At 49.0% G+C, this 57,671-nt stretch carries 53 protein-coding genes and 1 riboswitch (1 of these 54 running past the window's edge); of the genes, 6 read left to right on the top strand and 47 right to left on the bottom strand.

The window, feature by feature from the left end; all coding sequences use genetic code 11:
- The 12 genes from rnr to gpmI all read right to left on the bottom strand — a co-directional run.
- A protein-coding gene (rnr, locus tag FYJ45_RS18260; RefSeq protein WP_154466394.1) for a ribonuclease R crosses the window boundary here: on the bottom strand, window positions 1-1,192 show its 5' portion. 986 nt of this gene lie to the left of the window's left edge; only the first 1,192 of its 2,178 coding nucleotides appear in the window; the start codon lies at window positions 1,190-1,192; its stop codon lies beyond the left edge, outside the window.
- 102 nt (window positions 1,193-1,294) lie between these two features.
- The gene (gene secG, locus FYJ45_RS18255) at window positions 1,295-1,534 is read right to left on the bottom strand and encodes a preprotein translocase subunit SecG (RefSeq protein ID WP_021636302.1); all 240 of its coding nucleotides are present in this window, start codon (window positions 1,532-1,534) and stop codon (window positions 1,295-1,297) included.
- A 242-nt stretch (window positions 1,535-1,776) separates the two neighbouring features.
- Window positions 1,777-3,582 carry a peptide ABC transporter substrate-binding protein gene (locus tag FYJ45_RS18250; protein WP_154466392.1) on the bottom strand — a complete coding sequence of 602 codons (1,806 nt, stop codon included), beginning with the start codon at window positions 3,580-3,582 and terminating at the stop codon, window positions 1,777-1,779.
- 212 nt (window positions 3,583-3,794) lie between these two features.
- A complete protein-coding gene (locus FYJ45_RS18245) occupies window positions 3,795-4,781 on the bottom strand; it encodes an ABC transporter ATP-binding protein (RefSeq protein ID WP_021636299.1) in 987 nt (328 codons plus the stop codon).
- Window positions 4,774-5,781 (bottom strand): ABC transporter ATP-binding protein, encoded by a 1,008-nt coding sequence (locus tag FYJ45_RS18240; RefSeq protein WP_021636298.1) that lies wholly within the window; start codon window positions 5,779-5,781, stop codon window positions 4,774-4,776. Before FYJ45_RS18240 ends, FYJ45_RS18245 begins: the two co-directional genes overlap by 8 nt.
- 4 nt (window positions 5,782-5,785) lie before the next feature.
- A complete protein-coding gene (locus FYJ45_RS18235) occupies window positions 5,786-6,865 on the bottom strand; it encodes an ABC transporter permease (RefSeq protein ID WP_154466390.1) in 1,080 nt (359 codons plus the stop codon).
- A gap of 14 nt (window positions 6,866-6,879) precedes the next feature.
- A complete protein-coding gene (locus FYJ45_RS18230; RefSeq protein ID WP_154466388.1) occupies window positions 6,880-7,791 on the bottom strand; it encodes an ABC transporter permease in 912 nt (303 codons plus the stop codon).
- A 468-nt stretch (window positions 7,792-8,259) separates the two neighbouring features.
- Complete coding sequence (eno, locus tag FYJ45_RS18225) at window positions 8,260-9,564, bottom strand: phosphopyruvate hydratase (RefSeq protein ID WP_154466386.1); 1,305 nt, start codon at window positions 9,562-9,564, stop codon at window positions 8,260-8,262.
- A 249-nt stretch (window positions 9,565-9,813) separates the two neighbouring features.
- Entirely contained in the window at window positions 9,814-12,000 is a 2,187-nt protein-coding gene (locus FYJ45_RS18220; RefSeq protein ID WP_154466384.1) for a DUF6449 domain-containing protein, read from the bottom strand.
- Window positions 11,972-12,877: an ABC transporter ATP-binding protein gene (locus tag FYJ45_RS18215; protein WP_025490245.1), complete on the bottom strand. Its 906-nt coding sequence runs from the start codon at window positions 12,875-12,877 to the stop codon at window positions 11,972-11,974. Before FYJ45_RS18215 ends, FYJ45_RS18220 begins: the two co-directional genes overlap by 29 nt.
- On the bottom strand, window positions 12,870-13,271 hold the full coding sequence (locus FYJ45_RS18210; protein WP_025490246.1) for a GntR family transcriptional regulator: 402 nt from the start codon (window positions 13,269-13,271) through the stop codon (window positions 12,870-12,872). The genes FYJ45_RS18215 and FYJ45_RS18210 overlap by 8 nt, the downstream gene beginning before the upstream one ends.
- Window positions 13,272-13,591: 320 nt before the next feature.
- On the bottom strand, window positions 13,592-15,133 hold the full coding sequence (gene gpmI, locus FYJ45_RS18205) for a 2,3-bisphosphoglycerate-independent phosphoglycerate mutase (protein ID WP_154466382.1): 1,542 nt from the start codon (window positions 15,131-15,133) through the stop codon (window positions 13,592-13,594).
- A 289-nt stretch (window positions 15,134-15,422) separates the two neighbouring features.
- On the opposite strand from gpmI, the gene FYJ45_RS18200 reads away from it, so the two are divergent.
- The 3 genes from FYJ45_RS18200 (at window position 15,423) to FYJ45_RS18190 (ending at window position 20,924) form a co-directional block, all read left to right on the top strand.
- Complete coding sequence (locus tag FYJ45_RS18200) at window positions 15,423-16,592, top strand: cation diffusion facilitator family transporter (RefSeq protein WP_154466380.1); 1,170 nt, start codon at window positions 15,423-15,425, stop codon at window positions 16,590-16,592.
- A gap of 804 nt (window positions 16,593-17,396) precedes the next feature.
- Window positions 17,397-19,142, top strand: a complete 1,746-nt coding sequence (locus FYJ45_RS18195; protein ID WP_154466378.1) for an ABC transporter ATP-binding protein — start codon at window positions 17,397-17,399, stop codon at window positions 19,140-19,142.
- 3 nt (window positions 19,143-19,145) lie between these two features.
- Window positions 19,146-20,924, top strand: a complete 1,779-nt coding sequence (locus tag FYJ45_RS18190; RefSeq protein ID WP_154466376.1) for an ABC transporter ATP-binding protein — start codon at window positions 19,146-19,148, stop codon at window positions 20,922-20,924.
- A 302-nt stretch (window positions 20,925-21,226) separates the two neighbouring features.
- Here the strand turns inward: FYJ45_RS18190 and FYJ45_RS18185 are convergent, their stop codons facing one another.
- Window positions 21,227-22,075: a MerR family transcriptional regulator gene (locus FYJ45_RS18185; protein WP_154466374.1), complete on the bottom strand. Its 849-nt coding sequence runs from the start codon at window positions 22,073-22,075 to the stop codon at window positions 21,227-21,229.
- A 435-nt stretch (window positions 22,076-22,510) separates the two neighbouring features.
- Between FYJ45_RS18185 and FYJ45_RS18180 the strand changes: the two genes are divergently transcribed.
- A complete protein-coding gene (locus tag FYJ45_RS18180; protein WP_154466372.1) occupies window positions 22,511-23,209 on the top strand; it encodes a YitT family protein in 699 nt (232 codons plus the stop codon).
- A 125-nt stretch (window positions 23,210-23,334) separates the two neighbouring features.
- On the opposite strand, the gene FYJ45_RS18175 is transcribed toward FYJ45_RS18180, so the two are convergent.
- The 14 genes from FYJ45_RS18175 to FYJ45_RS18110 form a co-directional block, all read right to left on the bottom strand.
- Window positions 23,335-24,147: a hypothetical protein gene (locus FYJ45_RS18175; protein WP_154466370.1), complete on the bottom strand. Its 813-nt coding sequence runs from the start codon at window positions 24,145-24,147 to the stop codon at window positions 23,335-23,337.
- A gap of 2 nt (window positions 24,148-24,149) precedes the next feature.
- Entirely contained in the window at window positions 24,150-25,262 is a 1,113-nt protein-coding gene (locus FYJ45_RS18170) for a hypothetical protein (protein ID WP_154466368.1), read from the bottom strand.
- On the bottom strand, window positions 25,253-26,134 hold the full coding sequence (locus tag FYJ45_RS18165) for an ABC transporter ATP-binding protein (RefSeq protein ID WP_154466366.1): 882 nt from the start codon (window positions 26,132-26,134) through the stop codon (window positions 25,253-25,255). Before FYJ45_RS18165 ends, FYJ45_RS18170 begins: the two co-directional genes overlap by 10 nt.
- Window positions 26,122-26,946: a hypothetical protein gene (locus FYJ45_RS18160; protein ID WP_154466364.1), complete on the bottom strand. Its 825-nt coding sequence runs from the start codon at window positions 26,944-26,946 to the stop codon at window positions 26,122-26,124. The genes FYJ45_RS18165 and FYJ45_RS18160 overlap by 13 nt, the downstream gene beginning before the upstream one ends.
- Window positions 26,943-27,467, bottom strand: coding sequence for an RNA polymerase sigma factor (locus FYJ45_RS18155; RefSeq protein WP_276892281.1), 525 nt, complete (start codon window positions 27,465-27,467; stop codon window positions 26,943-26,945). The genes FYJ45_RS18160 and FYJ45_RS18155 overlap by 4 nt, the downstream gene beginning before the upstream one ends.
- Before the next feature lie 366 nt (window positions 27,468-27,833).
- Window positions 27,834-28,481: a thiamine diphosphokinase gene (locus tag FYJ45_RS18150; RefSeq protein ID WP_021636272.1), complete on the bottom strand. Its 648-nt coding sequence runs from the start codon at window positions 28,479-28,481 to the stop codon at window positions 27,834-27,836.
- Window positions 28,482-28,498: 17 nt separating this feature from the next.
- A complete protein-coding gene (locus FYJ45_RS18145) occupies window positions 28,499-29,857 on the bottom strand; it encodes an MATE family efflux transporter (protein WP_154466360.1) in 1,359 nt (452 codons plus the stop codon).
- Between the two features lie 390 nt (window positions 29,858-30,247).
- On the bottom strand, window positions 30,248-31,030 hold the full coding sequence (gene thiD, locus FYJ45_RS18140) for a bifunctional hydroxymethylpyrimidine kinase/phosphomethylpyrimidine kinase (RefSeq protein ID WP_154466358.1): 783 nt from the start codon (window positions 31,028-31,030) through the stop codon (window positions 30,248-30,250).
- 11 nt (window positions 31,031-31,041) lie between these two features.
- Window positions 31,042-32,337 (bottom strand): thiamine phosphate synthase, encoded by a 1,296-nt coding sequence (thiE, locus tag FYJ45_RS32285; RefSeq protein ID WP_154466356.1) that lies wholly within the window; start codon window positions 32,335-32,337, stop codon window positions 31,042-31,044.
- Complete coding sequence (thiM, locus tag FYJ45_RS18130; RefSeq protein WP_154466408.1) at window positions 32,327-33,214, bottom strand: hydroxyethylthiazole kinase; 888 nt, start codon at window positions 33,212-33,214, stop codon at window positions 32,327-32,329. Before thiM ends, thiE begins: the two co-directional genes overlap by 11 nt.
- 34 nt (window positions 33,215-33,248) lie before the next feature.
- Window positions 33,249-34,556, bottom strand: coding sequence for a phosphomethylpyrimidine synthase ThiC (thiC, locus tag FYJ45_RS18125; RefSeq protein ID WP_154466353.1), 1,308 nt, complete (start codon window positions 34,554-34,556; stop codon window positions 33,249-33,251).
- A gap of 175 nt (window positions 34,557-34,731) precedes the next feature.
- Window positions 34,732-34,839, bottom strand: a riboswitch (TPP riboswitch).
- Window positions 34,840-35,030: 191 nt separating this feature from the next.
- Window positions 35,031-36,287, bottom strand: coding sequence for an L-rhamnose isomerase (locus FYJ45_RS18120; RefSeq protein ID WP_021636263.1), 1,257 nt, complete (start codon window positions 36,285-36,287; stop codon window positions 35,031-35,033).
- Window positions 36,288-36,380: 93 nt separating this feature from the next.
- Complete coding sequence (gene rhaB / locus FYJ45_RS18115; RefSeq protein ID WP_154466351.1) at window positions 36,381-37,787, bottom strand: rhamnulokinase; 1,407 nt, start codon at window positions 37,785-37,787, stop codon at window positions 36,381-36,383.
- A gap of 181 nt (window positions 37,788-37,968) precedes the next feature.
- Window positions 37,969-38,595, bottom strand: coding sequence for a hypothetical protein (locus FYJ45_RS18110; RefSeq protein WP_154466349.1), 627 nt, complete (start codon window positions 38,593-38,595; stop codon window positions 37,969-37,971).
- Between the two features lie 147 nt (window positions 38,596-38,742).
- On the opposite strand from FYJ45_RS18110, the gene FYJ45_RS18105 reads away from it, so the two are divergent.
- Entirely contained in the window at window positions 38,743-39,090 is a 348-nt protein-coding gene (locus FYJ45_RS18105; protein WP_195841876.1) for a helix-turn-helix domain-containing protein, read from the top strand.
- A 52-nt stretch (window positions 39,091-39,142) separates the two neighbouring features.
- Here the strand turns inward: FYJ45_RS18105 and FYJ45_RS18100 are convergent, their stop codons facing one another.
- On the bottom strand, window positions 39,143-40,531 hold the full coding sequence (locus tag FYJ45_RS18100; protein ID WP_154466345.1) for an ATP-binding protein: 1,389 nt from the start codon (window positions 40,529-40,531) through the stop codon (window positions 39,143-39,145).
- A 299-nt stretch (window positions 40,532-40,830) separates the two neighbouring features.
- On the opposite strand from FYJ45_RS18100, the gene FYJ45_RS18095 reads away from it, so the two are divergent.
- On the top strand, window positions 40,831-41,823 hold the full coding sequence (locus FYJ45_RS18095; protein ID WP_154466343.1) for an AraC family transcriptional regulator: 993 nt from the start codon (window positions 40,831-40,833) through the stop codon (window positions 41,821-41,823).
- Here FYJ45_RS18095 and FYJ45_RS18090 read toward each other — a convergent pair.
- The 19 genes from FYJ45_RS18090 to FYJ45_RS18000 form a co-directional block, all read right to left on the bottom strand.
- Entirely contained in the window at window positions 41,798-42,565 is a 768-nt protein-coding gene (locus FYJ45_RS18090) for a DeoR/GlpR family DNA-binding transcription regulator (protein ID WP_154466341.1), read from the bottom strand. The two genes, FYJ45_RS18095 and FYJ45_RS18090, sit on opposite strands and share 26 nt — an antisense overlap.
- A 22-nt stretch (window positions 42,566-42,587) precedes the next feature.
- Entirely contained in the window at window positions 42,588-43,136 is a 549-nt protein-coding gene (locus FYJ45_RS18085; RefSeq protein WP_154466339.1) for a BMC domain-containing protein, read from the bottom strand.
- Window positions 43,137-43,161: 25 nt separating this feature from the next.
- The gene (locus FYJ45_RS18080) at window positions 43,162-44,490 is read right to left on the bottom strand and encodes a 4Fe-4S dicluster domain-containing protein (RefSeq protein ID WP_154466337.1); all 1,329 of its coding nucleotides are present in this window, start codon (window positions 44,488-44,490) and stop codon (window positions 43,162-43,164) included.
- 12 nt (window positions 44,491-44,502) lie between these two features.
- Window positions 44,503-44,769, bottom strand: a complete 267-nt coding sequence (locus tag FYJ45_RS18075; protein WP_021636255.1) for a EutN/CcmL family microcompartment protein — start codon at window positions 44,767-44,769, stop codon at window positions 44,503-44,505.
- Window positions 44,770-44,833: 64 nt separating this feature from the next.
- The gene (pduL, locus tag FYJ45_RS18070) at window positions 44,834-45,442 is read right to left on the bottom strand and encodes a phosphate propanoyltransferase (RefSeq protein ID WP_154466406.1); all 609 of its coding nucleotides are present in this window, start codon (window positions 45,440-45,442) and stop codon (window positions 44,834-44,836) included.
- 154 nt (window positions 45,443-45,596) lie between these two features.
- Window positions 45,597-45,875: a BMC domain-containing protein gene (locus FYJ45_RS18065; RefSeq protein WP_025483876.1), complete on the bottom strand. Its 279-nt coding sequence runs from the start codon at window positions 45,873-45,875 to the stop codon at window positions 45,597-45,599.
- A 213-nt stretch (window positions 45,876-46,088) separates the two neighbouring features.
- Window positions 46,089-46,412, bottom strand: a complete 324-nt coding sequence (locus tag FYJ45_RS18060) for a BMC domain-containing protein (protein WP_154466335.1) — start codon at window positions 46,410-46,412, stop codon at window positions 46,089-46,091.
- 19 nt (window positions 46,413-46,431) lie between these two features.
- Window positions 46,432-46,707 (bottom strand): BMC domain-containing protein, encoded by a 276-nt coding sequence (locus FYJ45_RS18055; protein ID WP_154466333.1) that lies wholly within the window; start codon window positions 46,705-46,707, stop codon window positions 46,432-46,434.
- Window positions 46,708-46,809: 102 nt separating this feature from the next.
- Window positions 46,810-47,124, bottom strand: a complete 315-nt coding sequence (locus tag FYJ45_RS18050) for a BMC domain-containing protein (RefSeq protein ID WP_021636250.1) — start codon at window positions 47,122-47,124, stop codon at window positions 46,810-46,812.
- A 22-nt stretch (window positions 47,125-47,146) separates the two neighbouring features.
- Entirely contained in the window at window positions 47,147-48,361 is a 1,215-nt protein-coding gene (locus tag FYJ45_RS18045) for a zinc-dependent alcohol dehydrogenase (protein ID WP_154466331.1), read from the bottom strand.
- A gap of 64 nt (window positions 48,362-48,425) precedes the next feature.
- The gene (locus FYJ45_RS18040; protein ID WP_025490266.1) at window positions 48,426-49,817 is read right to left on the bottom strand and encodes an aldehyde dehydrogenase family protein; all 1,392 of its coding nucleotides are present in this window, start codon (window positions 49,815-49,817) and stop codon (window positions 48,426-48,428) included.
- Window positions 49,808-50,287 (bottom strand): GlcG/HbpS family heme-binding protein, encoded by a 480-nt coding sequence (locus tag FYJ45_RS18035; RefSeq protein WP_154466329.1) that lies wholly within the window; start codon window positions 50,285-50,287, stop codon window positions 49,808-49,810. Before FYJ45_RS18035 ends, FYJ45_RS18040 begins: the two co-directional genes overlap by 10 nt.
- Window positions 50,287-51,096, bottom strand: coding sequence for a class II aldolase/adducin family protein (locus FYJ45_RS18030; RefSeq protein WP_154466404.1), 810 nt, complete (start codon window positions 51,094-51,096; stop codon window positions 50,287-50,289). Before FYJ45_RS18030 ends, FYJ45_RS18035 begins: the two co-directional genes overlap by 1 nt.
- A 198-nt stretch (window positions 51,097-51,294) precedes the next feature.
- Entirely contained in the window at window positions 51,295-51,762 is a 468-nt protein-coding gene (locus FYJ45_RS18025; RefSeq protein WP_154466327.1) for a EutP/PduV family microcompartment system protein, read from the bottom strand.
- A complete protein-coding gene (locus FYJ45_RS18020) occupies window positions 51,759-52,133 on the bottom strand; it encodes a BMC domain-containing protein (RefSeq protein WP_021636244.1) in 375 nt (124 codons plus the stop codon). The genes FYJ45_RS18025 and FYJ45_RS18020 overlap by 4 nt, the downstream gene beginning before the upstream one ends.
- 28 nt (window positions 52,134-52,161) lie before the next feature.
- Complete coding sequence (locus FYJ45_RS18015; RefSeq protein ID WP_154466325.1) at window positions 52,162-52,953, bottom strand: glycyl-radical enzyme activating protein; 792 nt, start codon at window positions 52,951-52,953, stop codon at window positions 52,162-52,164.
- A gap of 25 nt (window positions 52,954-52,978) precedes the next feature.
- Window positions 52,979-55,507 carry a glycyl radical protein gene (locus FYJ45_RS18010; protein ID WP_154466323.1) on the bottom strand — a complete coding sequence of 843 codons (2,529 nt, stop codon included), beginning with the start codon at window positions 55,505-55,507 and terminating at the stop codon, window positions 52,979-52,981.
- A 330-nt stretch (window positions 55,508-55,837) separates the two neighbouring features.
- Complete coding sequence (locus FYJ45_RS18005; RefSeq protein WP_154466321.1) at window positions 55,838-56,110, bottom strand: DUF3990 domain-containing protein; 273 nt, start codon at window positions 56,108-56,110, stop codon at window positions 55,838-55,840.
- Window positions 56,111-56,296: 186 nt separating this feature from the next.
- On the bottom strand, window positions 56,297-57,671 hold a 1,375-nt coding region (locus FYJ45_RS18000), incomplete at its 5' end, for a transposase (RefSeq protein ID WP_154466319.1).

The raw sequence follows: 57,671 nt of genomic DNA, 5'->3' as shown, positions 1-57,671 counted from the left end.
CCCGGAATATAGGAACAAGTTCTTCATAAGCTGCACATTCCTCCGGGTCTTCCTTTTCAAGAATTTTTGCAACACTTGTGTAGGTCATCCTACGGTCCACACGGATAACGCTTTCAGCTATGCGGTAATCCACCACTTCTCCTTTATGGTTTACCGTCATAAGGCAGCTCAAAGCAAGGCGGTCCTCTCCTTCATTCAGCGAACAGATACCATTGGACAGTGCATGCGGGAGCATGGGGATTACCCTGTCCACAAGATACACGCTGGTGCCTCTTTTTAAGGCTTCTCTGTCCAATGCGGAATTTTCCTGCACATAGTTGGAGACATCTGCGATATGGACGCCCAGGCAATAATTCTCTCCATCCCTCTCCAGGCTTACTGCATCATCCAGATCTTTGGCATCTTCACCATCAATGGTTACCATAGTCAACTCCCGCAGATCAAGCCTTCCGGCCCGGTCTGCTTCCGTAACCTCAGTACCGCAGCGCTGCGCCTGATTCATCACCTTCTCCGGGAAACCTTCCGGAAGATCAAAGCTTCTTACAATGGACATAATATCAACGCCGGGATCATTGATGTGGCCAAGTATTTCAACCACTTTTCCCTCCGGGCTTTTCCGGCGGCTTCCGCCATAATCAGTGATTTCCACAACGACTTTTGAACCGCTCACAGCCCCTTTGGAACGTTCCTGGGATACAAAGATGTCCGAAGGCAGCTTACTGTTATCAGGGATGACGAATCCAAAGCTGCGGCTCTTCTGATAGGTCCCAACAACACTGGACATACCTCTTGCTATAATACGGCATACTTCCGCTTCCTGTCTCTGTCCATGCTGTCCGGGAAGCAGGCGTACTTCTACCGTATCCAGATGATACGCACCATTAACACAATCCTCAGGGATATAAAGGTCTTCTTCCCGCCCGTCTATCTGCACAAACCCGAATCCCTTCTGATGGCTGGTAAAAACCCCCGTCAAAAGCTGCTGTTCAGGTTTAGAATATCTTCCTCTTTTATTAATTTGAATTTTCCCTTCTGAAAGGAGCTCCTGCAGGATCCTTTTGAATTCGGGACGATCCTCCGGCTCTACCAGCATGATGCAGGCAAGTTCCTTTTCACGCATAGGGACATAGCTGGGTTCTTCCATCAGGCCCAGCACCTTAAGTTTTCTGGCTTCTGTTTTATTTCCTGTCATAACTCCTCTGTTTCTGTAATGCAGCGCAGTTTTCCCCGGGAAAGCCTGCGCAGACCGGAAAAAAATAAGCACCCCTGTTTGCATACAAGAGTGCTTTGGTAGTTAAAATTTGGATATATTCAGAATTGCTGCAATAACAATAAAGGAGATTGCAAGGTACTTGGTAATCTTTACTAAAGTTCCTTCCATGGAACGTCCCTTGTTCTTTCCCCAATATGTCTCTGCCGCACCGCTGATAGCTCCCAGACCGGCTGCTTTGCCTTCCTGCATCAGTACCAAAACTGTCAATGCAATACAAATTATTATAAAAAGCACTGTTAATATTATTCTCAGAACTGCCATTTCTACACCTCCTAATGCCAAGCAATTGTTAGTTTACCACATCAGACGGATATTTACAATATATAAAATAAAATAATTGAAAAATGCTGTACATGCCGTAACAGGTCAGACAGGTCTGAACTGTTACTACACGCCGGTTACTGTGAAGGAACTGAACAGTAAAAAAAGAACCTGTACGCCGCACACAGCGCACAGGCCCTTTAATTATTCAATCACATATCCAGAAGTGGTAATCTATATGATTATCTACCAAACTGCATATCGTTGTTACCGGAATCGGTTTCCCACATTTCCAGCATGTTGATCGGGTCATTGTAGTCTGCCAGCCAGCCTTCACGACAGAAGTCGAACTGTCCCTGCTTTCTTTCATCAAGGAATACGGACCACTCACGAGTCTCAACAGTCACATTAACACCGATAGCTGCAAGATCCTGCTGAATAGCTTCACCAATCTTTACGTTACCTTCGGAATCGTTGGTAAGGTATGTCATGTTGATAGGAGTTTCAGGGGACAGCATGCCGTTTTCATCAAATACATATCCAGCGCTTTCAAGAAGAGCCTGAGCTTCTTCAATATTAGCGTCTGTCAGTTCAGGGTCATAATAACCAACTTTATCTTCTACAGGATAGGTATAAGCATCATCATTCTTTCTGAATTCACCACCGTTACCATTAGACATTCCGGTAGGGATGAAGGTATTGGCGATTTCCTGATCAGCCTGGGCAATTGTATCAACAATATACTGACGGTCGATTAACAGACTCAGAGCTTTTCTCATATCAGCTGCCTGCTGAATGGTCTTGCCCTTGAACAGATCACTATTAACATTGAATCCACAGTAGTATGTTCCCAGAGTAGGAATCTTGTGGAATTCAGGTGTATCCTTAACAGTTGCCATCATATCTGTTGCGATAGTATCTGAGAACTGCAGGGAACCATCCTTGAATGCATTGTAAATAGCTGTATCATCGCTGCTGAGCATGAATTCAATTTTTTCAAGAGAAACCCTGTCAGCTGCATAGTAGTTAGGGTTCTTCTCATAAGTCATGGATTCATTGTGCTTCCATCCTGTACAAACCATCGGGCCAGAGGATACGAAGCCAGCTTCTGTACACCATGCTCCCGGGTTCTCAGCATATCCTTCAGCGCTTTCGATGTTAGCCTGAGGAACAGGATAGAATGCAGGGAATGCACACAGGTCAAGGAAGTATGCACAAGGAGCTACAAGGTTTACGGTAAAGGTCTTGCCGTCTTCAGAAGCAGCAACATCCAGAGTTCCGTCATCTTTAGTCTTAATAACGGTGGTCAGGTATGCATAGTCAGCTCCTGTATCAGGATTAGCAAGTCTCTGCCAGCTGTATTCAACATCTTTGGCAGTCAGCTCTGTGCCATCGGACCATTTCAGACCGTCCTTCATAGTGAAGGTATAGGTCAGGCCATCTTCTGACATCTCATATGTATCTACAAGATCGGGTGTAAGCTGTCCATTCTCATCATACATGAACAATCCGGAGAAAGCCAGGATTGCAAGGCATGCACCGTCTACTGTAGAGTTCAGAGCCGGATCCAGTTTGTTGGGTTCAGATGAAATCTGAAGTGCCAGCGTATTGGTAGGTGTGGTTGCAAATCCAAAATACTTGAAACCAAACAGGTTAGCATAGATACCTTCTACATCAGTCTTCTGAAGATAAACATCATTATAATAGTAAAGCGGAATAACAGCCCATGTGCTCATCAGCTCGTCTTCTGCTTCATGCATAAGCGCTTCACGCTTCTCCAGATCTGTTTCCAGTCTGATTGCAGCGATTCTTTCATCATACTGCTCCCAAGCAGGTGCTGCTTCGCTGGACGGGCCATGTGCGGTCGTTCCTGCTTCTTCTGCTACGGTGGATTCTTCTGCTGCTGTTGTTTCAGCTGAAGATTCTGCGGTGGTATCTGCTGTAGTTGCAGGGGTATCACCGGTAGATGCGTTATTGGAACCACATCCGGCCAGGGCACTTACAACCATGGAAGCAGCCAGCGCTAATGCCAGATACTTTTTCTTCATAATCATTTCCTCCCATGAATAATAATAGATACGGTTTATTATACAACGTCCTTTACAGAAAAGAAAGAACAAATTGTATCAAAATTTGAAAAACAGGATAAATATTGCAGAAAAAAGGCGGTTCCGGCAAAAAAAATGCGGTTATCAGCCCTTCTTACAATATTTATGCTTACAGCGGGATACGGCAAAGCAGCCGTTCCCGCTGTTATTGCTTATTTATTCCAGCATGCAACCTGATGTCCGTCGCCTCTGTCTGTCAGGGGAGGACATTCCTTTGCACACTGCTCTGTTGCATACTTACAGCGAGTGCGGAATGCGCATCCGCTGGGCATATGCAGCGGGCTTGGTACATCTCCCTCCAGCACGATACGATGCCTTTCCCTTGCCATTTTCGGATCAGGATAAGGCACTGCGCTTAAAAGCGACTGGGTATAGGGATGGATCGGATTCTCGTTGAGTTCGTTGGAATCCGCAATCTCCACGATTCTTCCCAGATACATAACTGCAATTCTGTCTGAAATATGATGCACTACCAACAGGTCGTGGGCGATAAACAGATATGCAACGCCCAACTTCTCCTGCAGTTCTTCAAACATATTAATAACCTGCGCCTGAATGGAAACGTCAAGCGCACTGACCGCTTCATCACAGACAATGAATTTGGGATCCGTTGCCAGCGCCCTTGCAATGCCGATACGCTGGCGCTGTCCGCCCGAGAACTCATGAGCATAACGGGTAGCATGCTCCGCATTCAGCCCGACCAGTTCCATCAGGTTGATGATTTTGTCACGGCGTTCTCCCCGGGAGGTATAGAGCTTGTGTACATCCAGAGGCTCTCCGATAATATCCTCTACCGTCATACGGGGATTCAGGGATGAGTAGGGATCCTGGAATACCATCTGCATTTCTTTTCTCATATGCCTGACGGTGGAACCATCCACTTTTTCCCCGTTATAAAATACTTCTCCGCCGGTGGGCGTATACAGTCTTAAAAGAGAACGTCCTACCGTCGTCTTGCCGCAGCCGGATTCACCTACCATTCCCAGTGTTTCACCGGGTTTGATAGCAAAGGATACGCCATCCACCGCTTTTAAGGGAATAGTTTTCATGAAACCGACTTTTATGGGAAAATACTGTTTGAGATCCTTGACCTCAACCAGATATTCGCTTTTATTCGTTGTTTTTGCTTCTTTACTCATGTTTTCTGCCTCCTTGCTCCGCCTCCATTGCGGCCTTCACATTCAGCCAGCAGGATGCGTAATGTCCGTCAGGCATCTGCATTTCCTGGGGAACCTCCTCAATACAGATCTTCATGGCATTTTCACAGCGGGGGCAGAAAGCACAGCCCTTGGGCATATTCAGCAGGTTAATGGGAGTACCCGGAATCGGGATCAGCTTTTCACCGATTCTGTCCACGTTCGGGATGGAACGCAGAAGCCCCTTCGTATATTCATGACAAGGGCGATAGAAAATATCTTCTGCCGTACCTCTTTCACACACACGTCCGCCGTACAAAACGATAATTTCATCGCACATATCTGCAATAACACCCAGATCATGGGTTACCATGATAATCGCCATTCCCAGCTTCTTCTGCAGTTCCTGCATCAGTTCCAGTATCTGCGCCTGAATGGTAACATCCAGAGCAGTAGTCGGTTCATCAGCGATCAGGATATCCGGTTCACATGCCAGCGCCATGGCGATCATGACACGCTGACGCATACCGCCGGAAAGTTCGTAAGGATACTGCTTTACACGCTTTTCAGGTTCATTCACACCCACAAGGGTGAGCATTTCCACGGCACGCGCTTCCGCCTCTTTACCTTTTCTGTCCGTATGAAGCTCAATCGCTTCCCGAAGCTGGTTGCCCACGGTGAATACGGGATTCAGGCTGGTCATGGGATCCTGGAAAATAATGGAACAGCATTTACCGCGGAACTCCCTCATCTTCTTTTCTGAAAATTTAGTTACATCTTCTCCTTTATAGAGCACCTGGCCGCCCTTAATGCTGCCGTTGCTCTCAAGGATGCGCATAATTGAATATGCCGTAACGGATTTCCCGGATCCGGATTCTCCTACAATACCCAGGATTTTCCCTTTGTCAAGATTAAAAGAAATACCGTTTACAGCCATTACCTCCCCATTATCAGTTGTAAAGGAGGTACGAAGATCTTTTACCGAAAGTATATTATCACTCATTTTATTATCTCCTTAATCTCGGGTCAAATGCATCACGCAGACCATCACCCAGCAGGTTGAAAGCCAGGGTAATCAGACAGATAAGCAGGGACGGGAAAATCAGCTTGTAAGGATATACGCTGATACCCGCTCTAGCCGCATTGGCCAGGGAACCAAGAGAAGGCATGGGAGCCTGAACGCCCAGACCGATAAAGCTCAGGAAGGACTCCGTAAAAATTGCGGACGGAATCTGCAGGGCTGCGGAAATAATGATAACACTGATGCAGTTGGGCAGGATATGCTTGCGGATAATTCTGCCTGATTTTGCTCCGCTGACCTTGGCCGCCAGAACATATTCATTCTGTTTGATTGTTAGGATCTGCCCGCGTACAAGTCTTGCCATACCTGTCCAGTACAGAAGTCCGAATACAATAAACAGGGAAATCATATTCGTACCTATCTTCTGCAGCACCGGGAACTGATCCACATTCAGCACCTCACGGAGTACGACTGAAAGCAATACTACCATCAGCATATCTGGAAGGGAATATATAATATCTACAATACGCATCATAATAAGGTCGGTCTTGCCGCCGAAATAACCGGAAATACTTCCATACAGCACGCCTATTATCAGAACGATAATTGCGGCAAACACACCTACCGTCAGTGAAACCCTGGTACCATAAACAACACGTACAAAGTAGTCACGGCCCATTTCATCAGTACCCATAATATGAGGGAATACCTTTCCGCCTTCTGCGATATAGGCCTGTTCCTTATCAGAATACTGGAAGGGCGCCATATTGGAAGCGGTCTTGTCACGTTTGCCATTTACGGAAATGATCTGGGAATAAGAATACGGCACTACATGAGGTACAATCAGAATCATTGCAACGATAAGCAAAAGGACGATAATACTGCCTACCGCAAGGGGATTCCTCATCAATTTACGCATGCCGTCACGGAAGAAGGAAACGGATTCGCTCATGACATCCTGCTGCTTCTTCTCTTCCTCTGTAGCTTTCTCAAATTTCTTTAAATCTATCTGTAAGCTCAAAGGAGACTTTTTCGGCATTTCATCTATATTTTTTACTTTATCCATTACTGGCCTCCTCCTTAATCAAGTTTAATACGGGGGTCTACAAGCTTGTAGACAATATCCGTCACTAAATTCATGGTTACCATCAGTACCGCCAGGAAAATGGTCGTACCCATAATCATGGGATAATCACGGTTAGTGATGCCGTCTACGAATTTCGCGCCGAGTCCGCCGATGGTGAAGATTTTCTCCACAACAAGGGAACCTGTCAGAATGGATGCCGTCATCGGTCCCACATAAGTGATAACGGGAATCAGGGCATTTCTTAATGTATGCTTAAAGATAACCTTCCAGCGGGCAACGCCTTTCGCTCTCGCCGTACGGACATAATCCTGTCCCATAACGTCAAGCATGCTGGTCTTGGTAAGACGCGTAATATAAGCCATTGGATATGCTGCCAGCGCAATGACCGGAAGGATATAATTCTGATGATTGGCATCCCATACCGGTATCCACTTCAGCTGGACACAGAACACCAGCAACAGCATCGTGGCAAACACGAAACTGGGCAGGGACGTAAACAGGGTTGAAAAAAAGATAATCAAACGGTCAGGAAGCTTATTTCTCGTCAAAGCCGCAAGGCTGCCGAAAACAAGACCTAACGCAAGAGCGACCAGAATCGCCATGCCTCCAAGCTTTGCAGAAACCCGGAAGGATTCGAAGATCAGAGTCTTAATATCACGGCCTGTCTTGGTGGAAATTCCAAAGTCTCCGTGAAGCAGGTTGTTCATATAGATCACAAATTGTTCAGGTATGGGCTTATCCAGATTGTACCTTTTTTCCAGAGCTGCTTTAACCTCCGGGGATACTGCCTTCTCACCATCGAAAGGTCCTCCGGGGATCGCATTCATGGCAAAGAATGTGATACCGCAGACAATCAGTATGGTTACTATTGCGAGAAGGATTCTCTTTACAACGTATTTTGTCAACTGAAACACTCCTTTTCTGTTTGTACTGGCCATTGTTCCTTCTGAGTAATACAGTCCAGCGACAGCAATGGCTGTTTTTTTAAAAACTGACCTTCTTGCCTGTTGTGTCTTCCACAGAAACACATGTATTATTCTTGTGCGGACACTCAGGCACTAAACAATGACGCCTGGGAAACCAGCCGTCCTGCAATTTAAAATCCTGCGGACCCCACAGAATTTTCTGCTGCTGTCGTAACATCATCTGTATAATATTACACAGATCTATATCATACCAGCTTTTCAAATATACCACAATACTAACTTCGATGCAAGAATTTTCCCTGGCAAAACGTGAATTTCCAAAAATTTATTACACAATCGTACAAATTAAGGCAATTTTTTATTTTTTTTACAAATAAAAAACGGAGTGCATCCACCTGGGATACAGCCCCGTTTCTCCTGTTTCTTCTATTAATATAGCAATTCTAATCAGATTTTATTAAAAGGCTCTTTATAACATGCGGCGCAGCCCAGTTCTTCTTCAATGCGAAGCAGCTGATTATATTTTGCCACCCGGTCCGTCCTGCAGGGCGCGCCTGTCTTAATCTGCCCAGCATTCACCGCAACGGCGATGTCTGCAATGGTGGTGTCCTCTGTTTCGCCCGATCTGTGGGATATAATCGTTTTGTAGCCGTTTTTCTGGGCCATGCTGATGGCTTCAAAGGCTTCGGACAGCGTGCCTATCTGATTCACCTTTATCAGTATCGCATTGGCAACGCCCAGTTTGATCCCCGCATCCAGCCGTTTGGTATTCGTAACAAAAAGATCGTCTCCAACCAGCTGAACCTGCTCTCCCAGTCTTTCAGTGAGCATTTTCCAGCCATCCCAGTCATCCTCAAAAAGCCCGTCCTCTATGGACAAAATCGGGAATTCACGGATGAGTTGCTCATAATAATCTACCATGGCTTCCGAATCCCTGTAGACCTCGCTTCCGCTCATCCTGCTTTCTCCCGGGAAATAATAGCGTTTTGTTTTTTCATCATACAGCTCGCTTGCCGCCGCATCGATTGCAATTTTGATATCCTGGCCGGGAGTATAGCCGCTTGCTTCTATGGATTCCACAATCAAACGAAGAACGTCGGATGAGCTTCCCAAATCGGGGGCAAAGCCGCCTTCATCTCCTACTGCCGTGGAAAGGCCTCTCTCTTTACATATTTTTTTCAGGTTATGGTAAATTTCCGCACAGACGCGAAGACCGTCGGCAAAGGTATCGGCCTGAACCGGCATTATCATGAATTCCTGCAGATCCACCGTATTGTCTGCATGCTTGCCTCCATTGAGGATATTCATCATGGGAACCGGCAGCTGTCTTGCATGTATCCCGCCCAGATACTGATACAGCGGAAGCTCAAGTGTTTTTGCCGCTGCTTTTGCCACTGCCATGGAAACTCCCAATGTTGCGTTTGCACCCAGGTTTCCTTTATTATCCGTACCATCGGCATCCATGAGGATACGATCTATCTCAAGCTGGCAGAGGGCATTCTTTCCAAGCAGAGCTTCTCTCAGCTTTGTATTCACATTCTTCACCGCTTTCTGCACGCCCAGGCCGAAATACCGGGTCTCCCCGTCACGCAGCTCCACCGCTTCAAACTGTCCAGTGGACGCGCCGGAAGGAACCGCCGCCCTGCCGGTAACCGAATTTTCCAAAGTCACCTCCGCCTCAACCGTCGGATTTCCCCTGGAATCCAGAATTTCTCTCGCACGTACATCAGTAATCTCCAAAAACAAATGCATACCTTCCTCTCTTTCTGCTGCCGAAGGGCAGCTTTAAAATCAGTGGGAAACCAAAGGTTTCCCCGGCGGCCCGAAGGGACGCCTCCTCTCTTTCTGCTGCCGAAGGGCAGCTTTAAAATCAGTGGAAAAATCCCTTTTCCGGCAAACCACGCGGACAGATTTTTCTATCCTACATAGTATTTTCCGAAAAAGGGATTTTTAACCTTATGGTATGCAATTTGTAAGAAAAATTTTGCTTTCGGCAGCGCCTTATTGTGCGGGCGATGTCTTTTCGATAACGAATTCAGGAAATTTCTCCGGCACGGGGATGAATCTGATATTCGGTGTATTGTATTTCACGCCGGGTTTAAATACCACGCTGATATCATAATTTTCATCCTGGAGACGCCCTGTGATATATCCGCCTGAAATATCCATAAGCATGGCGGGATACAGCGCGGGGGCTATCATCCTGATATCCTGAGGATCTGTAAAGGTTTCCGTAACAGCCTGTTCATTGGAATAGCTGACAGAACGGCTTCCGTCCGCCGAATAGGAGATATCGCTGTCCTTCAGATTATAGCAGGTGACAGTAATGCTGACTACCTTGTCCGGATCGATGAAGATGCCGTCTTCACTAACCTCCACATAAGCTCCCTGTTCCTTTAAAAGCGCAAGCATATCATCAAATTCCCGGTAGATCGGATAGCTCCAGGAATAATACATTTCTTCCGGTGCTCCCGGCAGCTGATATTTAATCCGCAGGCTGCCCAGCGGCAGTTCGTTCATCATCATGGTACAGCTGTATTTATTCAGTTCATCACTGAGGACCCTGAGCAGCTGACCCATATCCCCCAGATAATTTACCTCTTCCAGACCGTTGCTGTAAACAGCCGACAGCTGATCCGAATTTTCCATCATAAGGGGATCATTGATCTGGTAGCGGGCGAGCTGATAGGCTCTGTCCGCAAAAACAGCATCCATTTCCGGAAGAACCTCCCGCAGGTTTACCGCGGCAGTCCTGCAGACAGATTTACCGTTTGTCAGATTATAGCGGATATATACAAGCGTATAATCTTTATGGTATACGCTCATATCCAGATTGGCTTCATGATCCTTCCGGACGATAGTCCTTACCGCCTCTATGGTATCCGTATCCTCCGAAGCCATATGTTCCAGCATATATTCCCCATGATTCACATAGTAGATATCCTTCTGGAATAATCTGTCATAATTAACAAAGCCATAAATATCATTCTGGAGGGTAAAAGCCACGCTGGCAATATCCTCGGTCTCAGGAATATATGTATCATAACCTGAAAAATCAAAATAAAAGAAGCAGAAAATAAATGCTGCCGCGCCGCCTGCCACAAACAGATGCCACTTTTTCATCAGCACGGAACGGATGTCGAACTCATAAATAATCTGTATCAGCCCATGACAAAGCAGCAGTCCGATAAGCATTCCCAGAACAGTGAAAAAAATACTTCCGCCGGAAAGCCCTCTGAACCACAGCCCAGCCATAAGGGTAACCGGAATCATCAACAGCAGTTTCACCACACTTTTGCTTCTGGTAAAGGCCATGGACTTCCCTGCTGCCTCCGCTTTCCTGTTCCGGTATAAAATATAGGCAAGTACGCCGTATACAACTGCCTGTACGGCAACCAGGGCCAGATCTTCCATAAAAAGCCGCAGATATCTGCTGCCCCCTCCGGTGCAATAGCTGTTTGCAGAGGATTGTCCCAGGGAATAGGTCAATATCGGCGATGTCCATGATTTATCCATAACATCCGCAAAGGAGCAGTAGGTTCTGAAAAAAGCGGAACGCATCCCGTCCAACAGGAAACGGAGCATATACTCATACATGAAAAAGGATCCGCAGGCAAGCAGTGTAACAAGCACATTTCCTGTCATCATCACGGCAATCACAGAAAGGTTATAGACCGCTGCAAAAAAAATCATATTGCATAAAAAGGCACCCAGAGCAACCAGTATAGTTTTTCCCGACAGGACTCCCAGCGCCGCGCCCACTGCAAGCGCCATAAGAAGCGTGCAGAAATAGCAGCCTGCAAAAATACCGATTCCATTCAGGTAAATAGTAAAGTATCTCTTTCCGGAGGATACAGGCACACTCATGTACATGTCCGTCTTCTTGCGGCTGTACAGCCAGGAAAAGCCCTGAATCGCAAACAGCACCGCAAAGGCTGCGAAAACGGCAACCAGGCGTATGTCAAAGCTTATGGCATTCATGAAGGTCTCTGCCACCCACTCCCGGCCGTTGTAGCCGGCCATATAGTAGCTGCCTCCCGCCTCCACCTTCTGGCGGTTGACGGAAACAGCCATGGCCTGGCTCACGGGCAGCACCAGAAACATAACAAGCATACACAAAAGGACCGTCCAGCCCCGCCTTTTCAGATTCTCCCTCATACTAGCCCAAAAGGAGCTTTTTGATATCATACCCGGTCACCTCCGTTTCACTGATGAAAATTTCTTCCAGAGATAAAGGCAGCACCTCATAAAAATAGGTTTCCGCTGCCGCAAACTGCGCAATGATCTCGTCTCTGCCTCCTCTTACCGTCAGCGTAAACAGAGAGCCTCTTTTTTCCTTTTTTACAATATCAAACTTTTCCAGTACCCTATTCGCTTCTTCCTCGGAAGAAAAGACGCATTGTATTTTCTGAATATTGCATTTCATCTCTTCCAGTTCCTTGGACAGGAGCACGCCGCCGTGGTGGAGAAGCCCCACATGATCGCAGATATCCTCCAGCTCCCTCAGATTATGGGAGGCAATCACGGGAGTCAGTCCCCTGCGTTCCATTTCCTGGGCAAAAATACTTTTTATACCCTGACGCATTACCGGGTCAAGCCCGTCAAAGGTTTCATCGCAGAACAGATATTTCGTGCCGGAGCAGACGCCGCAGATCAGGGCAAGCTGCTTCTTCATGCCTTTGGAAAAGGTATTGATTTTCCGCCTGCTGTCCAGGCCGAAGTTAGCAAGGTATAGATAATAGGATTCCCTGCTGAAGGAGGGGAATACGCTGCTGTAATACTTCTCCATATCCCGGGGGGTGGCAGTGGAAAAGAAATAAGGCTCGTCCCCGATAAAAAAGAAGCATTTCTTTGCGTTTACATTATCATAGACCTGCATGCCGTCCACAAGCACCATACCGCCGTCCGGCTTCAGAACGCCCGCCAGCATACGCAGCATCGTGCTTTTCCCTGCGCCATTGGTTCCAATCAGCCCAAACACATTTTCTTCCCTGATAGAAAAACTTACATGATCCACCGCTTTGATTTTGTCAAAACGCTTGGTCACATCTTTAATTTCAATCATAACCAAAGCCCTCCCCAGTTGCCCCCTGCAGCACTGCTTCATGCCCTTCCTTCACATAGTCGGACATCTCGCTTCTGCTGATGCCGATTTCACCGGCTTCCCTGATAAGCTCGTCCAGCTTACTGTATATTTCCTTCTTCCGGTAACTTAACAGGCCTTCGTCGTAGGCGACGAAATTCCCCCGGCCCTTTACCGTGTAAATAAATCCTTCCCTTTCAAGCTCGGCATAGGCCCGCTGGATGGTATTGGGATTGATCGACAGTTCCACCGCCAGGCTCCGTACCGACGGCATTTTCGTATTCGGCTCCAACGCTCCTGTCAGAATGAGCTTCTGAAACTTGTCCACAACCTGCTCGTAAATCGGCCTGGCATCTTTATAGTCAAGTATAATCATATGACTCCTTTCTGCAGTCAAATTTCCCTGCGGAATATTTGACCCTCGCAGCATCTGTCAGGCAGATGCACAGACGCACCCGCTTGAACCGCTGCTTCCGGGATTGAATGCTGTATCAAGTGTACTAATCATTCTGATACGCTTAATATACCATAGTTTGACATATTATGCAATTATTTGTTACATAAATGTTACAAAAAAAGAGCTCCGCTTAATATCTAAGCAAAGCTCCATTTCTTTCACAGATCTGCCGGCAGGAAATTATGGTTTTCCCGCTTCTTATCTTATAAACTTTATAAAATTCCTGTTTCCTTTGGTTCTTATTTCTTAATGAGCAAAGACTTTCCGGTCATTTCCGCAGGCTGTTCCTTCCCCATAATCTGAATCAGCGTAGGAACGATATCCGCCAGGCAGCCGCCCTCCTTCAGGGTGTAGGCAGGATCATAGTTCACAAGAATAAAGGGAACCTGATTCGTTGTATGGGCGGTAAAAGGCGCGCCGGTCTGATAATCCACCAGCTGCTCCGCATTGCCGTGATCCGCACAGATGAACATTACGCCGTCCACGCTCTTAAGCGCATCCACCGCTTTTCCGACACATTCATCCACTGCTTCCACCGCTTTGATGGCAGCTGCTTCCACACCTGTGTGTCCCACCATATCCGGATTGGCAAAATTAATTACAATGACATCGTATTTATCGGACTTAATAGCCTCAACCAGCTTGTCACACACTTCATAAGCGCTCATTTCCGGCTTGAGATCATAGGTTGCAACCTTGGGGGAATTCACAAGGATTCTTTTCTCTCCTTTGTTGGGCACTTCCACGCCGCCGTTGAAGAAGAAGGTAACATGGGCATACTTCTCCGTTTCAGCGATTCTGGCCTGGGTCATATTGTTGTCTGCCAGCCACTCGCCGAAGGTATTTGTAATATCCACCTTATGGAAAGCCACTTCCTTATTCGGGATTGTGGGGTCATATTCTGAAAAGCATACATAGGTAACGTTCGGTCTGTGCGGTCTGTCAAAGCCCTTGAAATCATCGTCACAGAAAACATGGGTGATTTCTCTTGCACGGTCGGGACGGAAATTGAAGAATATAACAGAGTCCTTATCCTGAATGGTTGCCAGCGGCGCGCCGTCCTTTACAACCACGGTAGGCTTCACGAATTCATCCGTCTCATTTCTGTCATAGGAAGCCTGGATGCCTGCGGGGCCGCTTTCAGCGGTAAGGCCTTCCCCTTTGGTCAGCGCATCGTAAGCCAGCTTCACACGGTCATAGTTATTATCCCTGTCCATTGCGTAGTAGCGGCCCATCACGGAAGCCACTTCGCCCACGCCGATTTCCTTCATCTTTGCTTCCAGCTGCTCCACATAGCCCTTTCCGCTTGAAGGGGGCGTGTCACGTCCGTCAAGGAAGCAGTGCACATAAACCTTGGAAAGATTATTTCTCTTCGCCAGTTCCAGCAGCCCGTAAATATGAGTGATATGGCTGTGGACGCCGCCGTCGGACACGAGGCCGTACAGATGCAGCGCGGAATCATTCTTTCTGCAGTTTTCCACCGCATCCAGCAGGGCAGGATTTTCAAAAAAGGTTCCGTCCTGGATTTCCTTGGTAATTCTGGTCAGTTCCTGATATACAATACGGCCTGCGCCCATGTTCAGATGGCCTACCTCAGAATTGCCCATCTGTCCGTCAGGAAGTCCGACTGCCATGCCGCTGGCATTTCCCCTGACAAAGGGGCATTCCGCCATCAGCTTGTCCATTACAGGAGTTTTGGCTTCTGCCACGGCATTGCCGTCCTTCTTTTCATTCAGCCCATAGCCGTCAAGAATCATTAATACTACCGGTTTCTTGCTCATATTCTTCTCCTCTTTCTTCATTATAACTATATATCTCACTTCCGGATAACATAACTGTTCCAGCAAGGCGGCCGCGCCGGATGACGCACCGGCCTATTCCTTAGCAATTATACACGCTTTCCCTGAAGGGCGCAATACGTTTTTTCCAGTAAAACCAGCCTTGATGCGTTTATCCCGGCTCCCGCCGGAAAAGCAAAAGCAGGGATTGTTTTTTTTGCAGAAGCTGTTAAAATAGGGGAATACTGCACAATATTTTCAGTCTTTATTTTAATTCCAAGGAGGTTGCATCATGGTACAGCTGCTGGCCAGATTTTTTATTAAAAACTATGAACAGACGGAAAGCCCTTCTGTCAGACAGTCCTATGGAGTGCTTTGCGGAAGTGTGGGAATCGGTTTTAATATCCTTCTTTTTATCGGTAAGTTTCTGGCTGGCCTTATCAGCAATTCCATCGCTATCACTGCGGATGCTTTCAACAATCTTTCCGATGCAGGTTCTTCGCTGATTACCCTGATCGGGTTCAAAATGGCCGGGCAGAAGCCGGACACGGAGCATCCCTTCGGCCACGGCAGAATTGAATATCTGACCGGGCTACTCGTTTCCCTGCTGATATTGCTGATGGGCGTGGAGCTGATCAAATCCTCCGTGTCCAAGATACTATATCCCGAAGTCACGGAATGTACGCCAGTGGTGGCAGGTATTCTGATTGTCTCCATCCTGGTCAAGCTTTACATGTATCTGTACAACCGCTCTACCGGCCGCAAAATCGACAGCGCCGCCATGATGGCTACCGCTGTCGACAGCCTGAGCGATATGCTCTCCACCTCCGTTGTCCTTATTGCAACCCTCATCGGTAAATTTACAGGGCTTCAAATTGACGGCTGGTGCGGGCTTCTGGTGGGCATTTTCATCCTTTACGCAGGCTTCAGCGCAGCAAAGGATACCATCAGCCCCCTGCTCGGCCAGCCTCCTCAGAAGGAATTTGTGGAAAAAATAGAATCCATTGTGCAAAGCTATCCTCAGGTGCTGGGCATCCATGATCTCATCGTACATGATTACGGCCCGGGCCGGGTCATGATTTCCCTGCATGCGGAAGTGCCCGCCTCCGGAGACATGCTCCACCTGCACGATACCATCGACAATATTGAACGTCAGCTGCACCGTGAGCTGCACTGTGACGCGGTAATACATATGGATCCTGTTATGAATGACGATGAAGAGACCCAGGAACTGAAAAAGCAGGTCACCTGCTGCCTCCATGAACTGGACAAGTCTCTGAATCTCCATGATTTCAGAATTGTAAAGGGCCCTACCCATACCAATATTATATTTGACATTCTGGTTCCCTTTAAATTTCAGCTCAGCGACGCGGAAATCAGCCGTTATATGGAAGAAAAAATCCACAGCATATCCGCCTCCTACTATGCTGTCATTAATATTGACAAAGATTATACGATCTGACCGATACCGGCCCGGCCAGCTGGCATCCGGCCTTATATAATCGCAGCGCCACGGACCACTGCGCCGCTAGCCGGCTGCCTGCTGTGCTGCGTATCCGTACGGCCTGAGCTGCTGCGCCGCAGGCCTGGCCGAACCGTTTGTACGGTTCAGATAACAGAATTATTGCAAACCGTTAGTTACTGTTCACTCCGTGACCAGTAACTGCATAAATCCATTAAAAATCGCCTGCGGCGATGGGCTTTATGCACTCTTGAATCACTTTCTTACGTACTGTGCAGTAAATGCACAGTACTGAGTGAACAGTAACAACCGTTACATTTCTTTTCTTCATTTTGAAAAAGACGATTGACAAAACACACGGCCCGGTGGTAAGGTATATTTAGTCTGTAACCGGTTAAAAATTTGCGAGAAAAGGAGGTAAAACTTATGTCTAACGGAAACAGAAGATTACGTAATTCAATCAGTGCGACGTTGCTTGATGACGAGAAAAGACTTGGAATTGCCTCCTGGTATAATAATGCTACAATCACTTCTTAAGTTTCCGGATTCTGTATATAACTGACAGTATTCCCATACATAAGGAGCCAAAGCGGCATTAGCCACGACAGGTAATTCTGGCGTGGTTTTTTTATGGAAAAATGTCCGGTCAGCCCGGCCGGCAATTCTTCCGGAGGCCGCTTTCCTCTTTCTTTTCTCTGATTATTTTGCATCATCCGCCAAAAAAACAGGGAGTGCATGACAGCTCCTGCCTGCGGCGGATGCGCGGAAAGTTCTAAAATTACATAAGGGGGACTTAACACAAACATGAAAAAACTATCTACCTACTTACTGGAACACAAATTCGGCTATCTGCTGGGTTTCCTGTCCATGGTAATTGCCGTATCACTGGATATGGTATCGCCTCAGCTTACCAGACACATCATTGATGATGTTATTGTGGGCGGGGACTTAAGCCGGCTGAAATATCTGCTGGGAGGCATCCTTCTGGTGGGCGCAGGCCGATGCGTATTCGGCTATACCAAAGAATTTACCTTCGACCGGATCGGCTCTTTCATCGCCACAGATATGAGAAAGGAGCTCTTTGCCCATATCCAGTCTCTGAGCGCGGACTATTTTGACAGAACCAATACCGGAGAGCTGATGAGCCGCGTCAAGGATGATATCGACCGGATCTGGAATGCGGTCAGCTACGTGAGCATGCTGATTCTGGAGGTTATTTTCCATACCGCCATCGTTCTTTTCTGCATGTACAGCCTGAACTGGAAGCTGGCGCTGATTCCTACCCTGGCCATGCTCATCACCGGTTCCATCGCCATTTTGGAGGAACGCCGGCTGGGCGATATCTACGAAGATATCAGTGAGGAGAACGCGGCCCTAAATACGGTGGCCGAAGAAAACCTGGCCGGAGTGCGGACAGTAAAGGCCTTTGCCCGGGAAAAATATGAAATCGGCAAATTCCTTTCACACAACAACCGCTATTACGAGCTGAATATGCGTCAGTCCAAGGTTTTCGTAAAATACTATCCGTATTTTTCACTGATCACCAAGCTGCTGCCGCTCATCGTGCTGCTCTTCGGCGGAAGCCTTGTTATCAACGGCAGGCTCACCATCGGCAGCCTGAGCGCCTTCGTGGAATATTCCATGAATATCGTATGGCCCATGGAAATGCTGGGCTGGCTCTCCAATGACTTTTCCTCTGCCGTGGGCAGCTACCGGAAAATCCGTAAGATTTATGCTGAAAAACCTACTATCACTGAGCCGGAAGTTCCCAAAATGCTTCCCGGCGTTCAGGGAAAAGTGGAGTTTAAAAACGTCTCTTTTCATAAGGAGGACGGACATGAAATCCTTCATGACATTTCCTTCCATGTAAAACCCGGCGGAACCATAGGAATTATGGGCGCTACCGGCGCGGGAAAAACCTCCATCATCCAGCTTCTGCAGCGTCTTTACGATGCCACGGACGGTTCTATCTATGTGGACGATGTGAACATAAGGGATATGTCCTTAAAGCAGCTTCGAAGCAATATCTCCATTGTCATGCAGGATGTATTTCTTTTTTCGGATACCATCAGTGAAAATGTAAAGCTCGGGAAAAGGAACCTGGTGGATTTATCTACGATACGCGGCGCTTCCTCCTGCGCCCAGGCCAGTGATTTTATTGAAAAACTGGATGAACAGTATGATACGGTTATCGGTGAACGCGGCGTAGGGCTTTCCGGCGGGCAGAAGCAGCGTATCAGCATTGCGCGCGCCATCGCCAAGAAAAATCCCATTCTGGTGCTGGACGATTCCACAAGCGCACTGGATATGGAAACCGAATATGCCATTCAGCAGGCTCTGCTGGAGCTTACCGATACCACCAAGCTGATTATCGCCCACCGTATCAGCGCAGTCCGCAATGCGGATGAAATTATTGTTCTGGAAAACGGTTCTATCAAAGAGAGGGGCACGCATGAAAGCCTGCTCGCACAGAAGGGACTTTATTATGAAACATGGCAGGCACAGTACGGCGCCCTTAGCACCGACGGCCACGAAAGAAAGGAGGCGTAAAAAATGCCCTTCAATTCATTTAAAGATGATGAAAAAACAATAGAAGTAGGGAAAATGGCCACGCTCATGCGTCTCTTCAAGTACCTGCTTGCATATAAAAAACAGATTATCGGAGTCCTTTTTATCATGGGCTTCTGCGTGGTGGTCAACCTGTTGAACCCGCTTATCATGGAATCAGCGGTGGATGACTATATTTCCAAAGGGAATTTCAGAGGGCTGGGCCGGCTTATCGTATTTGCAGTCGTTCTGAATATCCTGATGGTTCTGGGCATAAAGCTTCGTATGTATGTTATGGCAAAGGTATGCAACAGCATTCTGGTAACCATCCGTCAGGAATTATATACCCATATCCAGACGCTTGACTTCCAGTTTTTTGACAGCCGCCCTACAGGAAAAATCCTGGCGCGTATTATCGGGGATATCAATTCTCTGAAGGATGTACTCTCCAACTGCGTTACCACCCTGATTCCAGATTTCATTACCATCTGTGCGGTGGTGGCTATTATGTTTATTAAAAATGCGGGACTTGCGGCGGCTTCCTTAATCAGCCTTCCGCTGATGGCGGCCTGTATCTGGTATATCCAGACACGTTCCCACAAAAGATGGCAGATCCACAGGAAGAAATCCTCCAACCTTAGCGCTTTTGTCCATGAGGATTTGTCCGGTATCCGGATTATCCAGAGCTTTGGTGCGGAAGAGGAAACTATGGATACCTTCCGTGGCCTGACAAAGGAGCATCGGGATTCCTTTATCCATGCGGTGCGTTTAAATGATGCCATCGGTTCCGTAATTGATTTTTGCTGGGGACTTGGCACCGTATCGCTGTATTTTGCAGGAATTCTGATCATCGGCGTGGATAAGGTATCTATCGGTACCTTTATTGCCTTCGGCTCCTACATCTCCATGTTCTGGCATCCGATTATGAATCTGAGTAATTTCTATAATCAGATGATTACAAACATTGCCGGCGCGGAACGTGTCTTTGAAATCATGGATACCCCTTCCGCCATTACGGACAGGGAGGGCGTGAAGGAGCTGCCTCCCATTCAGGGGAAAGTGGATTTTGATAAGGTATCCTTCTCCTATGACGGCACGGTAAAGGTTCTGAACGAAGTCAGCTTCCATATCAAACCGGGCGAAACCATCGCCCTTGTAGGCCCTACCGGCGCCGGTAAAACAACAATAGTCAACCTGATCAGCCGATTTTATGACATCCAGGACGGGCATGTATACATTGACGGCTATGATGTCCGGGATGTTTCCATTGAAAGCCTGCGGCACCAGATGGGCATTATGACCCAGGATAATTTCCTGTTCTCCGGAACGATTAAGGATAACATCCGATACGGAAAACTGGACGCCACGGACGAGGAAATCATAGCTGCAGCCAAGGCGGTAAATGCACACGATTTTATCATGCGTCTGGATAATGGCTACGATACCGTTCTCAGTGAACGCGGCGGCGGGCTGTCCATCGGCCAGAAACAGCTGCTGGCCTTCGCCCGCACCATGGTATCCGATCCCAGGATACTGATACTGGATGAAGCCACCTCCAGCATTGACACAAAAACAGAGCTGCTGGTTCAGTCCGGCATCGAAAGCCTGTTAAAGGGCCGCACCTCCTTTGTTATCGCCCACCGTCTTTCCACGATTCAGAAGGCGGACCGGATCTTTGTCATCGACAACGGAACAATCGTTGAAGAGGGTAACGCCGCGCAGCTTATGGCGATGAAGGGAGCTTATTACCAGCTGTATATGAGCCAGTTTAAGAATGTCGTTTAATAGATATTAAAAACCCTGTTTTATTGAAGCAGCCGCAATGCCTTCCGTGATATGATACATAAGACGGAGGGTTTGCGGCTGTTATTTTTTGCCGCAAAGTGAAGAAACAGCATAAGATATCCAAAATATCAAGCTTTTTGGGCATAAAGATGCTATTCTTTGATTAAGGCAGAACAATCCCACTGAATCCTGACTGCTGCTTACGGTACCGTAATCCAGAAATCAGGAGGCCTCTATGAACAATTTGGAACTGCTTGTCCATTCTGGAGAGCAAATAAATTAGCCTGGCCTGTATGAGTTTTTTATTGTTTTTCGACACGAATCTGTATTTCCGTTACGAATTCTTCCGCCTGCGTTGTGTAGCGGTTGTCAATCGGGTACAGTTCCAGGATATCCCCGGTTATCTTAAACCTTCTTGACTCGGCTTCCTCCATAAGCGCTTTAATTTTCTGCGGCGATTGTGTGTAGGGGCCGCGGTAGAAGGTGGTCAGATAGCTGCCGGCCGGCAGAAGAATATCGCTGTTTTCCCGTAAATCTTCAGCGTTTTGTGTTCTTGTGCTATCCGGTTCGGCATCCTCCAGGATGAAAAATACGGAATGGAACAGATTATAGATTCCGTTTTTGATATCCTCCGGCGAAAGGCTGGCTCCGAAGCTTTGGTCGCCCAGGCTCCTTATTTTATCCTCATGGCGCTTCTGCAGCCTTTTAACCGCAAAATCCACCTCTTCATCCCGGGTAAAATCCTCATTGAGCTGCAGACAGTATCTGTCCGGAAATTTTTTCAACAGGCACTCTCCTTCTTTTGCTTCCCGGTATCTGTTTATATGCTCCATACGCTTCCGTATGGATTCCTCCGCCAGCTTCAGGCGTTCTTCCTGTTCCCGTATTTTCTTTTTTTCATCCTCCAGCATAATCAGTGTATGCTCCAGATTCTGGCAGTCCAGATAGGTCTTCACCTGTTTCATGGAAAAGCCCAGCTGCAGTAAGTCTCTGATAATGTTCAGACGGTAGACATCCTTCAGGCGGTAAAGGCGGTAATTATTTTTACCTCTTTTAGGCTCCAGCGCGCCGGCTTCCTCATAGTAGCGGAGGGAATCTGTGCCGATCCCATATAATTTGGAAATTTCGCTTATGGTATAATAATCCTTCATGGTTCTGCATTTTCTCCTGTTTTTTTATCCGTGCGGCACAGGTTCCGCCCGGATATCTGCCGCGGCAAGGACAAATCGAACGTATACTATACGCTTCACGCGGTGAATGTGCAGTTCTGTCTTGTCAAGACCACGACAAAATATTTTATATCTAAAAGACTCTGGAGCCTTAGAATAATTTGGTCTTGAAATATTCTGAGCGTTACGACATTTGCCATACTATTAATACTTTTCTGATTTGTTATTGACCTTAGTATTATACTAGAGTTTATAATCATTTTACATGCGGTTATAAAAAATTAATAAAAGTTTAATTCCGGGCGCTTTCTCAGCGTCAGGTATGGCGTTATGTATACCTGGCGTTGAGAAAGAAACCCGGCACTACAGAAATGAGGTTTTATTTTGCGTACAATGTTACTAAAGAAGTTAAAAGCTATGAATTGGAATGATTTTAAGAGACAGGGAAAAGAGAGTTTTCCTCCGAAGACGATACTGTCCATCCTGGCCGGTACTGCAATTCTGGCCTTCGGTATGGTGAATATTCATAAAAGGGTCCATATTACGGAGGGCGGCGTCCTTGGTATGATTTTGCTGCTTAATTACTGGTTTGCCATTCCCACTTCCCTTTTATCCCCCATTCTGGATGCCCTGTGTTATCTCGTCGGCTTCCGGTATCTGGGGAAAGAATTTCTTATCCGTTCCATCGCCGCCACCTTCTGTCTTGCAGGTTTTCTGAAGGTATGGGAAAGCCTTCCCTTCCTTCTTCCGGATCTGACGGATAAACCGCTGCTGGCTGCCATTGCCGGCGCCTGCTTTGTAGGAATCGGCGTGGGACTCGTGGTGCGGCAGGAAGCGTCCAGCGGCGGCGATGATGCGCTGGCTCTCGTGATTTCCAAGCTGACGCACTGTAAAATATCACGGGCCTATCTGGCGACGGATCTCACTGTGCTTGTACTTTCCCTGACCTATATTCCGGTGGGACGCATCGCCTATTCCCTGATTACTGTTACTATTTCTTCCCTGCTGATTGATTTCGTGCAGACCTTCAGCCTGGCAGACTGGAAAAAAAGACTGGCTGCCTTACGAGGGGCAAAAACGGCAATCGGCGAAGCTGAAGACTCTGCAAATTCTTAATTTGCCCGGAAACCGATACCCTGAAATCTATGCCGTTTTTCTAAAATAAGATCAGTTCCCTGAAAATCAGCTCAATTCCTGGATATCAGATAGATTTCCGGAGAATCGGAGTAGCTATCCTAAACTCAACCCGGCTTCCTGAGAAACCTCCGGCGGCCTGAAAGAAAAAATATATAGCACAACACGATTGTTATCACAGGCACAAGCCAAAGGTAAAAACCGCCGAACCATTTTTCCTCCCACGGTTTCCTGAACAGCTGAAATCTTGCCAGTACCACAGGGCTGAAGGAAAACAGGTAAGCCGCAGGCAAAAATCCCGCCCGGATCCCCCAGTTATACAGGAGCTGACAGACGAAATAACCGATACCCGCGCCTGCGGCGGACTGGAAGGGTGTATGTGAAAAAGCGGACAGACAGTACACCGCTCCCGCAAGCAGAATTACGGCGCAGATCCCCAGGAAAAATGAGGCAGTAAAGGCCCGGCCGCAGCTGACAGCCAGAACAGTATCCAGTTCTTCGGCCGCAGGCCGCATCATACCGGTTCTCCAGATTTCTTTTCCCCAGACACAGCGGATGAATAAATAATCCGAACCCAGAAGAATCCCCAAAATGGACAATGAAAGGGTGAGTACGGCAGCGGCTTTTCCACAGGCCGTTTTTTCCATCCCATTCGCAGCGGTCTGCAGCAGTTCCTCCATCTTCAGGCTATATTCCCCGGCAAATACAGGCGCGGAAAAAATGATGATAAGCATTGCGGCAAGCAGGCCGTGCAGCTCCATCAGCAAAAGCATCACAGCCTGTGCTTCTCCCGCATGAAAATCCGCCTGCTCCGCATATACCCGCCAGCCTATGGCGGTAAATAAAAAGCTTCCCGCGGCTGCCGTCAGATAAAATGGTTTTCTTATCAGTTTTTCCAGTTCGAAAAGATACAGCCGCATTCTTATCCCTTCTTTCCATTCCGGCACCAGCCGTGCCAAAGCATCCAAAGCCCTGCCAGGCACAAAACAGCTCCGGCAATGCCCGGAAAAATCCGGCTGCCACCTGCTCCTCCATCAAAGGAAGGAATCATCAGATTCAGCGGCAGCCCTTCATTCGGTAAAGTCAGAAGACGGGCAAACAAACGGCCGAAGCTGATAATACCCAGCTTAAATACCAGCATCCGGCTGATAAGGGGATAGACAAAAAGGATGGCAGAAACACAAAGAGACATCAGCGGCCAGCTGCATACCGCTGATACTCCGGCTGTCAGGCAGACAAGAACCGTCACTCCCAGCACTGTGCGCGGAAGATATACCGACACCCAGAACTGTCCTGTAGTTATGGAGTCCGGACACAAATATGGCGCAGCTCCCGCACAAAGCACATTTGCCCGCAGGCCTTCAAAACCATAGACGATGCCATTCACAAGAAACAGAAAACCTCCAAGCAGCAAAAAGCCTCCCAAAGCGATGATCCAGCCCGCCAACAGCCGCATAAATGGCATTTTTCTTCTCCCTTCAGCACTGGAGCGGATCACAGATGCAGTTTTCAGGCTTCTGTCGGAGGAATATACATTAGATAATACCACCACCATGGTAATCCCCCACAGGATGGCCGTTCCCATCAATACCTCCATTAACCCTTCCCACCCTTCGGCATAGGAAAAATAAAGCCGGTCTGCGTAGGAGGCTCTGCCAAAACCGCCGTTTTCATCCTGCAGGGAATAGAGTACTGTGCTTTTCCTGTTTTCACTGTATCTGTAGTCCGTCATATTTTCCGTGATAAAACGGTTCAGATAATTTCCGTAGACGCAGCCGCCATCGTCATTATATTTCGCAAAACCATAACGGGCGATGATTTCTTCCGCCTTCCTGTCTGTCAAATAGCCTCCATATTCTGCAGTAATGCTGCGGTTATAGCGTACGGCGGCCATACCCCGCAGTTCCTCCTCTCCGGTATAAACCACGGGCATCATAATCCTAATGAGATACAGCCCCGCCAATAATGAGAGGAGAAAACCTGTCCAGAGCGCAGGTTTCCTGCAAAGCTTTTCCAGTTCAATTTTCAGCAGCATTTGTCCGCCTCCTCCCTGAAGTAATAAAGGTATACATCCTCCAGCGTCGGCGGTACACTGACCGCCTCCGGGGCAGGGCAGTCCTCCGATATAATGCGCAGGGCTGTTTTATCCCCCTGGTTTTTCAGGCTGCTCACCGCATAGCGGCGGTTCAGCGCCTCCGCCTCTTCCCTGTCTGCGGCCAGCTCCCATACCCAGCCCTGCACCTGCCTGGCAACATTCTCCACACTGCCCTGCTGCAGAAGCTTTCCGCCCTTCATAAGAAGGATTTCATCCGCGATATATTCCACATCGGACACGATATGGGTGGAAAGGATAACGATCCTGTCCCGGGAAAAAGCGCTGATAATGTTCCTGAAACGGATACGTTCTTTCGGATCCAGCCCTGACGTAGGCTCATCCAGAATCAGGATTTCCGGATCATTGAGCATGGCCTGGGCAATTCCCAGCCGCCGCACCATGCCTCCGGACAACGTTTTGATCTTTTTTTTGCTGATCTCTTCCAGACCTACCATGGCGAGCAGCTCCTGCGTTTTCCTTTTTGCTTCCGACACAGGCAGCGCTTTGAGGGCCGCCATATACATAAGAAACCGCTCCGCCGTAAAGTCCGGATAAAAGCCGAAATCCTGGGGTAGGTAGCCCAGATAACGCCGGTAGCCGGCGCCCAGCTTATCTATCGGTCTGTCATTGCATAAAATTTTTCCATCATCCGGCCTTAATATATCGCATAACAGTCTGAGGAGCGTGGTTTTTCCCGCGCCGTTAGCTCCCAAAAGGCCGTATACCCCGTGGGTAAATGCAGCGCTGATATGATTTACCGCTATGTTATCCTTATATTTTTTTGTCACCTCGTCCAGCTTTAATTCCAGCATAACTCTTCTCCTCTTTCTAATTTCCCGGCCAGGCAATACAGCTCTGCCGCCACAAGGCCTCCTGCTGCGGCAAGTGCGGCAACCCACAGCCAAAGCATGGTTTTTTCATACAGATGCGGAATGCAGGCAGGAAAGAAGGAAATACAGCAGGCCGCCGCAAGCACGCAGGCCTGCAGGAAACGGTTATTCCCTCTGGCGAAGGTGAATACCGTCAGGTACAGCAGCGTATTATACACAAAAGGCGTCAGTAGATAGATTCCCGTCTGCCAAAATCCTGTCTGCAGCCTTCCCCGGGAAACAGCTGTGAAGCAGACAAGCAAAAGAAGATCCACCAGTCCCGTAATCGCCATGCGTACCGCCAGAAGCTGTCTTAAATCCAGACAGCAGCTGTGTTCCAGCTCCCACATATGGCAGGAAAAGCATTTCCCCAGCTCCGCAAAACCGGCTACGCCTGCCAATGCCATAATTGCGGATAGAACCGGCAGAAGCACCACATAGGAAACACCGCCCTGTTCCACCAGACCGCCCGGAACCGATGGCGTAAAAAACAGGCTGTTTAACCCATAAACAGTCAGATCTCCCACCCACAGGACGGCAGATGCGCCAAGAAGCAGCCAAAAGGCCTGGAAACACCAGTAACCGCGTGAAAAAAGGGTAAGCTGCGTACAAAAAATCTGCTGCCAGGTTGGTATGAATACCGGCCTTTTGCTCCGTATGCTTTTTTCAACCGCTTCCAGCGCCCTTTTTTTGCCCTGCACATCCGCAGGAAGCTCCTGCCGGAACAGTCTTGTTAATTCCCGGTCCCTTTTCATTGGCTTTCCTCCTCCAATATTTTTTTCAGCTTTTGTTTGCCCTGATGCAGCCTGGACTTTACCGTAGCTGTATTTGTCCCCGTTATCCGGGCGATTTCCCTGATTTTCAGTTCATCAAAATAAAACAGGGTCAGCGCCTCCCTTTGTACGCCGGGCAGGCGGGAAAGCGCCTGAAGCAGGCTGCTTTGCCCGCAGTTTTCCGTAAAATCCCGTTCCTGTCCGGCCGGCCGGGCCAGCTGCGCCTGTTCCAGTTCCCTGTCCCGGTACAGCTTTTTAAAATAATCCCGGCACACATTGGCGGCGATAGTCAAAAGATAACCCTTCAGATTCCGCTCCCGGTAACTGTCCACGTAACGGATGAACCTGATAAACGTTTCCTGGGCGCAGTCGCAGGCATCCGCCGGATTTCCTGTCTGATAGCAGCAGAAACGGTAGATATCGTCATAGTATTTTTCCGCAATCTGTCCAAGCGGCTCATTATTTCCCTGATGTATTTCCCTGATCCATTTTTTGTCGTCCACGAAGAGGCCCCTTTGTGAATTCAAATACCCCGCCGCAGGCAACGGGCAGCAGCGGGGTATTTGACCCTCGCGGCAGTCGCCAAATATCCATGCAAGCATGGATACTTGGCTCGTTGCTCGCGGGAATAAATGCAGCATTTAAAGTGTCTGTGCAGGCGCTGCACAGACTGCATGAATATGTAACGGCGGCAGGCATCCGTCCCGCCGCATAGCTTTTTAATGGCCGGATGCAGTTACAGTCAGGCCGGCGGCCAAACTGTAACCACCATAAAAATAGCTACACTGATATAACCTGATTTTGCTTAAAAAGGTTTTAAAAAAGCAGAAGAAATTTCTCCTGCTTTTTTAATCATCATTTTTTGTTTTTTAAATCCAGGTAATCATGATGAGCAGGGTTCCGTTTTCTACGGTAATGCTGCTCTCCTTGCCGATAAATTCATTGCTTACGCCGATCGGGAAATCATTGGTGACTGTGGCATTATCCAGCAGGTATTTCATATTCCGGATGGTGACCCCTTCCGCCTTATCTCCCAGGGAAAACAGGGACAGAAGGCCTTCCAGGTTCTTTTTGAAGCTGACCGTTTCATTCTTGGCCACAAGGATCATGCCGTCGCCGTCCATTAGATAGCCCCTGGCTCCTTTTTCCTTCAGATAATTCAGGCATTGGATATTTGCCATGGTATGCGCCAGCCTTCCGCCCTGGCCGCCATAGATGACGAATTCCTTATATCCCAGCTTCAGGCCCTCCTTGATGGCCGCCAGCATGTCCGTATCGTCCTTCTTCACCGGAAGCACCCTGACCTTTTCCGGTTCTCTGGAGCGCATCTCCATAATGGCTTCCATATTATTTTCATCAAGGGAATCAAAATCCCCCAGAACCAGATCCGGTTCTATTTCCAGATACCTGCAGTAGGCGAAACCCCCGTCCGCCGCAATCACATAATCCCCTTCACGCAGAGGTATTTCGGATACGGTTAAATCTCCCGCCCCGATAATTACACATCTTTCTGCCATAACTCTTCTCCTTTTCTCTATACAATCAAATTCTTTTTACTCCATTTTCCTGTCAGATATCTGCACAGGGAAATCAGGTAATTTACCGTCCAGCCAGCGGGGATGGCATACCATACGGCTGCCACGCCAAGCACGGGAGACAGCAGGAAGGCGCCGGATACCCGGATGCCAAGATTCACCAGGTTGGCAAGGGTGAACACCACCACATCCCCCGCTCCCCTGAGCACGCCGTCGGTAACAGCCTTCAGTCCGATACAGATGAAGAAAAACTTGATAAAGGACAGATACCCCGTACCTGTGGCATATGCCACCGCTCCGCTTGAGGTATCCATAAATGTGCCGATTATCTGTCTGTCAAAGAACAGCAGGATAAGGCATATCAGCAGGGCAAAACCGCCTGCTATGGCGCAGGCCGCCCGGTAGCCTTTGCGTACCCTCTCCGGTTTTCCCGCGCCCATATTCTGCGCGGTAAAAGTGGATACGGCATTTCCGGTGGATATCATGGGCACGATACAGATGGATTCGATTCTTGTCGCCGCCGCATAGCCGGCCAGAACGGAGGAGCCAAAGCCATTCACCACGGACTGCACAAGCAGCATGCCGATGGATACAATGGACTGCTGCAAAATGGAGGGGATGGCTATTTTCACCATAGCTCCCAGAATGGCCGTGTTGTACTTTCGCACCTTCCCTTCCACGGCAAAGCCATGCAGCCTGCGCATCAGCAGACAGAAGGAAATGACAGCGGCCGTACCCTGAGCGATTACCGTGGCAACGGCGACGCCCGCCACACCTGCCCCGAACCCGATGACAAACCATAAATCCAGAAACACATTCAGCACGGAGGAAAAAATCAGCAGGCAAAGCGGTGTCCTGGAATCTCCCAGCGCATTGAACATGGAAGACAGAATATTATACATAAACAAAAAAGGCATGCCCAGAAAATAAATTCCCAGATAGGTTCCTGCCGCCGCCAGAATATTTTCCGGCGTATTCAGCCATATGAGGATCAGCCGGTTCATCAGGAAGCCGAATACCCCCAACACAATTCCCATGGCCAGAAAGGTAAGCAGCGCCGTATACACGGAGGTTTTCATCTTCCTGTCTTCTCCGGCCCCCAGATACTGGGAGGTGATAACGGAGGCTCCGATTCCCCCGCCGATTGCAATCATGACGAATACATTGGTGAGCGCATAGGAAGCTCCAACCGCCGCCAGTGCATCCTCTCCTACAAATTGTCCTACAATCATGGAGTCCACCATGTTATAAAACTGCTGGAACAGGTTGCCTAAAATCATGGGAAGCGCAAACAGGAACAGCGTTATTCCCGGCGAATCCTCAAGCATGTTCCATTTCCTTTTTACTCTTTTTTCCATATTACCTTTGCGATCTCAAAGCCGGAGGCCGTTTCCCTTCCCTGTCATTTTTTTACTGCACAATATATACACCACTCTATTGTAACAACTTTTTGTCCCCTTGAAAAGAATTTATGCAAAATCTTGTGGGAGGACGGTTCTGCCGCCGGCTGTTCGTGTGTTCCGCCTGGGCGCCATACCGGTTTGGGGGCGGGAGGTGGATTGCTGTAAGGGTCGTTTAAAAACGCCGGTCCTTGCGTTGTGTCCTTTACAACGCTAGTACCGCTGCGTTTTTAACCGAGCGGGAGCGTGCCCTCTAAGCAACCACCTCCCGCCCCCAAACCGGTATGGCGCCCAGGCGGAACACACGAACAGCCGGCGGCAGAACCTGGAAGTGAAAGCAGCTGAATTTTAGGATAGGGCGTACATGTGGTTCAGGGGGCCGTTGCCTTTTCCCAGGTCCAGGGGGGTATTAAGGGCTCCGGTCAGGTAGGTTTTGGCTTCTTTTATGCTTTGGGGGAGGCTTTTTCCTTCGGCCAGGCGGCAGGCGATGGCGGAGGAAAGGGTGCAGCCGGTGCCGTGGGTGTTGGGGTTGTGGATGCGGGCGGAGGGAAAAAGGGTGGTTTGGGCGCCGTCATAAAGCAGGTCTGTGGCATCGTCCGGAAGATGTCCGCCTTTTATGAGGACAGCGGTTCCAGCGGCGTTGAAAAGGATGCGGGCGGCTTTTTCCATGTCTTCCGGCGTGCGGATGGCAAGGCCGGTGAGGGCCTGTGCCTCGGGGAGGTTGGGGGTGATGAGGGTTCCCAGAGGGAGGAGTTCTTCTTTCAGCAGAGAAAAAGCGGGTTCTGAGAGGAGGCGGCGGCCGCTGGTGGATATCATGACAGGGTCGATGACCAGGTTTTGGGGGCGGTATTGCTGCAGACCGGCGATGATCCGGGCCAGTATCGGCTCCTCCGATACCATGCCGATTTTGACGGCATCCGGATATATATCGGTAAATACGCAGTCCATCTGGGCAGCTACGAACTCCGGGGAGACGTTGAGTATTCCGTATACGCCGGTGGTGTTCTGGGCGGTCAGGGAGGTGATGACGCTACAGGCGTACATGCCATGTACTGTTATGGTTTTGATATCGGCCTGGATACCGGCCCCTCCGCTTGGATCGGAGCCGGCTATGGTAAGTATCTTTTTCATGGGGCTGTTCCTCATTTCGTGAAGGTATAAAGATAGTAATCGGCTTGTTTTATAATCTCCCCTTCCTGTACGGCGGAGGAGGGGTCTTTTACACCGACTGTGGGAAAGCCGGCTGTTTTCGCCGTTTTCAGGGCGTACAGGGCATCTTCGAAAACGAAGGTTTCTTCTTTTCCGGTTCCAAGCAGGGCCAGGGCTTCTTCATAAATGGCGGGGGTGTCTTTTCCTGCGCCTGCTTGTCCGCAGGTAAGTATAAAAGTAAAGTAATGCAGCACTCCGCATCGCTTCAGAGCGGCCCGGATAAGGCTGTGATCGGTGGCTGTTGCAATGCACATTTTTATGTTTCTTTGGCAAAGCTCTTCCAGGAAGGCGGCGGCTCCTTCCTTCAGGGGGGCTTCTTTTTCATAGAAGGAGGCGATCATGGCGTTAAGCTCTTCCACTATTTTTTCAGGGCTTTCCGTAAGGGCGTAGTTTTCCCGGTAGTAGCAGGCGGCCTGGAGAAGGCTCATGTCACGGAAGGTTTCACGCAGGTTTTCCCGGGGGATTTTCCCTTTTGTACGCAGGTAATCTTCCCCCAGGGTATCCCAGATGCCCATGGAGTCTAAAAGTGTGCCGTCCGCGTCAAAGATGGCTCCGCGGATGTTTGTATGCAGCAGTGCTTCCAGTGTGTCCTGTGCGTTTATCTGCAGGGCCAGTTTTTTCAGGTCTTCGCAGGACTTACGGATATCCGGGCTTGCGAAGATGGCGGAAACAAGGGCCACGCCGGCGATGCCTGTGCCTTTGAGCAAATGCAGATTTTCTTTATGGATGCCGCCTATGGCGCAGACGGGGATGGATACTGCGGCGCAGATCTTTTGCAGGGTCTCATGGGATACCGCGTCTGCGTCGGATTTGGTGGAGGTGGAAAAAACAGCGCCCACTCCCAGATAATCTGCGCCGTCTTCTTCCGCCTGGCGGGCCTGCTCCACCGTCTGCGCGGATACTCCCAGTATTTTGCCGGGACCGATTCTGCGGCGCACATCCGCCGCAGACATATCGTGCTGGCCCACATGAACGCCGTCCGCGCCGCAGCTGACAGCCAGTTCTACGTTGTCGTTAATGAGGAAAGGGACATGGTATCTGCGGCAGAGTTCTTTCACAGCCAGGGCTTCCTGCCGGAATTCTTCCTCCGGCAGCTCCTTTTCCCGAAGCTGGATGCAGGTGGCGCCGCCTGCCAGGGCTTCCTCCACCTGCTGCAGCAGTGTTTTTTTACCCGTCCAGGCACGGTCGGTTACGGCATAGAGGAGCAGCATGCTTCTGTCACATTTCATGGGGAACCTCCGTGCAGATGATTTTTTCAGAAGTTCCGTTTTCCTGCTTTTGGAGCCGGTATTTGCACAGCCTGGCGCCTTCCTCCAGGATTTTCCCGTCCATCAGGAAAATTTCATCTATGATTTTGCTGCGGTAGGAGGCATTGCCTTCTTTGGCGGAAAGCCTCTGGTAAGCCCGTTCTCCTGCCAGCCCCATGGCACAGACGGCCGCAGCGGCCGCTTCCAGGGGCTGTTCCTGATTGGCGGTCAGGTATGCTGTCATCATGGCGGACAGCATACAGCCGGTGCCGGTCACCTTACTCATCAGGGGATGGCCGTTGCGGATGACACAGGCAAAATCACCGTCTGTTACAATATCGATCGCTCCGGTAATTGCCACTATGGCTCCTGTATCCTCTGCGAAGCGTCCTGCAAAAAGGATCGTGCTTTCCAGGTTCGCATCCGTTACCGCATCTATGCCGTCGGCATCCACGCCTTTGGCGCCTCCCATTCCCAGCGCAAGGGTTTTGATTTCGGAAATGTTTCCGCGGATGGCTGTAAAATGTACTTCCTTAAGCGGTCTCCGGGCAGTTTCCGTGCGCAGCCGGCTGGCTCCCGCGCCCACCGGATCAAGCAGCACAGGATGGCCGCAGGCATTGGCTTTTTTACCGGCAGCCAGCATGGAAGGAATCGTATTGTGGTTCAGTGTTCCGATATTGATGTTCAGGCCGCCGCAGACAGCGGTAATTTCCTCCGCTTCCTCCAAATCATCGGCCATAATCGGCGAACCGCCGCAGGCCAGCAGGATATTGGCGCAGTCGTTTACGGTGACATAATTTGTAATATTGTGAATTAAAGGCATCTGCCCTCTTACTTTTTCCAGTTGCTCTTTCAGCATTTTTTCACCCTCGTTTTCCATAGATTCAGCTGCGCTACTCTTCATAGATGGACACGATTTCTCCATCCAGAATGCGGTTCATATTTTTTACGGCGCAGAAGTTCCCGCACATGCTGCAGGTATCCTCTTTTTCCGGCCGGGAGGATTCCCTGTAGCTTCTGGCCTTCTCCGGGTCCATGGCAAGAGAGAACATCCGCTCCCAATCCAGCTTCTTTCTGGCAAGGCTCATCTGATTGTCCCAGTCCATGGCCCCGGGTACGCCCTTGGCGATATCGGCCGCATGGGCTGCGATTCTGGCGGCAATGATGCCTTCCCTCACATCCTCCACGTCAGGCAGGCGCAGATGCTCCGCTGGCGTTACGTAGCAGAGGAAGGAGGCTCCCGCCACCGCTGCCGCCGCCCCGCCGATGGCCGCCGTAATATGATCATAGCCAGGGGCCACGTCCGTTACTATGGGGCCTAGCACGTAAAAGGGCGCGCCATGGCAGAGGGTTTTCTGGATTTCCATATTGGCTGCGATCTGGTTAAGCGGCATGTGCCCGGGTCCCTCAATCATGATCTGTACGTCTTTTTCCCAGGCTCTTTTTGTAAGCTCCCCAAGGGTAATCAGTTCTTCTATCTGGGACGCGTCGGTAGCGTCGGCAAGGCATCCCGGACGGCAGGCATCCCCCAGGCTGAGGGTAACGTCATATTCCCGGCAGATATCCAGAATCTCGTCATAGTGCTCATAAAAAGGATTTTCTTCTCCTGTCATTTCCATCCACGCAAAAATAATGGAACCGCCTCTGGAAACGATATTGGTCAAACGCTTATTCTTCTTAAACTTATGGGCGGTTTCTTTGTTGATCCCACAGTGGATAGTCATAAAATCCACACCGTCCCGGGCGTGCATTCTCACAATATCAATCCATTCCCCTGACGTAATCTGCTTCAGGGGCTTATGATAATAAACCACCGCATCATAAATCGGCACGGTTCCAATCATGGCGGGGCAGTTATGCGTCAGGTAACGTCTGAACTTCCTCGTGTCGCCGAAGGAACTTAGGTCCATAATGGCTTCCGCTCCCATTTCCACTGCCTTTCGCACCTTCTCATATTCCATTTCCAAATCTGTCATGTCTCTGGATGTGCCCAGGTTCACATTGATTTTGGTTTTCAGCATGGAACCAAGACCGTTTGGCACAATCGACTTATGCTCTTTGTTGCAGGGGATGATAATCCTGCCCTCCGCCATAAGCCTGCACAGTTCCTTCCCGGAAATATGCTCCTTTTCTGCCACCGCTATCATCTGTTCCGTGAGAAAACCTTTTCTCGCGGCTTCCATCTGTGTTGCATAATTCATACTGTTTCCTCCTGACCGTTTGCTTCCTTCACAGTTTTTCTCTTTCTTTTCAGGGCCTGTGCGGCAGTGCGAATGCAGGAAACAGGAATTGCGGCAAAAGAAAATGCGGCTTTTGGCGGACGCTCACTAAAAAAACGAAGCATACCAGGATCGGTATACTCCGCTTTCATATCATGTAAGCTGTGCAACTTCTTCCTACGTTGGCATTACCCAAATCAGGTTTAAGGGTCGAAGTTGGATTACTTCCTCTCAGCCTGCTTCACAAGCTCCCCTGAAAAATATGTACTTTTTCCCGCCGGGCTTAACCGGCCTTTACGTGGAAATCATATCATGCCTGTCCTATTTTGTCAAATTTTATGCCCTGCCGGTTTTTCCGGCCTTTTTTCTGATTCCCCGTCAATCTGTAACAGTCCGGACGGGCCAGAATGACCGGCAATTACAATTTTGTCCTGACGTTTTCCGGTGTTATTGCAACTACGCTCTTTTGGAAAGAACCTCTTCTTCATATTTCATTACTTCCCTGAACCAATCTCCCTTGACAGGAACATTGTTCTTCTCACAGAAGTAATCCCACACATCACCGAAGGGATAGGTTTTCATTTCTTCCTGCATTGCCATCAGTTCTGTAAACTGGTTGGTATCCTGCAGCTCCTTAAAACGCTTGTTGGGAGAAACCAGGGCGTAAAGAAGGGCCTTCTGCATATTTCTCATACCAACGGTCCACGCGGAAATACGGTTGATGCTGGCATCAAAGAAATCAAGGGCAAGAAGCACGCGGTCAATGGCGTCGTTTCTTACGATTTCCTTTGCAATTTCTCTTGTTTCATCATCAAAAAGAACTACATGGTCGCTGTCCCAGCGTACCGGCCTTGTTACATGAAGCGCAATCTTGTCATTGAACAGGAGCATGGAGGAAATTTTATCGGATACCATCTCTGTGGGATGATAATGTCCGTTGTCCATAAGGCTGATAATGCCGTTGTTTGCCGCATAATTGACGGTAAATTCACTGGATCCCACAGTGTAGGATTCCAGGCCGATGCCGAATACCTTGGATTCCAGGCACACAAGAACCTTGGTTTTATCGTAAGGGATGGAAAGGATCTGATCCAGGGAATCTTTGAATCTCGCCCTGGGCCCCAGTCTGTCGGCGGGAATGTCTTTATAGCCGTCCGGAATCCAGATGTTCATTGCGCAGGGGATTCCCAGCTCTTCTGCAAAATACTGGGAAATGCGGATGCAGGCTTTTCCATGCTCAATCCAGAAATTACGAACTTCATCGATCGGGCTGGAAAGGGTCAGGCCGTCCACTACCTTGCTGTGGGAGAAGAAGGTGGGGTTGAAATCAAGGCCGATTCCTTTTTCCTTCGCAAAATCAACCCATTTTTTGAAATGCTTCGGCTCGATTTTGTCTCTGTCCGCAAATTCACCATCTTCAAAAATAGCATAGCTTGCATGCAGGTTCAGTTTATGCTTTCCGGGCACGAGGCTGAATACCTTATCAATATCTGCCATCAGTTCTTCCGGTGTCCTTGCCTTTCCGGGATAGTTTCCGGTAGTCTGGATTCCTCCGGTAAGAGGTCCCTTCTGATCAAAGCCGGTAACATCGTCGCCCTGCCAGCAGTGCATGGAAATCGCAATGTTTTCCAGAGTTTCCACCGCCTTGTCGGTGTCCACGCCAATCGCCGCATAAATTTCCTTTGCGGATTCATATCTTTCTTTTACGTTCATAATTATCTCCTTTCCGTCCCATGGGACGACGTGCGTTTCACACGTTTTCGACTGATGATGTAATTGGGTAACCGTTCAGATGGGTATGAACCTTTACCTCGCTTCATATTTTTTCACACCGAAGGAATCGTAAATGCAGGCGCGCACCTGGGCAAGTCCCTCAAATTTTCCGTCCTTCAGCATCTGTACCGCCAGGTTGCCGATAGCTGTCGCCTCTCCCGGGCCTGCGTAAACGCATCTTCCGGATTTATCCGCAGTCAGCTGGTTCAGATATGCCGCATTGGATCCGCCGCCCACAATATTGATGGCCGGGAAGGTTCTCCCTGTGAGCGCTTCGATTTCCCTGACGGTTTCCGCATAGCTTTCCGCCAGGCTCTGATAAATAACGGCTGCAATCTGTCCGGTTGTCTCCGGCTCTCTCCATCCATGCTTTCTGCAATAAGCCTTAATGGCCTCCGTCATATTGTCGGGCGCCAGAAAAGCGTCGTCATTCACATCCACGCGGGAAGGAAAATCGCTTTCTGCCTCCGCCATATCACACAGCTGTGCAAAGGAATATTTGTCACCCAGCTCATGGCGCACGGACTGGATCATCCACAGCCCCATGATATTTTTCAGATAACGGAAACGGTACTCATATCCGCCTTCGTTGGTAAAGTTTCTTTCCCTGCTTTCCGGGGAGCAGATTGCCCTGTCATTTTCAATTCCCATCAGCGACCAGGTCCCGGAGCTTATGTACAGGCAGTCATCGGTAAGCGCGGGTACGGAAATAACCGCGGATGCCGTATCGTGCGTTGCAGGCATCACCACTTCGCAGGTAAAGCCGACTTCCTCTTCCACCTCTTTGGAAAAAGGTCCCACCACGGTTCCCGGCATATGCAGCGGCCGGAAAACAGAGGGCTTATAGCCCAGCCGTTCAATCAGCTCATAGTCCCATTGCTTTGTTTCCGGGCTGACCAGCTGTGTGGAGGTGGCGTTGGTGTACTCGGACAGCTTATTGCCCGTGAGCAGAAAATGGAAATAATCAGGAAGCATCAGCAGCCACTCCGCTTTTTCCATGTTCTCCGGCTCCTGGGTTTTCACCGCCATCAGCTGGTAAATGGTATTGAACATCTGTTTCTGGATTCCCGTCCTGGCATACAGGGCGTCCTCCGGTATGATTTTATACACCTCTTTGTCCATGCCTTTGGTTCTGCCGTCCCGGTAGCCATAGGTGTTTCCCAGGATCCTGTCCTCCCCGTCCAGGAGGACATAATCCACGGCCCAGGTGTCAATGCCCATGGATTTGGGGATTTTCCCGGCCGCCCTGCAGGCCTTCAGGCCTTCCTTGATTTCGTGGAAAAGGCGGGGAAGATTCCAGCACAGATGGCCGTCCTTTTTCTCCATGCCGTTTTCAAAACGGTATACCTCCTCCAATACGATTCTGCCGTCTTCCAGGTGTCCCAGGATATGGCGGCCGCTGGAGGCGCCTATATCCACAGCAAGATAGTACTCTGCCATAATTTTACCTTCTTTCGTCCCGATTTCACTGCTACTATTATACCTCTGCGAAAGTTATTTTTTTAGGACGGTAATTGTAAATTTACCGTCCTTATTTGCACCTCTATTTTAAGAAAAACCTTCTTTTAACAATCATATTAAAAGAAGGTTTTCATATTTGAAATATTTTACTATACTCTTACTAATCAATGAGAGTATAGTGAAAGCTAAGTTTTGGATCCATACCTATTTCAAACGGCCAAAATTCGATAATAATTTCCGGTCCTCCGTCCCGCATATAAAATACTACAAAGCCTGTCATTTCCTCACCAGATTTCAGCGAGTCATTTAAGAGAATATTTTCAGTCCCGCTTTCTAAAATCATGGGGGAATATAATTCATCATACTCAACGCTAAAGTTTTCAATGTAATTTATCGAAATTTCTCTCTCAGAAGCATTTAAAATTCTAAATTCAGCTTTTACAAGTTTGTCTGAATATTTTTCCTCTCCATTATATATTGACAACCCGTATTTTTCATAATCTTCCTGTTGTACTACTTCACACTTTTCAAGCGTTACTTGTATATCAAAAACTTCTCCTGTTTCCTCAATAGCTATAGTATCCCCTACTCCCTTTAAAATACCCCCAGTACTTTCTTCTGCCATTTCAGTCACTATTTCTTCAATACTTTCTTGTACACTTTCTGTTTGTATTATATTTTCTTCTAAAGAAACCTGAGCTTCATTTTCTTCAGTTATCTTTTCTTCGTTATCACATCCGCTCATCATTAATACTGCCAATAAAATACACATAAACCTTTTCTTCATATCATTTTCTCCAATTTACTATTGTATTACAAGACTATCTTGTATGAATGTATTATATCACAATACTTTCAACCTTACAATATACTTATATTTTAAAAAAAGAACATACTATATTATATTTATATGAAAGCATTTCTGAGGAATTTTATGATTGATTATGCAGCAACCGGAGCGCGTATTAAGAGACTTCGATTAAAGAACCATTTAACGCAGGAACAGTTAAGTGAAATGATTGGTTTATCCCCTAAACACATATCTAATATAGAAACGAGTAATGCTCATCCATCTATTGAAACCTTAGTGGCTCTTTCTAATGTACTTCATACCAGTATGGATTTTCTTCTTATGAATGATATTAAACAGAATCAGGAAGAATTATTTCTAAAAGAATTACAGGATTTGCTATCGGACTGTACTCCTGATGAGAAAACAGAACTACTGGAAATTACACGTTCAATTAAGTCAATACTCAGAAAAAACAGGAGCAAAAAATAATATTATCCTTTGCTCCTACTACCTTTAAATTCCTCTCACTGGCATGATTCAATTATTTAAGAATATCCGAATAAGTTACCAATGCAACATTTCCAAGCCGGTCCGCCTTCTCAATACAACCTTTAGTAAACCCATTCTTTGCAAACAGATACAGGCGGACATTTTTGTAAGGAAACAGTTGGCTCCGTTTCATCAGTGTTTCCAGTACCCCTGTATCCACCTTCTCATTTGTCCATTTGCATTCCCCAAACAAGGCCGTCTCTTTATCCTGTTCTCCCATAATATCAATTTCCGTCTGACTGCGCGCAGACGGATCGTTTCCCCACCAGCGTCCAAGCTCCTTAAACTCTACGGGCGATTCCCCGCTTAACAGTAATTTCCAGAGATACTGCCTGCAGATTTCTTCAAACACTTTACCCATATAATCCGGCAAGTTTGGCTGAATCCGTTTATATGCAAGATCGGAGGCGCCGCGGGCAATCATGGAATAATTCTCCGGCACAAATCGATACCAGAAGCGGAACATATTATCATCAATACTGTAAATTGACTTTCGGGACGATTTTTCACCATAGGGTGTCTCTTTTCGAATCAGTCCCAACGATATCAGATTTTTCAGATAGGTGGAGCATACACTGGTATCTTCGCCAACCTTAGTGGAGATTTCCGCCATCCGGGATGCACCGGTCGCAATTGCCGTTATAATAGCATTATAGAGGGCAGGCTCCCGTACCTCCTGCTTCAGCAGATTTTCAGGCTCTTCAAACATAGAGGATATGGGATTCAGAAATGTATTCTTAATATTCTCCTCAACACTCAGGCGATCATTTATTTGCAGCAGATATTGAGGTGTCCCGCCTACAATACCATAAATCAGTGCCTGATCCTCCTCCGAAAAATTCTGAAAATAACGGCAGGTGTCTGCAAAATCAAAGGGCTGAATCTTCATCTGCGCCGTCCTTCTGCCATAAAGGGGCGCTTTATAGGCCAGGACCTGGTCTTCCATATAGGACATGGAGGAACCACAGAGAATCAGCATCAGCTTAGATGTATCCTTGTACTTGTCAATTAAAAGCTGCAGTGTAGATGCAAGGCTTTTAGATGCGCGCGCTACATAAGGGTACTCGTCAATGGCAAGGATCAGGCGCTCCTTTTCCGACAGCCTGAATACATACTCCAATGCCGCCTGAAAGGATAAAAAAGCCGTTTCTGCCTGAATACCCGCTCCATACTCCAGAATATTCCTGCTGAAGTTTTCCAGATTCTGTTTGGCATTACTTTCCACGCCCATAAAATAGATCGCATTTTTCTCTTTTATAAACCGGTTAATAAGTGCAGTTTTCCCTACGCGCCGGCGGCCATAAATAACTACAAATTCAAACCTTTCTGAAGTATACAATTGATTCAAAGAAGCCAGCTCACGCTCTCTGCCAATAAACATTCTTCTTCCTCCTCTTCGCTGCTTATATCATATCACTTTACTCAATTTTAGTCAATTATGATTTAGTAAATTTTACTTTACTAATTATATAAGAGATATCCCTTTTGACGGAAAGATGACGTAAATGGTATAATGTCAGCGTAGCTGACATTATACCTGCGCATCCCGGTTTCTGCAGCCACCGCAGAAAACCGGGTGCTAAACTCCGCCGGATGCCAATAACCGCAAAGCGGATATGCTGCAGCAGGCGCAGGGACAGTAAAACAGGCGGTCCGGGACGGGACCGGAAGGGGAAACAGATGAATCAGGAGCTGCTTGATAAGCTGAGGGTGATTTCGCCGGAGGAAAGGAAGATATTGGACGGGGAGGCCCGGGTGGAGAAGAGCATTTACACCGCGGACGATGATTTTATTGTGGACAGCAGGCAGATGCTGGATGCGGGAAAGCTGATCGATATCAGGCCGCATACGCGGTTTGTGCGTTTTCCGAAGCACCGTCATAATTATATCGAAATTATTTACATGTGCAGCGGGACGACGACCCATATTATTAATGAATCGACGCGTGTCTTATTGGATACAGGGGATTTGTTGTTCCTGAACCAGAACGCCGCGCAGGAGATACTTCCGGCGGGGGAGGATGATATTGCAGTGAATTTCATAGTCCTGCCTGAGTTTTTTGACCGGGCTTTTCTCATGATGGATGAGCGCAGCGAGCTGCGGGAATTTCTGGTGGGTTCCCTGAAAAAGGATCGAAGCTTTACCAATTACCTGCATTTCCATGTGAGTGAGGTGCTGCCCATTCAGAATCTGGTGGAAAATCTTATCTGGTCTTTGGTGAACAGGCAGCCTAACCGGAGGAATATCAATCAGACGACCATGGGGCTTCTTTTCCTGCAGCTTTTGAACCATACGGACAAGATCAACCAGGATGATCCCGGGCAGCATGAGCAGAATATAGTATTTACGGCCATGAAATATATCGAGGAAAATTATAAGACGGCTGCGCTGGAGGAGCTGTCCGTCCGTCTTTGTGAACCTGCCTATTATCTGAGCCGGCTGATCCGCCGGATGACAGGAAAGACCTTTAAGAATTTACTGCAGACAAAAAGGCTGAACCAGTCAGCCTTTCTGCTTACCACAACAACACTTCCCGTGGAGGAAATTATTGCGTCTGTGGGATATGACAACACAAGTTATTTTCATCGGATTTTCCGGGAGCAGTTCGGCATGACGCCGCGCGCCTACCGCCTTGCCCATGAGGCTGTTAATTCTCAGGATACAGGCAGGTAATGCCGGAACGTTCAAAGGTTTCCAGCCACACATCGGAGGGCTTTTCATCTGTGACTACCACCTGAACGTGGTTGATGTCACAGATTTTGGAAAAAGCAACTCTTCCGAACTTGGTGTGATCCACCGCAAGAATACACTGCTTCGCAGATTTGAGCATGGTCTGCTTTGCCTGGGAAAAAAGTTCATTACCATCGGTAATTCCTTTTTCCATGTCCAGCCCCTTACAGGAAAGCACCACCTTCTCCACGTTGAAGGCACCCAGTCCTTCAATGGCGCGGGGGCCTACCAGGGCCAGATACCCTTCCTTCAGGCTTCCGCCGGAGGAGATGATATTCCAATCCGAAACATCGGACAGTTCCAGGATAACCTCTATGGAATTGGTGATCACGGTGAGACGTTCCTTGGCCTTGAGCGCCTTGGCAATGAATACCGCCGTGGTGCTGGGATCAAGGATGATATGATCTCCGTCTTCTATCAAGGTTTCCACGATTTTGGCTATTTTCTGTTTTCCCGCCGGATTGTTTTTCTTCCGGATATTAAAGGGCATATCCAGACTTGTATTTTCGTTGAGCACCGCTCCGCCGTAGCTTTTAACGGCAAGGCCGTCCTTATCCAGCTTATCCAGATCCCGGCGTATGGTTTCCTCCGATACCCGGAATTCCTGACTCAGTTCGCTGACAATAACCTTCTTATCCTCCTGAAGCTTTTCAAGAATCAGATTTCTTCTCTCTACCGCTAACATAACCCCAAAAACCAGCCTTTCTTTATAGTATGGATCGGCAGATCTGTTCATCCGGATGGGCAATCACAGAGGAATCCAGGTACATTCCATTGCCTGCAACAGATTGTTTTGCCTTCTCAATTGCAGATTCCACTGCCGCTACCTCCCCGGTGAGAATCAGATAGGATTTTCCGCACATTCCCTTGGCGATCCGCAGTTCGATCAGATCAACAATTGCTGTTTTGGCAGCCACATCCGCAGCAACGATTATGGATGCCGCATCATAGGTTTCCAGAATACCGAAGGCGTTTACCTTTTCTATCTGGGTCGTTCCGTAGATGGCCGGGAAAATACTTTCATGAGGATTCCCCAGGACAAAGCTGTCAATCAGCTCCTCCTGCCGTGTCTTTTGTGCCGCCTCAACAGCCGCGTTCACCGTGCTCAGGGAACCGGTAATTAAAGCAATGTATTTTCCGGGACAGACCGTCTGTGCCTCCAGCAGCTTAACATCCGCGGTCTTTACCATCGCGTCCGCAGCGGTAATGCCTGCTGAAACCGTTTTAAATTCAATCATGCCTATTGCCTTGCTCATCTATTTCTACCTCTCATCTGCACGTCTAAACCGCCGCCAGAACCACCATGTTTTTGTCTGCTTTCATTACTTTTCCGCTGATGGATGCATGAATGGGTACGCTCAGGCCGTCCGCAGCGGATGCAATCATCTGTCCTCTGGCTACCATATCCCCCTCGGAAACCACCGGACGGGCCGGGGCGCCGATATGCTGGCTGAGCAGAATCGTAACGGTATTTACCTTTTTCACTTCATCATCCATGGGAGCTTCCCTGTCATAGGCGGAAAGTCCAAGCCTTGCCTCCAGCCTCTCCTCCGGCGCCTTGCGGTATTCCCTGGACTCCTTTACGGGAGCGGGGATTACGCCTGCCGGAGGCTTTACTCCGGCATTTCTGAGCCCCGCCTTGTATTCTGCCATAAGGCTTCTGGGCGACAGGCCCTGTGGGCAGGAATACAGTTCACATAACCCGCAGGAGCTGCAGAAGTATGTATTGACAAAGGGATTGGCGTCCCGGAAATCCCGGTTCGCTGCAGCGCGCATGAATTTATGCGGCTCTATCGGGTGTCCCAGCGCATGCCTGGGGCATAAATCCGTACACATCTGGCACTGACAGCAGGCAGAGGCCGCACGTTTCAGCCCAATGGCCGGATTCAGTTTTTTCTTCTGGATCAACGGATGCTCCTCAGACAGCACAAGCACCGCATTGGTGGTTTTGGTGACCGGAAAAGCCGCCTCCCTGATATTGCCCATCATAGGGCCTCCTACCAGGAATACAGGGTTCTTTATTACAGCCCCTCCTGCAAAATCCACACATTTTTCCAAAGAGGTTCCCAGAGGGACTCTGATGGTGACAGGAGACGCCACCTCTCCCACAATGGTTACCAGCTTATCGGCAACCGGCTCTTTTTTCACCAGCGCCTTGTGGATATTATACATGGTCTCTACATTGAAGACAGCAATGCCTTCTTCTATGGGAAGTCCACCGGGCCTGACCACCTTTCCCGTTGCCTCGTAAATCAGCGCCACTTCATCTCCCATGGGATATACACTGTCCAGAAGATGAAGGGATACCTTGGGAAATTTATGGATACATTCCTTTAAGGCCGCCACAGTGTCTTTATATTCTTCTTTAATTCCGACAATCGCCCTTTCGGCGCCCACGGTGTCAGCCACCAGCTGGAACGTCTCCAGGATTTCTTCCGCATGCCTTTGCAAAAGCTGTCTGTGCAGCTTCAGCAGCGGTTCACATTCCGCGCAGTTAAGCAGAATCGCCTGCGCTCTTTCGTCAATCTTCATATAAGTCGGAAAGCCGGCGCCGCCTGCACCGACAATGCCGTTATCCTTTATGATTTTGCTCAGTTCCTTACTATCCATAGCCTGCCCCACTTATTCCAACCGGCTTGCGTCGTCTATGATTCCAACAATGGCCGCATCCACAGGAGCGTCCTGCATATCACAGCCGATTCTTGCGGCGCTGCCCTGGGCTACCAGTACATATTCGCCGATTCCCGCGCCGATATTATCAATAGCCACCAGTCGGTCCGCATGACTTTTCATGGATTCCAGGGGCTCAACGATCATGAATTTATTGCCTATCAGTTTCTCACTTTTGCGTGTGGAAACTATGCTTCCTGTTACCTTTCCTACTATCATAGCGCTCCCCTTATTCCATAGTTCCCGGTATCCTTTTTAATAAGAAAGAATACCGGGAGAACCTTCAGATAATTTTCACAGTGTCCCCGGTAGCGATTTTACTCGCGTTGGCTTCATCCGTGTCAATATGCATTTCCAGCGTGAAGCTGTCGTCCACGCGGATCTTCACATGGTCAAAAACAGTTCCTCTTTCGTTATCCGCTTTCACGGAAACATAGTCGCCGTCCTTTACTCCGGCAGCCTGTGCATCGCGGGGAGACATATGTATGTGCCTCTTTGCAACAATGCATCCTTCATCCAGATATACGGCGCCTTTGGGGCCTACGACTGCAATCGCCGCGCTTCCCGCCACATCTCCGGACTCCCGCAGAGGAGCCTTAATGCCCAGCTTCATCGCATCTGTCGCGGAAATCTCCACCTGGGAGGCTTTCCTGACCGGACCCAGGACCCTTACGTTTTCTATCGCCCGCAGTTTCAGGCCCACTATGGTAACCTGTTCGTTTGCCGCAAACTGGCCGCCCATCAAATCCTTTTTTTTGGTCAGATGATATCCGGGACCGAAGAGCGCTTCCACATGCTCCTGGGTAAGATGTATATGTCTGGCGGATACGCCCACGGGAACCATATAGCCGTTTCCGGCATTTTCTTTCTTTTCCATGGCTTCCATTACCATTCTGGTAATCAGTTCAATTTGATTCGTCTCCACAGCCACACCCACTTTTCTTCGTAATCCGGGAACCGGGCCGGACAGAGAATCCTGTCCGGACTGATTTCCTGCCTTTCAGGTAAAATTAGTTTACAGCAGCTCAGTTGGCTGAACCGCTATCTTATTTTACCTTGGGCAGAATCATCTCAACGTCGGTGTGAGGTCTGGGGATTACATGGGTAGCCACTAATTCGCCCAGTCTGCCTGCGCTGCTTGCGCCTGCTTCCACTGCGGACTTCACGGCTCCTACATCGCCGCGCACCATAACGGTTACCAGTCCGGAACCGATCTTCTCTGTGCCTACCAGCGCTACGTTAGCCGCTTTGCACATTGCATCCGCTGCTTCAATTGCTGCAACAAGTCCTCTTGTTTCCACCATTCCCAATGCTTCCTGTGACATTCTTTTTTCCTCCTTTTTCACTGCAGGCTCTTCTTTAACCTGTGCCTTTTCGGGTTTCTGTGCTGTTTTTGCTGCTGTCCTGCGGGCCGTTTTGATGGCGCCGCCAGAGACTGTTTCGGATTGTGTTGTCTTATCTTTATTGCTGTCCGGCATGACTTCCTCCTTGCTGCCGCTTACACGGCAATGCCGCCCGATGCGGCATTAAACCAGGCTTTAAACCTCCTGGAGATAGCTTTCATCGGAAGGCTCACTGTCCTTAAAGCGGCTTGCACTGCGCTCCACCAGTCCGACGATCTCTTCATGGGGGTTGGCAATCACACCGTAAGCCGCCAGAGGCTTTAACGCCTGTGTCCTGGCTGCCTCCACAGCGGCCGTAACCGCCGCCACTTCGCCTTCCACTATGATGGTTACAAGTCTTCCGCCCAGTTTTCTCTCCCAGGTTGACAGGGTTACGTCCGCGGCCTTGCACATGATGTCAAGGGCGTCCATCGCCGCTACCACTCCTGTTATTTCTATCAGGCCATATGATTTCCCCATGAACATTCTCTCCTAATTGTTAAATGGAAGGCAGAATTTTTTCCACGTCGGTATGAGGCCTGGGGATTACATGAGCCGCTACCAGCTCGCCCAGCTTGCTTGCCGCTGCAGATCCGCTTTCCACGGAAGCCTTTACAGCTCCCACATCGCCGCGTACCATAACGGTTACAAGACCGGAACCGATTTTCTCTGTTCCCACAAGTCTTACTTCCGCAGATTTGGTCATTGCATCCGCTGCTTCAATCGCTGCGGTAAGACCTCTTGTTTCTACCATTCCCAATGCTTCCTGTGCCATTTTTAATTTCCTCCGCTTATACTGAATAATTGTTCAAAGTTTGTAACTGTTCTGTCCTCTCACAGTTACCTGAGTCTTCATTGTCTATTGTACTGAATCCGGTTATGACTTGTCAAATGCGCAAAGTTTGAGCATTTTTTCCGTATCCTCCGTGGGCCTGGGGATGATGTGCTTCTGCACCACTCCCGTAAGGCTGCGGGCCACGCGTTCTCCCGCTTCCATCGCCGCTTCCACATCGGAAACGCTTCCTCTGAATTTGATGGTAACCAGAAGAGGCACCGGAAGGCTGTCGGCGTTGGCCGGCTTGTTCTTATCAAAAGGCTCCAGCCACACATTGCCTGCCTTACATCCGGCATCCGCCGCCATAAAGGCGCATACCAGACCAAATACTTCCAAAATTCCTACGGCTTCCCCCATGGGCTTCGCCTCCTACCTGTCGTTACTTGTTGATGATTGCTATCTTCAGGCCGCTCATCGCCAGGTTGGTCCTGTGCGCTTCGTTGATTTCCTCCAGCGGGAAGGTATGGGTAATCAGCTTCTCGATGGGGATGCCCGCCTTCTTTGCGCTCTTTAAGAACTCAAAGGTGGTGGCATAATCGCGCAGGGTATATACCCAGGAGCCTACGATGGTGATTTCCTTGGAGCAGATATCAAAGTGCGGGTTGATGGTGGCGTCGCCGCCGTTAATGAAAAATCCAAGCTCGCACAGTCCGCCGCCGTTGCGGATGAATTTATAAATATTGGCATGTGCCATGGGAGAACCGGTGCACTGGAAGGCAAAATCCGCCAGATGTCCGTCAAATTTGGCTTCCACAGCGCCTGCAAGGGCTTCGATTCCCTTATGGTCCTTGAAGTTAACTGTATCGGATGCGCCCATTTCCTTTGCGAATTCCAGACGTTTTTCCTCTCCGTCCACCGCTACAATGTGGTTGATTCCCATCGTACGCAGGATAGCGATGCAGATCAGGCCGATAGGTCCGCAGCCCTGCACTACCACTCTGCTGTTAAAACGGAGGATTCCTGTGGATTTCGCTCTTTCCACCGCGTGGATGAGAACGGCGCAGGGCTCAATGAGGATTCTGGAATACAGATCCAGATCGCTTACGTTGAACACGGTAGAGCCTCCGCGGATAAACAGGTAATCTGAAAACCAGCCGTTTAAATGGATATCATCGTCCGGAAGCAGGCCGTATACATCGGCGCCGCCCACGTTCTGTCTGTTCAGGTCATACATGGTGATATCCGGGTTATCCTTGAAAATCATACAGGTTACGACCTTGTCGCCTATCTTAAGGTCTTTTCCTGCGCTGTCTTTTTTAACGTTCTTTCCCATTTTGACAATTTCGCCGGTTCCTTCATGGCCCAAAGCCACGGGAATCAGTCCGAAGGGATCCTTCTTGAATTCGTGTGCATCGGTTCCGCAGATACCGCAGCCTTCCACTTTTACAAGAATATCGTCGTCTCCCACTTCGGGGATGGGGAATTCCTTCACATCGTAATGCTCCAGGCTTGTCAGCATGGCCACATGCGCCGTCTTCGGGATTGCTCCCGCAGGAGCGCTCCCTGCGCCGCTGCTTGCCGCAGGCTGTCTGCCTTCCATGCTGTTGAGGACCTGTCTTACGATTTCTTCTATATTCGTTGCATTAACGTCCATTTTTCCTTCCCTTTCTGCCCTGTCGTATACGATTTTCAATCCTACGGCTTCTATCGTACGATTCCTATCGTATGCACAGGCTGTCTGACATTACACATCTTCTTCTCTTGGTGAAGGTGCTTGTGCTGGTAAGTCCTTCCCCGGTCCTGCTGGCGATGGTAAAGGTACAGAAGCCTTCGCCGCCGAAGCCCAGCGCCGCATAAGAGGGTGCGTTCTTAACCAGAATAGCCGTATCGATCGCTCTGGCATATTTGGTGATGTTGTCTATGTTCTTGGAATGGATATGGGCGGAATGTCTGTTGCCGTGCTCCAGCCATACAGCCTTCTCCACAGCGTCGTCAAAATCCTTTGCCCTTACCAGGCCCAGAATCGGCATCATCAGCTCCTCTGAAATCAGCGGATGCTCCTTTTCCCCTTCGAATACGATGCAGCGGATGTTCTCCGGCGCCTGTATCCCAATCATGGAAAGAAGGGTTCTGGCATCTCTGCCCACGCACTTGCGGTTCAGTCCCTTGGGTGTGAGGACGGTGGCCGTCAGCTTATCCTGCTCCTCTTTGGAAATCAGATAGCAGCCCTGCTCGCTGATCATGTAATTCATCAGCTCATCAGCGATGCTGTCCACAGCAACGATTTCCTTTTCTGCAATGCAGGGAAGGTTATTGTCAAAGGTACAGCCGTTCACGATGTCCGCCGCCGCTTTTCTGATATCGGCTGTTTCGTCCACCAGCGCGGGAGGATTTCCTGCGCCTGCGCCGATTCCCCTTTTACCTGAGGAAAGGACTGCGGTAACCACGCCGGGACCGCCTGTTGCGGCAATCAGCGGGATATCCTTATGCTTCATCATGATATTGCTGGTTTCCAGTGTGGGCTTGAACACGGTACATGCCACATTATCCGGGCCGCCAGCTTCCAGGGAAGCTTCATTTACCAGATTGATGGCAAAAATGGAGGTCCTGATGGCCTGGGGATGGGGGTTGAATACCACCGTATTCCCTGCGGCTATCATTCCTATGCTGTTGCACAGGACGGTTTCACTGGGGTTGGTGCAGGGAGTGATGGCGCCGATTACGCCGAAGGGGCCCATTTCAATCAGGGTAAGCCCTCTGTCTCCCGACCAGGCTGTTGTTGTAATATCTTCCGTACCAGGCGTTTTGTCTGCCAGAAGATGATGTTTCAGAATCTTATCGCCCACATTGCCCATACCGGTTTCCTCCACTCCCATACGGGCAAGGATTTCCGCGGCTTCGTGGGTTTTCTTACGGATATTGGAAACGATCTGTTCCCGCTGGTCCATGGTCATGCGGCGGACTGTTTTCTCCGCCTCTTTGGCAGCTTCGATGGCCTGGTTCATATCATTGAACACACCGTGCTGCGCTGACTGGGCCGTTCCGGAGAGCTGCATCCTGGCAACTACTTCCTTCACAATATCCTGTACCATACTTTCATTTACAGGCACGAGATTACCTCCTTTAACATGGATGCTCCGTAAGCCGCAAGGGCCGTGTCCTGTTCGGCGGTTCCGCCGCTGACACCCAGAGCTCCTATGATCTTACCATTTACCATAAGCGGTTCTCCGCCGCCGAAAATCACAATCCTGCCGCCGTTGGTATGCTGGATGCCATAAAGCGGGGCACCCGGCTGGCTGAGTTCTCCCAGCGCCGCTGTGGACATCTGGAACGCTATGCTTGTATATGCTTTATTCACAGCCACATCCAGACTTCCTATGTAGGCCCCGTCCATGCTGCGCACAAGTTTCGGATGGCCGGCCTCGTCGGCGATGGCCGTAACCACGCGCATCCCAAGGCTTTCCGCTCTTTCCTCCACCTTTGCCGCCAGCGCTTCCGCCAGCTTCAGCGACATGTGCGCCGCGCTGCCGGTTTCCGAAAGGACCCTGCGGACAGTTCTTGCAATCAGATTTTCATCCATTATTTCATTTGCTCCATAACCTTTTTCACGATTTCAGCAACCATTTCTTCGCTCACTTCGTTGGAAGCAGGCGCGGGTGAGGATACGGAACCGCAGCCGTTGCCGCAGTTGTGGCAGTTCTTCTTGCCCTTGTTCTGGCACAGGTTGGCCGGATGCTTTCCGGGGAGTCCCATTTTTCTTCTGATTTCATACAGCTTCTCAATGGTATTCTTATCGAATTCCTTCGGGCCGCCCAGCATTTTGGACTTATAGAGAAGCTCTGCATAGAATTCAACAGATTCCATCTTCATATAGGCTGCGGTCAGGTCCGTGCTCCAGGTAAGGGCGCCGTGGCTTTCCAGCAGAACCGCATCGTAGTAAGGAAGATATTTCTCCACATTATCAGGAATTTCCATCGTGGAAGGCGTACCGTACTCAGCAATCGGAACACATCCCAGGGCGATAACGGCTTCGGGCATGATGGGCTGTGTCAGCGGGATGCCTGCAATAGCAAAGGAGGTTGCAAACGTAGGATGGGCATGTACTACTGCTCCCACATCGGGACGCTTCTGGTAAACACGCATATGCATCTTGATTTCGGAAGAAGGACGGAAGCCCTTGTTTGCCTGGATTACATTGCCCTGCGCGTCAACCTTGCAGATAAAATCGGGTGTCATAAAGCCCTTGGAAACACCTGTGGGTGTGCAAAGGAATTCATTGTCGTTCAGCTTTACTGAAATATTGCCGTCATTGGCAGCCACCATATTACGGTCATAAATTCTCTTTCCGATGTCGCACATCAATTTCTTAAGTTCGTACTCGTTCTGCATTGTTTCCTCCATTCTGCCGCCTTCCCGCGGCGTAAAAAAATATGTTCGCACTTTGTGCGGATTTTGTATGGAAAAGCCCTGCTTTTCCATTTTTCATACATGCTGACTGTCCGCTTTGTTAGCTCGTGTTCATTATAGTCCTAAATACAACACATGTCAACATTTTACCTGTGGTTTTTATTTGTTTTTATAGGTTTTTCAACTGTTGTTTTTGTTGTTTGTATGTATTTCTTCTGTCTGTTCCTCATTCAGATAATCCAGGATATCCGAAACTCCGGTTCCGGCCTTGGAATCCACGAAAAAAATCTTTTTACAGCCGGACAGCCGCAGCCATCTGGCCGATCGCTCCGGGTTCGCCTTCGGGTCATTGATCTGGGTTACAATTCCCACCACTTCCCGGTTCACCATGCAGGTTATGTTGGGCGGATACAGGGAATAGGGCTCCGTGGCCGACAGAAGAAGTCCCACCACATCCGCTTCATAGGAATAGAGCGCCAGCGCGTAACCCAGCTCATGGGTCTGGGCATATTCTCCGGGCGTATCTATGATGCATTCAAAATAATTCACATACTGCGTTTTATGATATTTGATTTCTTCGCCCTTCAGCGCCTGTGTCAGCGTTGTCTTTCCCGCGCCGCTCCTGCCGATAAGTATTATTTTTTTCATGTTCTTGTTATGCTGCAGACCTCATAGCCCAGCTTATTCTCCGTATATTCCAGAATCGCCGTGGTGGATGCCTCCACCTGGGAAACCGTGCCGGTCACAATGAGGGATCCGCTGAAGCGGTCCACAAAGCCCAGATCCACGCCGGAAGATTTGATGGCAATGTCCGCCATGATAATCGCTGTCTCCGCAGGGGTTACCGTCATGATGCCGATGGCCGCTCGGTTCAGCTCCACCTTCGGGTCCAGTCCCAGCTTTTCGTACAGCTCTCCGTCAGGATTGGCAATGATATGGGCCAGCGTTATCTGTTTTCCCGGAACCAGCTCCTGCACAATTCTCTGTTTTTTTTCAGAATCATATTGTTGAAAATTCATGTACTGCGTGCCTCCATTTTTCCTTCCGTCATCCGCCGATATGGCATTCCAGGCTGCTTACGCGCTCCACCGTGCGTTTCAGCTGCGCCATATGCTCATTGGTGGGAGGCAGGATATCCTTCATGAGATATTCCCGGTTCAGTCCGTCATATTTATCCTGTCCCAGCCTGTGGTAAGGCAGGAGATGGATGCGCTTCACGCCGGGAAGCGCATCTGAAAACCGGGCGATTTCCTCAATTTCCCTCTCCGTATCATTAAAGGCGGGAATTACGGGGACGCGGATAATCAGCTCTGTTTTGCCGCTCTGCGCCACCTTCCTGGCGTTTTCCAGCATCAGTTCGTTCCCCTTGCCGGTAAACTCCTTATGCTTTGCACTGTTGATATGCTTGATATCCATCAGATACTGATCCAGCCAGGGCAAAAGCTTTTCTATGGTTTCCATGGGAGCGCAGGCCATGCTTTCCATCGCTGTGTTGATTCCCTCTTCCTTGGCCGCCCGAAGCAGCGCCGCTGCAAATTCCGCCTGGCAGAGGCTTTCTCCGCCGGAAAGCGTGAGGCCGCCGCCGGAACGTCTGTAGTACGGCCGGTCCTTTACCACGGTTTCCATGACCTGACGGACAGTTACATCTTCGCCGATGATTTTCGGTTTACCCTGTACCATCATGGTCTGCACCGCATATTCCTGGGATTCCGGATTGCAGCACCACCGGCACCGAAGTACACAGCCTTTTAAAAATACAATGGTGCGGATTCCCCTGCCGTCATGGATGGAATATCTTTGTATGTCGAAAATCCGGCCTGTTGTGTCCAGGTAGTCCATCGTTTATTCCTCTTTTCTTCTTTTCTCAGAAGCCCTGCTCCGTCCTGCGGATAATATCATCCTGAAGGGAGCGTGACAGCGTGGTAAACAAGGCGCTGTAGCCCGCCACACGCACGACCAGATGCTTGTAATTCTCCGGGTGCTTCTGTGCGTCAATCAGGGTATTTTTATCCACCACATTGAACTGCATATGGCTGCCCTTCTGGTCAAAATAGGAACGGATGAGAGCCACGAAATTATTCAGTCCTTCATCGCCGCTGAGGGCGGAGGGGTGGAATTTCTGGTTAAGGAGCGTTCCGTTGGAGGCAATGCCGTGATCCAGCTTGGAAACGGAATTGGCCGTAGCCGTCGGCCCGTTCACATCCTTGCCCGCGGTTGGGGAAACCCCATCCGCCACCGGGGTATGGGCCAGACGTCCGTCGGGCGTAGCGCCGGTCTGCGCTCCCAGAGGCACATTGGCGGATACAGGATACAGACCCGCCTGGAAGGTGCCGCCTCTCGGGTTGCGGTAATTCTGTAAAGGTCTGGTGTAGGTATAAGCTACTTCCCTGGCAAACAAGTCCACCTCTTCCAGATCATTGCCAAATTTGGGAACCTCTTCGATCATATCATACAGCTTTTCGCACAGCTGTCTGTCTTTGTCGAAAAGCTGAGTGTCCACGATACCCTTCACAATGCCTGCAACCTGAGCCTCGCTGGGCTTCTGTCCCGCTTTCTGCAGCTCTTTGATAATTTCACCGGTCATCTCCGAAACGGTGATGGAGTCAAAGCCCTTTCCAAAATTCAGGGCAAGCGCTCTCTTGTATTCCGCAAGCGTCACCTTATTTTCTTCAAATACCAGCTTTCTTATGGCAAACAGGGAGTCCGCCACATTGGCAATCCCAAAGCCCTGGGGGCCTGTGAAATTGTAAACAGCGCCGCCCTCCTGTACTGTTTTTCCACGCTTCAGGCAGTCGTCCACCATACTGGAAAGGAACGGCAGCGGACAGCGGTCCGCATGGGCTGTATCAATGGCATTGTCCGCGTTTACCAGCAGGCTGATGCAGTACTCCATCTGTTTCTTATAGGCGTCAAAGAACTGGTCGAAGGTGGTCATATCCTCCACGGCCCCGGTCTGCAGGCCAACCTGCTCTCCCTTGTCCCTGCCGTTGGAGAAAACAAGCTCCAGCGGACGGCACATGTTAAAGAACGCCGCATCATGCCAGCCTTCTGTTTTTCCCGCCTTCTGCGGTTCCACGCAGCCGATGATGTTGTAGGTCCTGGCATCCTCCAGCGTCAGTCCCCGGTTCATCAGGGAAGGGATGATCACTTCATCATTATAGTAGGCCGGAAGCCCGATTCCGGTTCTTGTCAGCCTGGCTGCCTCCACAAGAAGCTCATGGGGCGTGCAGTTCCAAACCCTGACGGACAGGGACGGCTGGGGAAGGAACACATGGGCGGATGCCCAGATGCACAGGAAGGAAAGATCGTTGGTCACATCCCGGCCGTCTTCATCCTGACCTCCCACAATCAGGTTCTGGAACAGGCTGTAGCCCGCAAAGCCTTCTGCGCTGGCCGCGTCTCTGGCCTTATTCAGGTCATTCAGCTTCACCCAGATACAGTCAACCAGTTCCTGAGCCTGATCCCTGGTAATCCTGCCTTCGTCCAAATCCTTTTTATAATAAGGATACATGTACTGGTCAAAGCGTCCCGGAGAAATGGAGTGTCCGCTGGATTCCATCTGTAAAAGCTGCTGGATGAACCAGAAGCTCTGGCAGGCTTCCTGGAAGCTGCGCGCCCCCTTTGCGGGAACCCTCTCACAATTGGATGCTATCTGTAAAAGCTCCTGCTTTCTTTCCGCATCCGTACACTGCTGCGCCTCTTTCGCGGCAAGAGCCGCATAGCGGCCCGCGTAACCGATTACGGCTGCACAGCTCATGATCACAGCCTCCAGGAAGCAGTGCCTTCTGGCATAATCTCCGTCTCCCACGCTGCAGCCTGCCAGTTCGGCGGCCGCTTCCCTGATAATGCCTTCCAGACCGATTTCCAGCACCTTGTCATACTGCACGGTAACATGTCCCACGCCATTATAAAAATAGTTGCCCGGCGTAAAAATATTATGTTCAATCGCCCTGGCGGCTTCGGGCGCCATATAGGAAAGCGCCAGTTCACTGGTTGTTTTTCCCTTCCAGTATTTATGTACCTCTGCCAGCTGCTTCTTCGTTTCTTCTGAAATGTAGAAGGGATCGGCGCTTCTTTTTTCTATTGTGTCGAATTCCGCTTCCAGCCATTCATAGGAAAATTCGGGAAATGTCTGGCAGCCCCTGGGCGCCAGCGTGGAGCTTCCCACGATCAGTTCCTCATCCCTAATGGTAATGGGGATATTGGCCAGAATGTGCGCGAAGGCTTTGGCCCTGCGCATGATAATCGGCTCCCCTTCCGTTTCCTTGTAGCTTTCCGTCAGCAGCACCGCCCTGGCCGGTTCGATTTCCGGCATGTTGCGGTACAGATTTTCAACCAGTCTGGTAATGCGTTCCGACTTGGCCGTAGGATTGTTGTTGATTTTACTGCTCATCCCTGCTTTCCCTCCATATTTCTCTTCCGGGGCAGGGGCTGTACATGCTGTACATATAGGAGGTTCCTGCTCCGAAAGGCACTGTATCTACTGTGTATCGTTGTTTTATGTTGTTTTCGGCATATATTTCGCCTTATTTTTGTGGTTTTCCAGATTCAGTATAGTTCTTGCCAGGAGAAATGTCAATAAATACCGCATGTTTAGTCGTGTTTTTTTGTTGTTTTATCTTTCAAATCTTCAATTGCCATCTCAACATCATAGGTATGGAATCCAAACCAACGGTCCTTCATCGTCTCTTCATCCGCGGTTTTATAAATTTCTCTGCTGTCCTCATTGGTGTAATAATGCCACTTCTTCGGAAAGTTCTTTTTCTTCCAGAATTTTTATCTGATCACATGCTTTTTGTGTCAACGCTGCGTATTGTTTTCCCAGCTTAAGTGCCGACAGGCTATGAATTAATGCAAGCTCCGTGATATCTCCATTGAAAAACCTGTCCAGAACAACAAACATCCTGTCGTCAGCTATATAACCTAAAATCATATCATACTCATCCACTATGGAAGCAAAGTATTTATAGATCTGGAGATTTCTCGCCGCCTCCATTTTCCCCAGATTAAATGCATCAAACTACTAGGTAATTGCGAAACGAGTTCACAATCTTGATTCCGATAAGGATAAAACCCGGCAAAGCCGGGTTTGTGGGAGGCTGATGCAGAGAACAGGTTTTTATGGCAACAGAATAAGGCAGCTGTGAACACCTGCCGAAAGGAAGGAATAGAATAGCTGCCATTAAGCAATCAGAGGTTTCAAACTTCTGATGTATTGATGCTTATGGATTTTATCAGCCACCATTACAGTAATCAGTTGGGTAATCCCGGCAAGCAGTAAGTCGGCATGCAGCGTTTTCTCATTTTGGGTCTTCCTGCCGGCAACGCAAAAACTGTCTTTGAGGTGGTTAATGGATTTTTCCACATTGACACGTATCTTATATGTGCTGTCCCATTCTTCTGTTCCGCGTGCAGTTCCCGGATAGGCACGCAGATCCTTTTCCGGATAGATATAGAACATCCTGCCACAGGAAGAAGTTGTGCATGGGTCTTCACAATGGCAGACACGCCGTTTGGACTTATCTTGTTTGTTGTATTCCCATTTCATTTTTGGGCATACAAACTTCATGGTAGAGAGTCCGCAGCGCAGATGCGTTTTGCTTCCTTCTCTTTTCATAGGAAGAGAGGGGTCTTTGGGACAGCAGGGGATGCCCTCTGCATTCAGTGGACAGTCCGATTCCGGCAGGGAAAGCCTTCCATTGAGTGGGATAAAAGCCTTTTCAAAAGACGTTTCCTGAAGAAGGTATTTGTAGATCTCAATGGAATCAAAAGCCGCGTCACCGAGGAAGGTTTTGGGATTGATTAGAGGGTGTTTTAGAAAAAAATCCTTTAATACAGGGATCAAAGCTTTGGAATCTGCAAGGCTCTTATCCTCATCCGGAGAATCAGATTTCTTTTCCACGACGATATCCGGGTGTGCCTTAAGAAAGTCCTTGTTGTAAAAAGTGATATCCCGGACAATGCCAAGCCCATTAGTGATAATGCCGAATTTATAGGCATAGCAGAAATGCCCGTTGATATACATCTGCTGGATAGCCGGATTGGAGGCGGCATGGGAAGGCATGGAGGCATAAGCGGCTTTATAAGGGTCATAGGAATCATCCAGCTTTTTTGCTTTCTTAAAAGCTTTGAGCTGCTTGATAATGGAATTGGCATATTTGGGGTTGTTCTCCGTTACCCATGCTTCAATACCAGAGGTATCAAACAATACCATAGATGCTTTTTGGACATCAATCTTCTGGCAAATCGGTTCGGTCAGGTCAACAAGCCTGTCAAACATGGATTGTAAATCCGGAAGGAAATCCTGTTTAAAGCGGGTGAATTTAGAAGCGTCGGGAACAACATCACACCCACAGAAATCCCGTAATTCCTGAGAATACTTCAGAAAAATAATCAGGAGGGATACCGTTGGGATAGAGAAAATAAGCTGTAATAACAGAGCCTTAAGCATGGGATAAAGAAGATGCCTGCGGGGCCTGCCGGTGGCAGCATGAAAATGGGAAACAAAGGATACCGGAACAATTTCATCAAGGTTAATGGTTTCATCAAGAAGAGAA

It is taken from the genome of Eisenbergiella porci (assembly GCF_009696275.1).
GTDB classification, from domain to species: Bacteria; Bacillota; Clostridia; order Lachnospirales; family Lachnospiraceae; genus Eisenbergiella; species Eisenbergiella porci.
This window is presented reverse-complemented; position numbering and strand designations above follow the sequence as displayed.

Coding starts and splice junctions, on each gene's coding strand:
- secG (WP_021636302.1), bottom strand. CDS start 1,534: ATGGCAGTTCTGAGAATAATATTAACAGTGCTTTTTATAATAATTTGT.
- FYJ45_RS18250 (WP_154466392.1), bottom strand. CDS start 3,582: ATGAAGAAAAAGTATCTGGCATTAGCGCTGGCTGCTTCCATGGTTGTA.
- FYJ45_RS18245 (WP_021636299.1), bottom strand. CDS start 4,781: ATGAGTAAAGAAGCAAAAACAACGAATAAAAGCGAATATCTGGTTGAG.
- FYJ45_RS18240 (WP_021636298.1), bottom strand. CDS start 5,781: ATGAGTGATAATATACTTTCGGTAAAAGATCTTCGTACCTCCTTTACA.
- FYJ45_RS18235 (WP_154466390.1), bottom strand. CDS start 6,865: ATGGATAAAGTAAAAAATATAGATGAAATGCCGAAAAAGTCTCCTTTG.
- eno (WP_154466386.1), bottom strand. CDS start 9,564: ATGCATTTGTTTTTGGAGATTACTGATGTACGTGCGAGAGAAATTCTG.
- FYJ45_RS18220 (WP_154466384.1), bottom strand. CDS start 12,000: ATGATATCAAAAAGCTCCTTTTGGGCTAGTATGAGGGAGAATCTGAAA.
- FYJ45_RS18215 (WP_025490245.1), bottom strand. CDS start 12,877: ATGATTGAAATTAAAGATGTGACCAAGCGTTTTGACAAAATCAAAGCG.
- FYJ45_RS18210 (WP_025490246.1), bottom strand. CDS start 13,271: ATGATTATACTTGACTATAAAGATGCCAGGCCGATTTACGAGCAGGTT.
- gpmI (WP_154466382.1), bottom strand. CDS start 15,133: ATGAGCAAGAAACCGGTAGTATTAATGATTCTTGACGGCTATGGGCTG.
- FYJ45_RS18200 (WP_154466380.1), top strand. CDS start 15,423: ATGGTACAGCTGCTGGCCAGATTTTTTATTAAAAACTATGAACAGACG.
- FYJ45_RS18195 (WP_154466378.1), top strand. CDS start 17,397: ATGAAAAAACTATCTACCTACTTACTGGAACACAAATTCGGCTATCTG.
- FYJ45_RS18190 (WP_154466376.1), top strand. CDS start 19,146: ATGCCCTTCAATTCATTTAAAGATGATGAAAAAACAATAGAAGTAGGG.
- FYJ45_RS18185 (WP_154466374.1), bottom strand. CDS start 22,075: ATGAAGGATTATTATACCATAAGCGAAATTTCCAAATTATATGGGATC.
- FYJ45_RS18180 (WP_154466372.1), top strand. CDS start 22,511: ATGAATTGGAATGATTTTAAGAGACAGGGAAAAGAGAGTTTTCCTCCG.
- FYJ45_RS18175 (WP_154466370.1), bottom strand. CDS start 24,147: ATGCGGCTGTATCTTTTCGAACTGGAAAAACTGATAAGAAAACCATTT.
- FYJ45_RS18170 (WP_154466368.1), bottom strand. CDS start 25,262: ATGCTGCTGAAAATTGAACTGGAAAAGCTTTGCAGGAAACCTGCGCTC.
- FYJ45_RS18165 (WP_154466366.1), bottom strand. CDS start 26,134: ATGCTGGAATTAAAGCTGGACGAGGTGACAAAAAAATATAAGGATAAC.
- FYJ45_RS18160 (WP_154466364.1), bottom strand. CDS start 26,946: ATGAAAAGGGACCGGGAATTAACAAGACTGTTCCGGCAGGAGCTTCCT.
- FYJ45_RS18150 (WP_021636272.1), bottom strand. CDS start 28,481: ATGGCAGAAAGATGTGTAATTATCGGGGCGGGAGATTTAACCGTATCC.
- FYJ45_RS18145 (WP_154466360.1), bottom strand. CDS start 29,857: ATGGAAAAAAGAGTAAAAAGGAAATGGAACATGCTTGAGGATTCGCCG.
- thiD (WP_154466358.1), bottom strand. CDS start 31,030: ATGAAAAAGATACTTACCATAGCCGGCTCCGATCCAAGCGGAGGGGCC.
- thiE (WP_154466356.1), bottom strand. CDS start 32,337: ATGAAATGTGACAGAAGCATGCTGCTCCTCTATGCCGTAACCGACCGT.
- thiM (WP_154466408.1), bottom strand. CDS start 33,214: ATGCTGAAAGAGCAACTGGAAAAAGTAAGAGGGCAGATGCCTTTAATT.
- thiC (WP_154466353.1), bottom strand. CDS start 34,556: ATGAATTATGCAACACAGATGGAAGCCGCGAGAAAAGGTTTTCTCACG.
- FYJ45_RS18120 (WP_021636263.1), bottom strand. CDS start 36,287: ATGAACGTAAAAGAAAGATATGAATCCGCAAAGGAAATTTATGCGGCG.
- rhaB (WP_154466351.1), bottom strand. CDS start 37,787: ATGGCAGAGTACTATCTTGCTGTGGATATAGGCGCCTCCAGCGGCCGC.
- FYJ45_RS18110 (WP_154466349.1), bottom strand. CDS start 38,595: ATGAAGAAAAGGTTTATGTGTATTTTATTGGCAGTATTAATGATGAGC.
- FYJ45_RS18105 (WP_195841876.1), top strand. CDS start 38,743: ATGATTGATTATGCAGCAACCGGAGCGCGTATTAAGAGACTTCGATTA.
- FYJ45_RS18100 (WP_154466345.1), bottom strand. CDS start 40,531: ATGTTTATTGGCAGAGAGCGTGAGCTGGCTTCTTTGAATCAATTGTAT.
- FYJ45_RS18095 (WP_154466343.1), top strand. CDS start 40,831: ATGAATCAGGAGCTGCTTGATAAGCTGAGGGTGATTTCGCCGGAGGAA.
- FYJ45_RS18090 (WP_154466341.1), bottom strand. CDS start 42,565: ATGTTAGCGGTAGAGAGAAGAAATCTGATTCTTGAAAAGCTTCAGGAG.
- FYJ45_RS18085 (WP_154466339.1), bottom strand. CDS start 43,136: ATGAGCAAGGCAATAGGCATGATTGAATTTAAAACGGTTTCAGCAGGC.
- FYJ45_RS18080 (WP_154466337.1), bottom strand. CDS start 44,490: ATGGATAGTAAGGAACTGAGCAAAATCATAAAGGATAACGGCATTGTC.
- FYJ45_RS18075 (WP_021636255.1), bottom strand. CDS start 44,769: ATGATAGTAGGAAAGGTAACAGGAAGCATAGTTTCCACACGCAAAAGT.
- pduL (WP_154466406.1), bottom strand. CDS start 45,442: ATGGTAATGGAAGCCATGGAAAAGAAAGAAAATGCCGGAAACGGCTAT.
- FYJ45_RS18065 (WP_025483876.1), bottom strand. CDS start 45,875: ATGTCACAGGAAGCATTGGGAATGGTGGAAACAAGAGGACTTGTTGCA.
- FYJ45_RS18060 (WP_154466335.1), bottom strand. CDS start 46,412: ATGGGGAAATCATATGGCCTGATAGAAATAACAGGAGTGGTAGCGGCG.
- FYJ45_RS18055 (WP_154466333.1), bottom strand. CDS start 46,707: ATGGCACAGGAAGCATTGGGAATGGTAGAAACAAGAGGTCTTACCGCA.
- FYJ45_RS18050 (WP_021636250.1), bottom strand. CDS start 47,124: ATGGGGGAAGCCGTAGGAATTTTGGAAGTATTTGGTCTGGTATGCGCC.
- FYJ45_RS18045 (WP_154466331.1), bottom strand. CDS start 48,361: ATGGACGTTAATGCAACGAATATAGAAGAAATCGTAAGACAGGTCCTC.
- FYJ45_RS18035 (WP_154466329.1), bottom strand. CDS start 50,287: ATGGATGAAAATCTGATTGCAAGAACTGTCCGCAGGGTCCTTTCGGAA.
- FYJ45_RS18030 (WP_154466404.1), bottom strand. CDS start 51,096: ATGCAGAACGAGTACGAACTTAAGAAATTGATGTGCGACATCGGAAAG.
- FYJ45_RS18025 (WP_154466327.1), bottom strand. CDS start 51,762: ATGAAAAAAATAATACTTATCGGCAGGAGCGGCGCGGGAAAGACAACG.
- FYJ45_RS18020 (WP_021636244.1), bottom strand. CDS start 52,133: ATGAATTTTCAACAATATGATTCTGAAAAAAAACAGAGAATTGTGCAG.
- FYJ45_RS18015 (WP_154466325.1), bottom strand. CDS start 52,953: ATGGACTACCTGGACACAACAGGCCGGATTTTCGACATACAAAGATAT.
- FYJ45_RS18010 (WP_154466323.1), bottom strand. CDS start 55,507: ATGAGCAGTAAAATCAACAACAATCCTACGGCCAAGTCGGAACGCATT.
- FYJ45_RS18005 (WP_154466321.1), bottom strand. CDS start 56,110: ATGGAGGCGGCGAGAAATCTCCAGATCTATAAATACTTTGCTTCCATA.